This is a genomic window from Gloeothece verrucosa PCC 7822 (assembly GCF_000147335.1).
Classification (GTDB): domain Bacteria; phylum Cyanobacteriota; class Cyanobacteriia; order Cyanobacteriales; family Microcystaceae; genus Gloeothece; species Gloeothece verrucosa.
This window is the reverse complement of record NC_014501.1, coordinates 1,556,593-1,614,263: the sequence shown is the minus strand read 5'-3', so window position 1 is coordinate 1,614,263 and position 57,671 is coordinate 1,556,593. Positions and strand designations below refer to the sequence as shown.

Sequence of the window (57,671 nt, the reverse complement as noted above, 5' to 3'; positions counted from 1 at the left end):
CAAGCACAATAATCGGCTTGTTGAATGGCAACTTGTGCCGTAGCCGGAACCAGTTGTCCGTCTTTATCTCGACAGTCAGCGAGGTCTCCAAGAACATAAATTGAGGGATGATTTTCGGCTTGTAAAAAAGAATTTGTGACCAATTTTCCGGCTCTATTTTGCGGCAAAGACAAAGATTTAATAAAATCAGAAACTTTAGTTCCCACTGTCCATAAAACGAGATCTACAGGAATAGGATCAACTTGTCCTTTATAAACTAAAGAAATCGTCTCAGCCGTAATTTCTTCGACTTTTGTCTCTAAATCTAACCAAACTAATCGTTCCTCTAAAGCTTTTTTAGCCGCATTGCGGTTAAACTCTGGCGAGGTATTTAAGATAGATTCGCTCATTTCCACAATGCGAATTCGTCCTCTTTCTCCTAAGCGATCCGCTAACTTACAGGCTAACTCTACCCCACTATAGCCGCCACCGACAACCACCACACGAATTTTATCGAGTTGGGACTGTTCTAGTTCTTTAAGCCTTTGTGCGAGACGGTAAGCATCTTCAAGGGTTCGGAAAGGAATAGCATATTCTTTAGCACCCGGCACAAAATCTAGAGGGGTTTGTCCTCCCAAAGCCAAAACCAATTTATCATAAGTCAAGTTTTTGCCATTATCTAGCTGAACTTGAGACTGTTCAAGGTCAATCTGATTAACACAACCGTGATGAAAATGAATCTTAGTATCGGCTAAGAGTTCCTCAAAAGGCGGGGCAATTTCCCAACTTTGCAGTTCTCCAGTCACTAACTCGTATAATAAGGGAGAAAATAAAAAGCGATCGCTCTTATCCACCAGAACGATTTCAGGTTTGTGAGAATTTTCCCAAGAAAATTCCGAAAGACGTAGGGCTGTATATAATCCTCCAAAACCCCCGCCTAGAATAATGATACGTTTAGATAGTTCGCTCATAGGACAGATAAAGATGCGCGGACGACGGCAGACTATTTTTATTGTAAAGTTTAAATTTTAGATTTTGCTGCGACTGAAAAGAAAATGCGAGAATTGTATCCCCCCATTCAACCTTACCGTGACGGTTATTTACAGGTTTCTCAATTACATAGGATTTATTTTGAAGAGTCGGGAAACCCTCAAGGAAAACCCGTTATTTTTCTGCACGGGGGACCCGGTGGCGGAATTGATCCCATTTATCGACAATATTTTGATCCCCAACAGTGGCGTATTATTATTTTTGATCAACGGGGATGCGGCAAAAGTACCCCTCACGCCGAGTTAACAGAAAATACCACTTGGCATTTAGTCAATGATATTGAAAAGCTACGGGAACATTTAGAAATTAATCAATGGGTGGTTTTTGGCGGCAGTTGGGGCAGTACCTTATCCTTGGCCTATAGTCAAACTCATCCGCAGCGATGTAAGGGGTTAATTTTGCGGGGAATTTTTATGTTACGGTCTAAAGAGTTACATTGGTTTTATCAGGAAGGCGCGAGTTATATTTTTCCAGATGCTTGGGAAGCTTATCTCAAACCCATTCCCCCACAAGAAAGAGATGATTTACTGTCTGCTTATTATAAACGCCTTACCAGTGCCGATCAATCGGTTCGTTTAGAAGCGGCTAAAGCTTGGTCAATTTGGGAAGGAACTACCAGCAAATTATATCCTTTTAGTGCAGTGGCTCATAAGTTTGGTGAGGAGCAGTTTGCTCTAGCTTTTGCCCGCATAGAAGCGCATTATTTTGTTCATAAGGGTTTTTTTGAAGAGGAAGATCAATTACTCAAAAATGTCCCTCGCATTCGTCATATTCCGGCGGTTATTGTTCAGGGACGCTATGATATAGTCTGTCCAATGATCACCGCTTGGGAATTACATCAGGTTTGGCCAGAGGCCGAGTTTGTTATTATTCCTGATGCCGGACATTCCATGACTGAACCCGGGATCAGGAGTGCTTTAATTGATGCTACTGACAGATTTGTTGCCCTATAAAATTACTCCCAAGCTAATGATCAGCCGCTTAAAGTCAAGAAACATGAGATCAAGACTTCGATAAAGGTATTTTCTGAATTTCCCTCATGTATGGCCCAAGCAGACTGCCCCTACCTCGGATTTTTGACTATTTAGTCATGTTCTCCAAACATGAAAATAGTGAAATCTTCTTAAATTCTCTTATACACTTGATGGCAAGAGTATTCTTAGTCTCAACGTTAATTGTAGATTTGGAGTGATGACTTACACGACCCAACAGCTAATCGATATTCTAGACCAAGAGATGCGGGCAACTTGGAGAGGAGAACGTATTCTCTTATCTTCAAAAGATCGGATCAATAACCCGGTCTTATCTAAAGCCATAGATATGCAGAAAGTTAATAAAGTCTTTGCCTATCAAGACTTTCGCCGCCAAATCCATGAGTATCAACAACAACATCAAGTCTCAGGGATTATCTGGCGTGTCTGCACTTTTGGCGGCAAATCTATCCGTTTTCCGGAACTTCACAATCAATTGATTGCTGTTCCGGGTGATAAAGAGATTCTTATGTCTGCTAAACAATCCGTCTTATCATTTTGGCAGGAAATGACCCAAGACATGAATTATTGGTTAGTGATTCACCGCCGCCGCCAAATTAACCCAGACTCTCTCGAGGAATTTATTCAACAGGCTGAATGGGCAGAAGTTGACGCGGCTCAAACCGAGCTTTATCTTGGGTTATGTTGGGGCAACCCTCAAGAATATCAATATCAATGGGCCAAGCCAAAATCTGGCTGTCATCGTATCATTGCAGCGATTAATGAACCGAGTGCTATTAAAATTTAATTAGCTCCTATGCCAGCTAAAGATCTCTTTCATAATGTCGTCAAAAACGCCCTAATTAAAGATGGATGGATCATTACAGATGATCCCCTATATCTTACTTTTGGCGGGGTTGATATGTATGTTGATTTGGGGGCTGAGAAATTAATTGCCGCCGAAAAAGATCATCAAAAGATTGCTGTTGAAGTTAAAAGCTTTATGCAAGCTTCTATCACGGCTGAATATCATACTGCTTTAGGACAATACATTAACTACAGAATGATTCTTGAAAATAAAGAACCCGATAGAATTTTATATCTAGCGGTTTCAGAAGATGCTTATGCAACTTTTTTCAGACTTTTATTTACTCAAGTATCTATCAAAAAAAATGGAGTAAAGCTGGTCATTTATGATATTAAAAAGGAGGAAGTTAGAGAATGGATAAATTAAAGCTATATCGAAAATATATAGAAAAACTCATCAGAGAATATGGGCAATATAAACCCAAATATGGAGACGTTGAAGTGCAAATGATTTTTGATCGAGAACAGGATCACTATCAACTTATCAATGTGGGTTGGGATGAAAATGAAAGAATTAGAGGCTGTGTCCTGCAAATTGACCTGAAAAATGGCAAAATTTGGATACAACACGATGGCACAGAAATAGGAGTAGCTAATGAGTTAGTAGAATGGGGAGTCCCTAAAGAAGATATTGTCTTGGCTTATCATGCCCCTTATAAACGTCAATATACGGGATTTGCCGTAGAATAAAACTTGCTCGAATGAGGCCAAATGGATTTAAAATAAAAGATTAACTAACTCAAAAACAATTTTTATACGCAAGGGAAAAATAACTATGCCCCAAGCAGTCGGAGTCATACAAACTATAGGATTTCCAGCCGTTTTAGCGGCGGCTGATGCAATGGTTAAAGGGGCGCGGGTTACTCTAGTGTATTTTGATCTCGCCGAACGAGGAGAATTTTTAGTCGCCATCAGAGGCCCCATTTCCGAAGTTACCCCGGCAGTAGAAGCCGGACTCAAAGCCGCCGCACAAACCGAAGGGGGAGAAGTGGTGAGTTACTATATTGTCCCCAACCCGCCGGAAAATGTCTTAGCAGTATTGCCGATCGAATACACCGCTAAAGTGCAAGCCTTCCGATAAGCTTCTCTAGCGTATTGTCCCAAATTAGATTATAGTTAGAGTCTGACGAGATATTATACTTTTTTTATTCAAAAAATTAGGAGAGTGGTATGCCAGCCCAATCCGCAGTGGGATCGATTGAAACTAAGGGTTTTCCGGGGATTTTAGCGGCAGCAGATGCGATGGTTAAGGCGGGACGAATTACAATCGTCGGTTATATTAGAGCCGGTAGTGCCCGTTTTACCCTCAACATCCGAGGCGATGTACAAGAAGTTAAAACAGCAATGGATGCTGGCATAGAAGCGGTAAAACGTACAGAAGGCGCAACTTTAGAAACTTGGGTGATTATTCCTCGACCCCATGATAACGTGGTAGCTGTTTTACCCATTGATTATAATGATACGGTAGAACCTTTCCGCGCATCCGTAGAAGGAGTGGCTCTGCCAACCAGACGCTAAAAAAAAGGGAGGCGACATTGACAACAGAAGAAGCTACGGCTTATGTGAAAGTTGCCGCGCGGCTGATGGGGTTATCCATCTCACCCAAATATCTGCCTGGTGTGGTAGAAAATTGGCAGAGATTAGAGGTGATCGCCTCTTTAGTCACAGAATTTCCTCTATCTGAAAACCTTGAAGCCGCCCCGATTTTTGAACCTTAAAATCATTCCCTCTCCTAAATCAACCGGAGAGGGGAACAGACTAAACGAAATTTAAGAACAATGAGTTTAAAAGCCTTGGACGCAGTAGCTTTGGCAGACTCTATTCGTAGTGGTAAAACGAAGGCGACTACGATTATTAAAGAAACTTTACAACAAATCAATAAACGTAACCTCACTCTCAACTGTTTTACCACAGTTACGGCAGAAACGGCCTTAATTCAAGCCCGACAAATTGATAGCGAACTCGAACAAGGCAAACCTTTAGGCCCTCTGTGTGGCGTGCCTTTTGCCGTGAAAAATCTCTTTGATATTGCAGGGGTGGTTACCTTGGCTGGCTCAAAAATCAATGCGGATAACCCGCCGGCCATTCGTGAAGCCACCGCTATCACTCGTCTCAAACAAGCCGGGGCCATTTTAGTCGGGGCGCTCAATATGGATGAGTACGCCTATGGGTTTGTCACAGAAAACAGTCATTACGGTGCTACCCCCAACCCCCTTGATCGTAAGCGCATCAGTGGAGGATCATCAGGCGGTTCAGCCGCCGCCGTCGCCAGTCATCTCGTCCCCATCTCTTTAGGCTCAGACACCAATGGCTCCATTCGAGTTCCCGCCGCCTTATGTGGGGTATATGGATTAAAACCCACTTATGGACGGCTATCTCGGGCGGGGGCTTTCTTGTTTTGTGCTAGTTTAGACCATATTGGAGCGTTTGCTCGTTCCGTGCGAGACTTGGCTACTATTTTTGACTTACTACAGGGAGAAGACCCCAAAGACCCAGTTTGTACTCAACGCCCACCTCAACCCTGTTTACCGGCTCTGTATCAGGGGATAGAAGGATTAAGAATTGCCATTGCTGATGATTATTTTAGCAGTGGAGCCGAAGCGGAAGCCTTAGAAGCCGTCGAAACTGTGGCACAACAATTAGGGGTCAAACAACGCATTACTATACCCGAAACCGCACGCGCCCGGGCGGCGGCTTATGTAATTACTGCCTCAGAAGGAAGTAATTTACATTTAGCGAACCTGAAAACCCGTCCCCAAGATTTTGATACGGCGACCCGTGATCGCTTTTTAGCCGGGGCCTTAATACCCTCTTCCTGGTATATTCAGGCCCAACGCTTTCGGCGGTGGTACCGTGATCGCTTACGAGAAATATTTCAAGGAATAGATATCATTCTTGCGCCGACAACGCCCTGTGTTGCCCCTCCTTTAGGACAAGAAAAAATGGTGATTGCAGGAGAGGAAATTTTAGTCCGTCCTAACTTAGGGCGCTTTACTCAACCTCTATCATTTGTGGGTTTACCGGTTCTTTCTTTTCCCATCAAGTCGCCCAATTCGTTACCGTTAGGGGTGCAAATTATTGCCGCTCCTTATCAAGAAGTGTTAATTTTTAGAGTAGCTCAATTTTTAGAAACTCAACTGGCATCAAATTCTAATTCCTAACCTGCCTAAAAAATTTTACTTGGAGAACTTTCCATGAGTAATCATCAAACCCAAAGCACAACCCCAAATAAACGTCTAGCCATTTACTATCCTTGCTTTATGGGCGGTGGTGCTGAGGCTGTAGGCTTATGGATATTGGAAGCTCTCAAAAATGACTATGATTTAACTTTATATACTTTTGCTGACTTAGATTTTGAGCAATTAAATTTGATGTATGACACTCAATTATCAAAATCTATCATTAAAGTTAATAGTCTATATCCAGCTAGTTTTAGGCAGTTACTTTACTTTTTATATTCTAATAATAAATATTTTAGACAATTTGCTTTTCATTCCCTTCTTCGCAAACTGAAACAAGAAGTCAATCAGTATGACCTCGCTATTTCCGGCTACAACGCTGTGGACCTGGGAGGAAAAGGAATTCAATATGTTCATTGGGTTAAGGTAGTAGAAGGAGATCAAGGTTCAAAAATATTTTTTCCCTTGTCTAATTTTTCTTTGGAAAATTTAAAAAATAATGTCACGATTGCTAATTCTTATATTGTCGCTGATGCCGTTGAAAAGACTTATGGAATACCAGCAAAAGTTATTTATCCGCCAGTTATTATTAAAGTCTCAGAGCTACCTTGGGAAAAAAAAGAAAATGCCTTTATTTGTAGTGGGAGATTAGTGGAAGCCAAAGAGCCTCATAAAGTCATCAAAATTTTGCAAGCTGTTCGAGAAAAAGGATTTGAGATCAAATTACACTTAACAGGAGGCGGCGGCGGAGTTGCCAAATGGGAATACAAAAATTTTGTCAAAAAACTAATTGAGAAAAATTCTTCTTGGGTAACACTTCATGAAAATTTATCTTACCAAGACTATACAAAATTGCTAGAAACTTGCAAATATGGAATTCACTATAAACAAGAGCCTTTTGGAATAGTGATAGCCGAAATGGTTAAAGCTGGAGCAATACCTTTTGTCAGAAATAAAGGAGGGCAAGTGGAAATAGTTGGGGAAGATAATCAAGAACTGTTGTTTTCTAATGAAAAAGATGCTGTAGAAAAAATTATTAAAATTTTGAGTGACCCCTTACAACAACAAAAAACCTTAGAATCGTTGAAAAACCAAAAACAATTATTTTCTACTGAACAATTTATGCAAGAAATTTCAAAATTTGTAACAAACTATTTTAGTTAAACTCTTGCTTAAATATTTTGGATAAAAAAGTTGGGTGTCACTTTCGTTTAACCCAACCTAGAAGACTAACTTATTCCTCTGCTGAAATCTCGTCAGCTTCGGGAATTTCTTCTACAGGTGGTTTAGGAGAGGGAGCCATCGGTTTAGTCTCCACCAGTTTAGGAGACTCAGCCGGTTCTATTGCATCTGTGGGTGCTATAGCCGCCACTTGTTCATCTCTAAGCTTGATAGTTAAATAACGAATGACCTCATCACTCAAACGCATGGCTCGTTCAATAGGAGCAACTTGCTTGCCATCTCCTTTATAATTCATTTGGACATAAAACCCATCAGTGTACTTTTTAATGGGGTAAGCCAGTCTCCGTTTGCCCAAATTCTTAATTTGAATTTCTTCAGCTTTATGTTCGCTCAAAAAATCTCGATATTTATTAATTTGTTGCTGTACCTGCTCGTCTAATAAATCAGGACGCATAATGTACATCATTTCATAACTTTGGCTCATGCTGATTGTTCTCCTTATGGACAAGATGGCTCCTTTGTCAATCCCTAGATCAACGCGCTAAAAGCTCAGTGATCTAACATTTACTTAAGAAGCAAGGATTTATTATCTTACTACTAATCCGGTCACTGCCGCTAGAGTCTGACTGAAAAACTTTCCTTAAAAGTTAGAGAGGCTCGGCACTCGAGTTAAAACCCGATGTTTAAGATTACGATAGAGAGAAACTTTGCTTTTATTGTCCAAGTCATCTACAAACTAAATTATTAATCCTTAAATCCCCTACCCTAAGTTATGGCACAACGCTACGTAAGAGTTAAACATTCTACCGAACAAATTTACTATGGAATCCTGCTACCTGACCGTACTGTCAAAGTTCTGGATGCTCCTCCTTGGCTAGGAGGACAGCTAAGTGAGCTACAATTAGAACCAGAAACTTATCAACTGCTTGCACCGGTTGCTCCCTCAAAAATTATTGCGGTGGGCAAAAATTATCAAGCTCATGCCGCCGAAATGGGAACACCTGTTCCAGAAGAACCGCTCTTATTTCTCAAACCCCCTACAGCCATTATTGCTGATGGCAAACCGATTTATTACCCTCCGCAATCACAACGGGTTGATTATGAGGGAGAATTAGCAGTCATTATTGGTGAAACTAGCAAAAATTGTTCTGCCTCTCAAGCTAGAACCAAAATTTGGGGTTATACCATTGCTAATGATGTGACAGCGCGAGACTTACAAAAAAAAGACGGACAATGGACTAGAGCCAAAGGATTTGATAGCTTTTGTCCATTAGGGCCTTGGATCGTGCGAGAGTTGAGTGCGGGGGCAAGACTGCAAACTTTTTTGAATGATTCTCCTCAACCGAATCAATCAGCTTTAATCTCAGATATGGTCTTCTCGCCGGAAGTATTAGTTTCTTACATTTCTGAGATCATGACTTTGTTCCCAGGAGACGTAATTTTAACCGGAACCCCTGAAGGGATAGGCCCTATGCAAGTCGGAGATAGGGTGCGGGTAGAAATTGAGGGAATTGGCGGCTTAGAAAATCCGATCGTTGTGGCTCAAGTTTAATGTTCAATCTTTTTAATAGCGAACTTGTGTATAGGCCGCCTCCGAAATGGCAGGAATTTCTGCATAACGTCCTAATGCTGATTGAGCAATCGAATACAAACAAGCAATTAATGTTCCTAAAAATATTGTATTGTCAAGGGTTTGGATAATTATATTCCCCCCTAATATGGGTTTAAGAAGTTGTTCTAAAACTATTCCCAATAAAAAAACTATAATATCTAAAAGAATTGCCTGCATGGTGTTGTAGCGAATAAAATGGCTAATTCGAGTATTTCTTACCACAGCTAAATACAAAACAAAAAAAATAATTAAATCAGCAAAGGGAATAGAGAAAAGGGGAGCTAGAGGAATTAATGGAACTCCTAACCAGGTAAAAATTGGAAATTGCTCAAATAGAGATTGACCAAAGGGAAAAGCATAATACCAGGGCAATAAATATACTAAAGCAGCGAAAATACGGTCTTTAAGATCAGTTGAACCGCGCCAGGACATTTGATATTCTCCTTAAAGCCTTTGTTTTACTATTTCCAAGATAGCGCAGTTGGCGTTAAAATATATTCCCATTAATTGATAGTGAGATTATAGTTAAGCAAACCTGATTTTACATTATTTGACTAGGCTTGTGTTGAAAGTTTACAATACACTACGGCTTCCAGCCGAGCGTAGTGTCTAGTTTAATTCAACCCAAAAATCTCATTAATCGATATTAGCAACTTTAAAGCCCATCTGACACTCATAAAGTGCCAATCGATGATTTGCCGCTTGTCTTAGGGCATGACCACAGTTTAATTTACCATGATGCCAACGGGGTGAGCCTTCTTGATTAGCGAGTAAGCAACCTTGACACACTTGTTGGGTAGAAAGAATTTGTTCGTCAGTAAGAATGACTAACATGATATTACTCCCCAATGCTGATAAGTCTATTTTAATGCTCGATTTTAGCATTAGGAACCGAAATGCTACATAGCTTAACTCAAATAGATGCAAGTCACGCCCTCTTTAGGTTCGATTGGCAAGCAGGAACAAATGATTTATAATAAGTCATTTGGGGCAGTTTGATCGTTTCTTCAATAGCACGTAATAAACAGGAATTGAACAACCGTGACTGATACCAACTTAGATTTTCTGGCCACAAGCGACCCGGCAATCGCCGAAATGATCCAACAAGAGCTACAGCGTCAACGGGATCACTTAGAATTAATCGCCAGTGAAAATTTTACCTCACCCGCCGTTTTAGCCGCTCAAGGCTCTGTATTAACCAACAAATACGCGGAAGGCTTACCCAAAAAACGCTACTATGGGGGCTGTGAATATATAGATCACGTCGAACAACTAGCCATAGATCGAGCCAAACAGTTATTTGGCGCAGCCCATGCCAACGTTCAACCCCATTCCGGTGCCCAAGCCAATTTTGCCGTTTTCTTAGCCCTATTACAACCTGGGGACACCATTATGGGTATGGACTTAGCTCACGGTGGACACCTAACTCACGGGTCGCCGGTGAACGTCTCAGGAAAATGGTTCAGAGTCGTACAATATGGCGTAAATCGAGAAACCGAACAACTCGATTATGATCTCATCCGAGAAATAGCCCTAAAAGAACAACCCAAACTGCTCATCTGTGGTTATTCGGCTTACTCAAGGATTATTGAGTTTGACAAATTTAGAGCCATTGCCGATGAAATCGGTGCTTATTTATTAGCTGATATTGCCCATATTGCCGGATTAGTAGCCACCGGCTATCATCCTAGCCCCATCCCCCATTGCCATGTGGTCACCACAACCACCCATAAAACCCTCAGAGGTCCTAGAGGGGGGTTGATTTTAACCGCCGATGCAGAATTAGGCAAAAAACTAGACAAAGCGGTTTTCCCCGGCAATCAAGGTGGGCCTTTAGAACATGTGATCGCAGGTAAAGCCGTAGCCTTTGGAGAAGCGCTTAAACCTGAATTTAAAACCTATTCAGCACAAGTGATCGCCAATGCTCAAACCTTGGCAAATCAATTAATCCAACGGGGATTTAAAATCGTCAGTAATGGTACAGATAATCACTTAATGTTAGTGGATCTGCGCTCTATTGGCATGACCGGTAAACAGGCCGACAGTTTAGTCAGCGAAATCCATATTACCGCCAATAAAAATACAGTTCCCTTTGATCCAGAATCTCCGTTTGTCACCAGTGGGCTTCGTTTAGGTTCCCCAGCCATGACAACTCGAGGCATGAAAGAACCTGAATTTATCGAAATTGGCAACATTATCGCTGATAGGTTGCTCAACCCAGAGGATCAAAGCATTAAGGAAGGTTGCCTCAAGCGTGTAGCGGCTTTGTGCGAAGGCTTCCCGCTTTACCCTCATTTAAAAATTCCTGTAGCGGCACTTGCATAAATTTATGAGGTCTTAATCTATATGAAGAAAAAAACTTCTTCATTAAAGCTTAGGTAAAATCCCTAAACAAACGTTGGGTAAATAAGCTAAACTCAGCCAGTAAATACCCAACTTTAATTTACATTAACCTCACTCAAAATGCCCCAAGATCAGCTATACCACATTATTGCCTTTCTCCTCTCCAACACAGTAGTGTTATGGAGTACCCCAGTTGTTAAAACAGTAGGTCTTAAAAGTGGTTACGTCGATCTCCCCAACGAAAGAAAGATGCATCAGCGTCCGATGGTTCGAGTTGGGGGTATTTCCATCTTTATAGGAACCTTATTTGCTTTGCTTACGGTTTGGTGGCTAGGAGGATTTGCCGGCTTAACTCCTGAGCGAGAATGGGAAATTTGGGGGGTTACCCTAGGCGGGTTTGCCTTTTTCTTGATCGGCTTAGCCGATGATTTGTACAATTTAAGCCCTTTTTCACGCTTGTTGATGCAAATTATTGTGTCAACCATCGCTTGGGGAGTAGGCGTGAGAATCGATTTTTTGTCGATTCCTTTTCACGGTTTAGTCAATATTGACTGGTTAAGTCTTCCTATTACTGTCATTTGGTTAGTGGGAATTACTAACGCCATTAACTGGATAGATGGTTTAGATGGGTTAGCCGCCGGAGTCTGCGGCATTTCAGCCGTCGTCATGTTAATGGTGACTTTAGTGATGCACCAGCCCGCCGCCGCTTTAATTGCTGCCGCTTTAGCCGGGGGAGCATTAGGATTTTTACGCTATAACTTTAATCCGGCTCAGATTTTTATGGGAGATGGAGGAGCCTATTTTATGGGCTTTACCCTAGCCGGAGTGGCCGTCATTGGCTTAGTCAAAATAACAGCAGTGACCACCATGGCCGTTAGTACGGTAGTGGCGGTTATTTTACCTTATCTGATTTTGGCTGTTCCTATTTTGGATATGTCTACCGTTATTATCTCCCGCATCAGCCAAGGTCGCTCCCCCTTTAAAGCCGATAAACGGCATTTACATCATCGTCTCCTCAAAGCCGGTATTTCTCACCGCTTAACGGTCTTATTTATTTACGCGCTCACTTTGTGGGTAGGCAGTTTAGCCCTAGGGTTTTCTAATGTGCCTAGTGGTTGGGGCTTTGCCATCGCAGCTACCCTGTTATTAATTTATGTAGGCTGGCAAGTTTGGCGTAATAGCCGACAAGTCAATAATCAATAGTTTAAACTCGGATTTTTGGGATTTTTTGATTAACTATGATTTAATAGTTTGTATCATTTTATGATGATTAAGTCTTAAATTATAGCTTTCATTTAATCATTTTTCATGAGCGTAGAAATTATTTGTGTAGGAACAGAATTATTATTAGGCGATATTCTCAACTCTAATGCTCAGTTTTTGGCAGGAGAGTTAGCTCAATTGGGAATCCCTCACTACTATCAAAGTGTGGTGGGGGATAATATACAACGTCTTAAACAAGTGATTCAAATCGCTATTTCTCGAGCGTCTATATTGATTTTTACAGGCGGCTTAGGGCCAACCCCAGATGATTTAACCACAGAAGCCATTGCTGATTTTTTTGAAACGCCGCTCGAAGAAAAACCCGAACTCATCCAAGAAATTGCCGATAAATTTGCTCAGATTGGGCGTGTCATGACAGATAATAACCGGAAACAGGCATTAGTTCCTAAAGGAGCCGAAATTTTGCCCAATCCTTCTGGCACCGCCCCCGGTATGATTTGGCAACCTCGTGAAGGAATAACCCTTCTCACTTTTCCGGGTGTGCCCTCAGAAATGAAACTGATGTGGCAACAAACGGCTATTCCTTTCTTAAAAAGCCAAGGATGGGGTAAAGAAATTATCTATAGTCGCATGATGAGATTTCGCGGCATCGGAGAGTCAGCCTTAGCAGAAAAAGTCGCCCATTTGTTTGAAGGAACTAACCCCACAGTAGCACCCTATGCCGGTTTAGGAGAAGTCAGACTTAGGGTATCGGCTAAAGCAAGCTCATCCCAAGAAGCGATTGCTTTAATTGAACCCATTAGCCAGCAAATACAAGCCATTGCTGGAGATGATTATTACGGCGCGGATGAGGATACTCTCGCTCTGGTGGTGGGGCAACAATTACGCACTGCCAAGCAAACCCTAAGTGTCGCTGAATCTTGTACCGGCGGCGGTTTAGGGGCTATGCTGACAGAAGTCCCTGGCAGTTCGGATTATTTTTTAGGAGGGATTATTGCTTATGATAATCGCGTTAAAATGGCACTACTTGGCGTTAGCGAGCAAGATTTAAACCAATTTGGTGCAGTCAGTGAACCAGTGGCTAAACAAATGGCTCATGGAGTTAAAGAAAAATTAGGCACTGATTGGGGAATTGGCATTACCGGCATTGCAGGACCCGGAGGAGCTACTGAGACTAAACCCTTGGGACTGGTGTATATTGGTTTAGCGGCTCCGAGCGGAGAAATCCACTGTTTTGAGTATCATTTGGGGGCAAGACGTGATCGCGCTGCGATTCGTTATATCAGTGCTTGTAATGCTCTTGATCAACTACGCCGACAGCTTTTAAGAAAAATTTAATAATTTAAGTGGCACAGGGTTATTTACCTTAAGTAAAGATTTATGTTAAGCTGAAACTAAACACATATAATCACAAAAATTCGTTTGTCACTCTGAGAAACCGGACAGATTATTATCCGAAAAATTGATATTAAGCTATCCCTTGGTTCACTGAAAGTTTGACAAGCTAGAGACAAGCGATATTGTAGCAGAGGAGCCGTCTATCTCGATGGACTATTTGGATAAAGTGTTGGAAAAGCTCAAAGAATGGGGACGTAAGCTAATTGAAATTCTTTTAGGCCCCGAACCCGAACCCGAGCCGGATTTGATACCTATTCCTGTTAAAGAGCCACCACGTCGCCGACACCATTAATTCCATTTCAGAACAAAGCAAACAGTGCAACAATACAGCATATTGGTCTTGCATGGCCCAAACTTAAACCTTTTGGGAAAGCGAGAACCGAATATATACGGATCTGTTACTTTAGATGAAATCAACCTCCTCTTAGCTGGGGAGGAAGAAAAGTTAGGTGTTGTTGTATCGTTTGTTCAATCAAATCACGAAGGAATTTTAATCGATACGATTCATCAAGCTTGGGGGAAACATCAAGGAATTATTATTAATGCTGGTGCTTACACTCATACGAGCATTGCCATACGCGATGCTTTATCAGCCGTTAAAATTCCTACTGTAGAGGTTCATCTGAGTAATATCTATCAACGCGAAGCCTTCCGTCACCATTCTTACATTGCTCCCGTCGCTATTGGACAAATCAGTGGTTTTGGGGCACAAAGTTATCGTTTAGGGCTATATGCTTTAGTAGACCATTTGAAAAAACTAGACAATGGTTAATTCTTGCCTGACAAGGTGATGAATAGTCAACAAAATTGGAAAACTTTAAGCTGTTTCATTGATCTTGATTGTCCTTGGCTGAGATTAATCGGAGAAAAATTAGAAAATGAGCAAGGGCAGATATTAGACTATTGGCGTATTGAAAAAGCCGACTCAGTGGTTATTATCACCCTTCAAAACGAGCGTTTGTTATTTCCTAGAGCGATGTATCGTCCGGGGTTAGGAAAAGTCACTCTAGATTTTCCGGGGGGAAGAGTATCAGAAGGGAAAAGTCCGCTAGAAGTTGTCCCCGATATATTACAACGAGAATTGGGAATTAGAGAAGAGGCAATTATCGCTTTAACTCCTCTGAACGAAACAGGATGGGCAATTAATAGTTCTTTTTCTAATCAAAAACTCTATGGATTTGTTGCCCAATTATCCTCAAACCTCATTATTAGTCCTGAATATTTAGCCGCCACTTATCCTACCAGCAAACAAGGGATAAAAGAGTTATTAAAGAACTTAACTTGTCTTCAGTGTCGCAGTCTTTTATTAGAATGGCAAATCCAAGCTTTATCAGTTGACTAATGACTAATAACTAATGACTGATGACTAATGACTAATGACTGATGACTTATTTTTGATATTTTCCTTCATAATATTGACAGGCTGTTAAACCAAGAATAGCTAGAATCAGAGCATCAGTAGAAGCCCCCACAATAGGCCCTATTCCTGGTATAATTTCCACAACATTTAAACCCGTTTTGGCTATCCCTCCTCCAAAAGCCAGCCCAAAAATAGCTAAAACTTCTCCTCGGCGGCTAGGATTATGTAGGTCTAAATTATAAGCGGCTGCAATATAAAAAACCATTTCCGATTGTAATTGAGTCATAGCGGCCATTTCAAGACCTAACAGAAGGATCGCTAGAGGAGGAAGAAAATTGGTAAATAATCCAATTCCTCCGGCTTTCCAACATCTATCTAAGATAATTCTATTAGCAATTTGACGAGGAGTTTCTAGGGGATATTGATTTTTTAGCTTATCTACATAATCTTGTATTTTTTGGGTATTAACTTCCCCTAAAAGAGTTAAAAACCAATCTTGTTTCAAAAATTTACTAACTTGTTTAACATAAGGAAAATTGGCTATTGATTGCAGGGTTTCTCCGGTTTTATAGGTAGTATTATCTATAAATTTTTCAGTTTCGGTAAAATCGATATTAATCATATTAATTGAACTTGTCTATGAGCTTGAGTTAAATTTCAGGCTGTTTTTATTCAATTATTGCTTTTTTTTCTTTTATTTTACTCTATAATAAGTTAGATTTTATGATAATTTAACCTAACCTAAAGAGAGATAATAGTTCTCTAGCACTCTTTCTTTAAAGCGCCGACAGTTTGTTTATCCAGTAGTCAGTCAAGTGATCACAAAAATGCTCACCTCTGAAGAAGCCGCTTTAGTTCAAACCGCTTTACAACTGGTAGAAGCATTCCTGCAATAAAGTGAAATACGCGCTCTTTTAGCCCGCTTTAGCGGGCTTTATTGGTTTAGTCGCACCCTTTAGGATGTAGAATCTCGAGGCGGAAACTCTAAAGGAATAGCGCCCATAATTCCCTTACGAAAATCATTTAATAACTGTACAGCCGCTCTTTCTTTATCTTCTTGGTAACGAAAGGAGGCTAATTGATAGATAAATTCTTCGCCGGTGATAGAAAAAGGATCAACAGCGTAGCGAGACTTTAGAACCGAAGCAAAATCTAACTCCACTAATAAATCTATTAAAATTGCAGCCACTCGTTGATTATCATAAGCCGCTTCTCCAATATCTTCACAAATAGCCAACTTAATAGCATTCTTTTGATCATCCAACTTAGAAGGAATGACCCCAGGGGCATCCAATAATTCTATCGCATCAGAAATGCGAACCCATTGTAATTGACGAGTCACTCCGGCACGTCGAGCGCTGGCGACAATTTTACGTCCTAATAAACGGTTAATTAAAGCCGACTTTCCCACATTAGGAAATCCAATAACCACAGCCCGAACTGGGCGAGGAAGCAGGCCCTTTGCGGCTCTTTTGCGGTTTATTTCAATACCTACAGCTTGCGCTGCTTTACTAACTGCTTGTATGCCTTGACCTTGTTTAGCATTAGTAAAGTAGGCAGTTTCTCCTTGACTTTTGAACCAATTCAACCATTGTTGCCGGGCTGATTCTGGGATCATATCGACTCGGTTGAGTACCAATATCCGAGGTTTAGTGCCTATCCATTCTGGGACTTGGGGATGATGAGAAGCCAGAGGAATTCGAGCATCAACTACTTCTAATACCACATCTACCCGCTTGAGTTGTTCTTTAAGTTGTTTTTCTGCCTTAGCGATGTGGCCAGGATACCATTGAATATAATTGGACATAAGAATTTTTGAATTTTTTAGGGATTATTCACTGTGACCCGTTGCCAAAAAAAATAATTCTTCTTCAATTATTTTCGGGTCATTAACATTAAATTCTAGGCACTTCCGCAAATGAGAAATTGAATCTAAATCGCTGGTTTCAAATTTAAAGCCAAAATTATTGCCTTGATGGTGAACAAGCTTAGATTGAAATGTCATGATTACATCTTCAGAAACAGTAATAGAAATTTCACATAAATCATTTTTTTTACCGGCAAAATCTTTGATCGTCAGCAAAACTCCTTTTAAGGCTAAATTAATAATTTCTGCTGAATAAACTCGTCCCTGAAACTCAACTTCGGCCTCAAAAATTATATTAACTCGGGAAAAACGTCTTCTTTCATTCATGTTTACCTTTTTTTTTAATCATTAGTAGTCAGTAGTAGAGAACAGGAAGTAGGGAATAACGAGGAGGAAACAGTTAACAGAAATCATTTATAACTGTTATCCACTGACTAATGACCAATGGCCAATGACTAATGACTAATGACTAATGACCAATGACTAATGACCAATGACTAATGACCAATGACTAAGGAACAATCAAGACCGGACAGGGAGACAAATTAATCACGCGAGTCGTCACGCTTTCTTCTGCCCCTTCATTGGTTAATCCTAGTCCTCGACAACCCATGACTATTAAATCAGCATTGATTTCATCTGCCACATCACAAATCGTAAAAGAAGGAAGTCCCTCCCGTTCAATGATTTCGGCTTCAATGCCTTGTTGGGCAAATAAGGACTGTGCCCCTTGGAGAAGTTTAGCCACCTGTTCTTCTGAACTCATTACGCCAGCATCAGCAGGCTTTTCTCCTGTGGGGGTTTTTTCCACCACCGACAGTAAGACGAGGCGGCTGTTATAGGTTTTGACAATATCAGCAACCGTATCGGCTGCTTCACGGGTTTCTCGGCTTTGATCGATTGGGAACAAGACGTTCTTAAACATAAGTTTATCTCTGTTGTAGGACACCCATTCCGATACAATCGGCATAAAGGTTATAGCGCTGTTGGTACTGGCTCTTTTTTTATTTTCGCTCTTAAAGAACCATTGTCTTAAGTAGCCATACGCTGATTTAATCTTTTGTAAGACAATTAAGCAATTAGGAGGTCATTGGCTGTGCCCAAGAAAACGGTAGCAAATTTATCTAGTGCTGATGTAGCAGGCAAACGAGTTTTAGTCCGAGTTGATTTTAACGTTCCCTTAGATGATCAAGGTAACATTACTGACGATACTCGGATTCGGGCGGCACTGCCAACTATTCAGGATTTGATGGGTAAAGGGGCTAAAGTTATTCTCTGTAGTCATTTTGGTCGTCCCAAAGGGAAAGTCGTTGAGAGTATGCGCTTAACCCCAACCGCCAAGCGTCTGTCTGAATTACTCGGACAAGATGTCGTTATGTGTGGCGACTGTGTGGGGGATGCGGTTACTCAAGCACTCAACACCCTAAAAGATGGTCAAGTCGCACTTCTAGAAAATCTTCGCTTTCATGCTGAAGAAGAAGACAATGATGCCGAATTTTCTAAACAGTTAGCAGCAAATGCTGACTTATACGTCAATGACGCTTTTGGAACGGCTCACCGTGCCCATGCTTCTACCGAAGGGGTTACTCACTATCTTAGTCCCAGTGTAGCGGGTTATTTAATTGAAAAAGAACTCAATTATTTACAAGCGGCCATTGAAAATCCTCAACGCCCCTTAGCCGCTATTATCGGTGGTTCTAAGGTATCTAGCAAAATTGGGGTCATCGAAACCCTGCTGGAAAAATGTGATAAGTTGCTCATCGGCGGCGGGATGATTTTTACTTTCTACAAAGCCCGAGGTTTAAGTGTGGGTAAATCCTTAGTGGAAGAAGATAAGCTAGATTTAGCGAAATCTTTAGAAGCTAAAGCCAAAGAAAAAGGGGTACAATTGCTTTTACCCACTGATGTGGTGGTTGCTGATGCTTTTAAAGCCGATGCTAACGCTCAAACCGTCAGCATTGAAAATATTCCTGATGGTTGGATGGGGTTAGATATTGGCCCTGATTCCATTAAGGTATTTCAAGATGCTTTAGCTGATTGTAAATCAGTCATTTGGAATGGTCCGATGGGGGTATTTGAGTTTGATCAGTTTGCTAAAGGCACTGAAGCCATTGCTCATACTTTAGCTGATCTAACCGGCAAAGGCGTAACCACGATCATCGGTGGCGGTGACTCGGTAGCGGCTGTCGAAAAAGTGGGTGTGGCCGAAAAAATGAGCCATATTTCTACGGGTGGCGGTGCTAGTCTAGAGTTACTCGAAGGAAAAGTGTTACCCGGTATTGCTGCTTTAGATGAAGCCTAAGCACAAATCCCATAAACTTGAATTAGATTAATTAGCCCTTAGTCACTGGTTATTAGTCACTGGTCATTAGTTACTGGTCATTAGTCACTGGTCATTAGTCACTGATCATGGATCAGCCGTGCGGAACACGAGGGTTGCACCCCAGCCCATTATTCTCTGTTTCTGGTTCTCTAATGACTAACGACTGATGACTAATGACTCTTGACTCTTGACTAATGACAAAGGTCATAACTTAAAATGGTTAAAGAACGAGAACAACTCGAATCAGTGGTGGTCAATGCCTTGCAGATGCGACAAATCGAAGACCGCATCTTTGCCGCTTCAATGCCCGTCGCTGCTTTGATGGAAAAAGCGGCAATCTTGTGTGCCAACCGGATTCAACAACTTTACCCTCTCTCCCAAATCTCTCGGGTAGGGGTTTTAGTGGGGCCTGGCCATAATGGGGGAGATGCCCTAGTGGTAGCCAGAGAGCTACATTTACAGGGATATCAAGTCAATGTGTATTGTCCGATCCATAAACTGAAAGATTTAACGGCTAAACACGCGCAATATGCCCAAAATTTAGGGATTCCTTTTTATGAAACCTTAGAACAGTTATACAAGTGTGAGTTATTTATTGATGGATTATTTGGATTTGGGTTAACTCGGCCCCTTACAGGTGAAATTGTCGAGGATATTGAGTTGCTCAATCAATGGAGTCAGCCGGTGGTGAGTATTGATATTCCCTCGGGACTTCATACCGATACCGGCGAAGTGTTAGGGGTGGCGGTGAGGGCGACTTATAGTTTATGTCTCGGGTTGTGGAAGTGGGCCTATTTTCAAGACCAGGCCTTGGAGTATATCGGTTCTGCCGAACGGATTGATTTTGGTGTGCCGGCAAAAGATGCTTGGGCAGTGTTAGGACAACCGGCACCTGTGCAAAAAATGACTTTAACTTTAGCTCAACGGTTTCTCCCTTTACCTCGTCCTCTGGTTACCCATAAGTACAAACAAGGACATCTGTTAGTGATTTGTGGTTCTTATCGCTATGCAGGAGGGGCTATTTTAACGGGGTTGGGTGCTAGGGGGAGTGGGGTAGGTATGCTCTCGATCGCGGCTCCTAAGTCCTTAAAACCGATGCTGGTGAATCATTTACCAGAGGCCCTGATTATTGATTGTCCAGAAACCGAAAGCGGAGCGATCGCCGAATTGCCCAATCTGGCCAGTGATTTTAATAACTATAGCGTGATCGCCTGTGGTCCGGGTTTAACTTCAGATGCTAAGTCAATAGTAGAAACGGTGTTACAGGCAGAATGTCCCCTGATCTTAGATGCCGATGGCTTAAATATTTTGGCTCAACTCGATTCGATTTCCCGTCTCAGAAAACGCCCGGCGGCAACTGTATTAACTCCTCATTTAGGGGAATTTAAGCGGCTATTTCCCGAGATTGATAATCCCCATTCAGACCGCATTAAGGCGGTTGTTGAAGCGTCTAGACTGAGTGGGGCGATTATTTTGTTCAAAGGAGCGAGAACGGCCATAGCGGCTCCTAATGGTTGTGTGTGGTTAATTCCTGAAAGTACCCCGGCTTTAGCTCGTGGGGGTAGTGGGGATGTTTTAACCGGATTAATTGGGGGTTTAATGGCCCAGCAAGTTACCTGCCTTGCAGCGATCGAAAAAACAGTGGCAACGGCGGCTTGGTGGCACGCTCAGGCGGGTATTGTAGCGGCTGGTGAAAGAACCGAGTTAGGGGTAGATGCTTTTACTTTGTCTCAATATTTGTGCAAAGTTTTTTAGCTTTGTTTCACCCATTCTGGTGCATCATAGTCGGAGTGGACGCGGGAATAATTTTAATGAATCATTCCCGACTTTGCCCACCCTAATATTAATGAGAACTTAGGTTAGAGGGTTTTTAAATACTCAACGATTGCCCAACGGTCTTCCTCATTTAAAGCAGGACCAATTACACCTTGTCCGGTGCCATCTCCTTTAAATTCATGTCCCGTATTGAGATTCCCTTTTTTGCTAGTATCAAACTCAGATGCTCCAGGTATTTGAGCCTTTTTATAACCCACATATTGCGGATCAAATTCTTTGGTTCCCACATAGAACTTTTTAGTGCGCTCATCGGCAGGAATTAGCATCTCATAGAGGTTAGGAACTGAACCATTATGAAGAAACGGTGCAGTAGCCCAAATTCCATTGAGAGGCCGTGCTTTATAGGCTAAAGGCGCTCTCGCTTTGTTCGGACGATAGCCGTTAAAAGCGTCTCTTTCTTCTGGGGTTAATCCTAATTCATCATACTTTTTCTCTACCGTTTCTTCTACTACAAATGGTAAAGCGGCTCCAGCCGTAATAATCCCATCAGTTTCAAAGCTTTTTGGAGTAAGGTATTTTTGCGCTAAAGGACCTAAATTAACTGTGCGTTGATACCAGTCCACAGCCGCCGTTGGATCAGTTCCAATGGTGTATAGATTTTTCATGGTTACTTGTAAATACTCTCGGTCATTATCGCCAAGCTTTGTCCAGTATTTTTTATCCATAAACTCGGCTGAATCCATTGGGGGAAGGTGACAGCTTTGACAGTATTGTTTGTAAAGGACTTTGCCTTTAGCCGCTTTTTCTGGATCAATGGTTCCGAGGATATCTTCTCGCCATTTAGGGGCAGTTAAACCGGTAAAAATCGAATCCCCTGTCAACAGTTCTTCGATGGCGTGAAGCTGTTTCACATCAACGTTAGACTTAAACACATCGGGCGAATTAGCATTTAAATCTACTCTGGCAAATACCCCCATTGCCTCTCCGGCGTTGCGGACCATCGGTTGCATCACTGAGCCATTATATTGTACCCAGTCAAACCAGGGAGCAGACCAAATATGAGGATAGCTAACCGGCGCATTGGTGGGTAGAATGTTTTTTGGATTAACTTCGCTTCCAAAGACAAAATTGCCAATGCGAGTTAGAGCATCAAGGCGGCCAAAACCTTCTTTAACATCAGGGGAAGCGCTAACTTGTTTTCGGGTTTCTTTTGCTTGAGCAATTAAATCATTAAGCTCTTGTTTTAATTGTTTGCTTTCTTCGGGGGTGTGATCTTTTCCGAGTACCCGATCAGCAAATCGATTAAAACGAATAGGATCTATTTTAGTCAACAATAGTGATAATCCTACTGCTGTTTTAAATTTATCCAGTTCTATCATGGCCGGTCCCCCTTCTGTGCGAATCGCCTTACCTTGATAATTTATTTGACCGGTATGACAAGCGGCACAAGTAAAACCGATCACTGTCTTAGGTTTTTTATCTAGACTTTGGGGATCAAAATAATTCTCGCTTTTGGCAAACCCAACCGGTAAAGCATCAGGATTATATGCATTTTTCCCATCACTTAAAAATCCGAAACCCTCTAAATATTTAGGATCAATAAAATCCCCTGCGGATTGAAAAAAAGAGAGCTTAGGTTGTTCTAGAGAAATAAACCATTTATAAGGAATGATTGCTTCAAGGCCACTTCCTTGAGAAATGTGATACCACCATTCCCACTGATCTTTGCTCCAATTTTGCTTAGTCCAAACTACTTCTACTTCTTCAGTCTTTGGCACTTCGAGTATTTTAGACAACACCAAGTTAGCTCCGAATGGGACTAACAGTAAGATTGTCAATACCAGACCAATCAGCCATTTAATTTTCATTGATGTTCTCCGGTTAAATTTGTAATAAAGCTTAAGATTAGTTAGGGAGTATCTTAGGTTAATCAATTTTAATTATAAACACTAAACTCTATTTGATTTCCCGAAAATATTCCCTTTTGCAACAAATATTTATTCCTATTAAAGGGGTGCGTGGAGGGTTCGTATTTTGGGCAGGATTTGCCAAAATTGATCTGACTAATACTGTGCTTTTTGTCTTTTTATTTAACTTCAAATAGTATTGATGAACTGATTGAACGAGAGAAAAATCTTGATGAGGGAACAAAGCACAAAGAAATGGTTCGATTAACTGTAGCTTCCACAGCACAGCCGACAAGGGGAACAAAGAAATCCAGATCAAGGCCGATTATTAGTATTATAGAGTTTTGAACTGGCATCAATATTAAAAATTTTCACTGATTTTTGTTAGCATAATGATGAAAAAAAGTCAATATATAAGCCGAAAATTTAAAATAATATTTTGCTTTACGGTAGCTTTACTGATAAGTGTAAGCAGTATTTTTATCCCTTATCCTAGCGATGCACAGAATCTTTCTAGCGAACTGCGGGGAGTTTGGTTAACCAATATTGATAGTGAAGTTTTATTTAAACAGAAAAATATTTCTAAAGCCATAGAAACCTTAAGTAAGTTAAACTTTAACACTCTTTATCCTACCGTCTGGAATTGGGGCTATACACTCTATCCTTCTTCAGTGGCTAAACAAACGACAGGAATTTCTATAGATCCGACAGAAGGTTTAAAAGGGCGAGATATTCTCAAAGAAATTATTAAAGACGCTCATCAAAAAGGAATGGCTGTTATTCCTTGGTTTGAGTTTGGTTTTATGGCACCGGCAGACTCCGAATTAGCTAAACGCCATCCTGAATGGTTGACTAAACGTCAAGATAATACGATTATTTGGTGGGAAGGAAAAGCTCATCAACGAGTCTGGTTAAATCCTTTAAACCCAGAAGTGCAGAAGTTTATTACTAATTTAGTGGTAGAAATTGTCAGTAATTATGATGTTGATGGGATTCAATTTGATGATCACTTTGGCTATCCTTCGGATTTTGGTTATGATCCGATTACTGTCAGTCTCTATCAACAAGAACATGGGGGTAAACTGCCGCCAAACAATGTGAAAGACCCTGAATGGATTCAATGGCGGGCTGATAAAATTACTGCTTATATGACCCAGTTATTCAGTACAATTAAAAAGAGTAATCCTCATGCCTTAGTTTCCCTGTCTCCTAACCCTCAAAAATTCTCTTTAGAAGCGTTTCTTTTAGATTGGAAAACCTGGGAAGAAAAAGGACTGATAGAAGAATTAGTGATACAAGTTTACCGTGAGAATCAAAAAGATTTTGAGCGGGAGTTATCCCAACCGGAATTACAAGAAGCTAAAGCGCATATTCCTGTAGGAATCGGGATTTTAGCTGGCTTAAAGGGTCGTCCCGTACCCATGAATAAGATTAGAACTCAAGTGCAAACCACCCGCGATCAAGGGTTTGCTGGTGTCTCTTTCTTCTTCTACGAAAGTTTATGGGAAATGGCGGCTGAGTTACCCCAACGCCGTCAATCTGCTTTAAAAGCCATGTTTTCAACGCCGCTTAAGCGTCCCTCTGTGGTAGGAATGACACCTCCCAAGTGAACAACTACTGATAAGACTTATTTTGCCAAATCCATAAGTCCTCTGGACGATCAACATCCTCAAGAACAGGAAGATAAGAAACCCTTAAATCTAGTTGCCGCGCGATGGCTTCGGTTTGCGCCAAAACTTCAGAACTGCCCCAATTAATTCCTTCAAACAATGCCGCATAGGGGCGGCTTAATCCTATTAAATAATATCCTCCATCCGCAGCCGGACCTAAGACTAAATTCTGTGGCGATAAATTCTGAAATGCTTGATTAATAATATTTTCATCCAAGTCCGGGCAATCAGTACCAATGATCACCACTTTTTTCATCCCCTCTAAAAAAGACGCACTATAAGCAGAGTGCATCCTTTGCCCTAAATCGCCTTCGCTCTGTTTTTGATAAATTAAATCCTTTCCTAGCCACTGCTGCATTAATGTTTCGTTGCCGCCTGCAAAATAAATGGCGACCAATGTGCTGCCATCAGCCTCAATTTTTTTGGCGATTTTTAGGGTGAATTCTGTCATCTGACGCTGAAGTTGTGCGGCTCCCTCTTCACCCAAAATAGGAATCATACGGGTTTTGGTTTTGCCGGGTTCAGGATAACGAGTAAAAATAATTAGTTTTTGCGCGATTTTTGGGTCAGGTTTGGCGGTCATGATATTTGGGGTATTTAAGCCTCAAAAATGGTTAGCCAAACGCCGCTTAACAGGAGATGATGAGCAACGGTTTTTAAACCTACTTCAAGGGCTAATTGTTCTCGTTTTTGAGGAGAGTAAAGCCTTAATCCTCCTGGGGAAAAAGGTATATATTGTATTTTAATGCTGGTGTCGGCTAGATAAAACCGTCCTCCCTGTTTCAGGACTCGTTTAACCTCTGATAGCACCTGTTGAGGGTTGGGATAATGGAGAAAACTAATCGTATTAAACACGGCATCAAATTGACGAGCCGCAAAAGGAAGAGATTCGGCATTCCCTCGGATGTAAATCAGTTGTTTTCGAAGGTGATTGCGCTGTCTAGCTTGTCGGATCATTTCAGGAGATAAATCTAGACCTATGCCGCGTAAATCTCTGTTGAGAGTAGCTAGACGATGGAGGAGACGGCCAGTTCCACAACCGAGGTCGAGAACATCAGGGCAATTGGGCAGTTTTACATATTCTAGAAGCCGCTTGTGTATGGCTTGATAAAATATTGTAGTCAGTAAAATATCGTAGTTGGGGGCCCAGCGATCAAAGAATGTGGCTTTTTTAGTAAAAAAATTGTCACTCATATTACCATTGCTATTGATCAGAGCAAATCATGAGTAGTCAGGGGTTAGGGATTGAGTCCACCACCCACATGACTACCGATTTTTGATGTTTAATTGATTCCTCCTCGCCAAACCCCCACTAAAATCCCTTGAATTTCTACTTGATGTAGAGGGATGATAATCGGGTTGTATTTAGGATTAGAGGGTTTTAGAGTGACTTTTTCTCCTTCCTGATAGTAACGTTTTAAGGTTGTGCCATGTCCGTCGACTCTGGCGGCAACGATTTCTCCATTTTTCAGGTTTTCGTCAGGATTTCGAGGTCGCATAATCACGAGGTCTCCTTCAGTAATGAGATCTTCGATCATGCTATCTCCTGTCACTCTGAGTGCAAACCAATGAGGTTTTTGAAAAAAACTGGTTAAATCCAGTTTCTCTTGCACGTCCGTAAAGGGTTCTACTAATCCCCCAGCCGCTATAGACCCATGAATGGGAATACCAACGGCAGGCTGATGTAGAATGCGGATTGTGCGAGCTTTTCCTTCTGTCCAGTCAATATAACCTTTTGAACGTAACCGTTCCAAACGACTTTGGATCGGTGCTGGAGATCTCAGGTTCATTGCCTTCATCATCTGACGAATCGAAGGCGCGTGTTGACTGGTTCTGATGTACTCGCATAGCCAATCGTACAGTTCTTGTTGGGCTTGTGTGAGGGGTTCCATAATCTTTTCTAGAATAAATTATTCCCTGTGTTTTTTACTTTAATGAGTCTTTGTTTATTTTAGAACACAGGTACTATCTTGATAGCTTTTTTTTTAATTTAATTATTTTTAATTTATTTTGAAGCTTTTCTTACCACAAAAAATATTTTTGTCAAGCTCTTAGGGGTTCCTTAATGAATAGAATTTTTTATATTATCGTCTCTTTTTTAAAAGTTTTACTTTTAGGTTATTTTAACTACTGTCTGATGATTAAAGTCATTATTAGGTTATTTTAAGGTTTTTATTGCTTAAATATTTTTTTAAGTATCATAAGAATATCAAATCTCTCAACTCATGTAAATAGATGTTTCAAACATCGGCAAAAAAGCGTCACTCTCCTATTGAGTAACGCCACTGTTGCTATTTCTGCTGTTTTCTAATTCATGAGCTTAAGTAGATCATTAACAGGTAATTATGAAGATTTTTTGAAGATACAAGGAAAACTTGTTAAATGAGTGACGGATTGATGCACACTAATAATATAAAGTAGCGTCACTCTCCAAGAGCAACGCTATAACTCCCTCAAACTCAAGTGAGTTGTAAGTAAATAAGCACTGTACAAAACATAACAATTAATTTTGAAGATTTTTTGAAGTTGGAGAACAAATTAATCATGGTTCGTCCGCTTAAACAACCAGATGTCAAGCCTGCTCCCGCTTCTAACCCAATCTTATAAAAAAAAAGGACTAAGAGAAAATTCTCTCGTCCTTATCTTTAACCAATTCTCAGAGACTAAACAGACACAGTGTGCCTATCTTTAATAATATCAGTGAGTTTATAAAATAAGAAAGTAGATGAGTGATTAATTTTGGTTAATAGTAGTTTAATAAGAGCGTTGTTTAAACTCATACAGCCCCAAAACTAAGACGGCAATGACTAAAGGCAGAAAATAGTAGATACCTCGATAAACTAACAAGGCTCCAAATAAAGCCTCAGAAGGCAAAGCGGGAGACAATAACAGTAACATAACTGTTTCAAAAACACCAAGCCCGCCGGGAACATTACTAATAATGCCAGCAATCTGAGCCAATAAGTAAATACCAAAAAAACCTAAATAGGACAAATGGGTACTAGGCGGTAAAATAACATATAAGACGGTAGCCGCCAAGGCCCAATCAAGGGAAGTAACGGTAATTTGTGCCAGAGACAATTTCAAAGGCAGATGGGGTATAGTCAATTGGCCAACTTTAAGGGATTTTCTTGATAAAACCGTAGCCAATAAATATCCTATAACCACCATTAAAAAAATTACACCCAAAGGATGTACTGAGGTAAAAGGTAAATTCAATAATTGTGGTATTTCAACCGCTTTGACGAGAAAAACTACGCCGCCGACAGAAAACAGCCCTAACCAGAAACTTAAATTACAGAAAGCAACAATTTGAGCAATTTCAATTACTGACAAGCCCCAAGCGCGATAGAGACGATAGCGAATTGCCGTACCACTGAGCAAAGCTAACCCCACACTATTGCTAATGGCATAACTAATTAAAGCCGCCAAAGCGGTTTTACGATAGGGCAGAGGATGACGAATATAATAAATAGCAAGGGTATCATAACCAGTTAGCATGACATAATTTAAAGCCGTCAATCCCACTGCTAACAAGATATGAGGGGCAGGAATGGCTAATAAACTATTCCACACCTCATGAATATGATACTTTCGCAGTTCTTGATTAATTGCCCAAATAGAAAGAGCAAAAATCAGAACGCTAAAAAATAGAGAACTCAGATGGGCAAGGCGTTTTTGAGGGATTTTCATGGGCTGCTGTCCACTGGCTGGATAGAGGGGTTTTTGCCGCCTTAAAACTATAAGTTATTTTAAAGCAAAAACCTTGACAACTCTTAAAGCCGCCAAGGTCAGATTTTTAATTAAAGCTTATATTTCATCCCAACCGGTTACCCCTGAAGACATAACATAACTGGTAACGGTAGCTTCAAAAAAATTTGCTTTAGTGTGAGCATCTTTTTTAGTATCTGAAAATCGCTCTAAATGGCTATAGGGACTCTTTTGGTATTTTTCATCGGCATAAAGAGGTTTTAAACCAATAGCTTTGAGACGAATGTTGGCTAGATATTTAGTATATTGCTCTGTACTCGACTCGGTAATTCCTAAAATATTATCACCGACGATGTGATTTGTCCAACGACATTCATGATGAACGGCTGTGTCAAACATTTCATAAACTTTATCAACTGAATGGGGAAAAGTTTGCATGGCTTCCGCGATAATTTTTTGATACAATCTCACATGACTTAATTCATCGCGATTGATCATTTTAAAAATATCTGCTGAACCGGGCATAAGCATTCTTGAGGCTAAATTATAGAAGTAAATAAACCCATTATAAAAGTAAAGTCCTTCTAGCAAGTAATCAGCCATTAAAGCGGTAAAATAGTTATCAATGTTGGGTTGATTAATATATTTCTGATAAAGTCCTGCAATAAATTCACATCTCGCTTTTAGCACTTTATCGGTTCGCCAAAAATCGTAAACTTCACTTCTTCTTTCTAAGGGAATAATGGTTTCTATCATGTATTGATAAGCCTGATTGTGCATTCCTTCTTGAGAAATTTGTTCTGCCATACAGAGGCTAATTTCTGGGGCAGTAACGGAGGCTTTTAGATGAGGAATATTACAGGTTTGAACAGAATCTAAAAAAGTTAAATAGGATAAAATTCCCTCAAAAGCATACCGTTCATCCTCGGTTAAATTCCAATAATCTGTGACATCTTGTGTAATATCTAATCGTTCGGGAATCCAAAAGTTCTCCCGCATTTGTTTATATAATCCTACTGCCCAGGTGTAGCGAACGTCATTTAACTGCATTAAATTGGTAATATTTCCAAACCACATTGTCCGGTTTTCTATTCTGTCATCTCCATTGGGATTGAAGATCGGAGTAATGGGCATTCTTTCAGATAAATTTGTCGGGGTAAATACCATTGTAATTTAGGAGTTCAACATTAGCTTACTTGGGCTATTTTAACACTTTTTAATCGGGGAAAGCAATTTGATCAGCTTATCTAAATTTTTTTTCTGGCAAATCTTCAATCTCTAACACTTATTCAGGCGGAAAATGTTATTTTATCGGAAAATATTCTATAGATAATCCTGTTTATATTGCCGCTTCTTTTTTTGTTTTCTAATAGCATTTATTAAATATTTTCCTAAAAAAAGGAGTCTTTATGTCTATTTTCTAGAAACAAACTCATGGTATAGTTTAGCATTTTTTCATACTATTCAACCCTTTGATAACGACCTATATAGAATTTATAAAAAGAATAAGATTATTCTGGCAAATAATCAGAACCTAAAACTTGTTGAACAGTAAAAGGAGATTCAGTCGGAAAAGTTTCAATAGGTAATTCAGTTTCTATTGTTGCTAGTCTTTTAGCCGTATCATAGCATTCATCAAACACTTCTATAAAAAATGATTTCAAGCTAGGACTATCCGCCAAATATTCAGCTAATTCATCTTGATGCTGAAAGATAATTAAACGACAATCATTAGTTCTTTCTTCTGGTACGTATTTATATTTAAGAAGATGTCGAAGAACAGCCCTTAAATGCTGACTAATAGCTTGTCTTTCTTCTATTTTAAGAGAAATAATTTCTTCTAATAAATTGTCTATATCTAAATCGTAAAATCTGCCCTCTTTTAAAAGTTGAGCAGTGGTGTCTAACCAAAGATAGTAATCTTGTTCGTATAGGGTTTTATCCATGATACAGAAGGTCAAGTATGGGTTTCCTTGACCTCCCATTGTTACCTAATTCGCACAGGAAGAACAACTATTATCAGTATCTTTAAAGTTATCTTTCTGTACCGTGCGGATATAGTAAATGGCCTTACAGCCTTCTTGCCACGCTAAAATGAGCGTATCATAGATATCTTTAGCTTTCAGAAATCTTTCTGGATCTTCGGGGAAATAGACCCCGCCATTGAGATTAAACAACAATTCCATTGAAATCCCCGTATCTATCCATTGTTGCATGACAGCGATCGCTTTGACGACCTTATTTTGGTCATAGACTTTATTTTCTGGATAAAACCAGAAACTCTCTTTAATATAAGGCGGCGCAATGGGAACCGCTCCTTTTGCCCATTTATCATAGAAGAAGCGGCTATAAACCGGTAATACACTGGCGGTACATCCTTGCACTAAAGAGGAAGAAGTATTAGGCGCTATCGCGGTGATATGGGAGTTACGGATGCCATACTGTTGAATATCTGCGGCTAGTTTTGCCCATCTTTCGGGATGATGAGCATTTTCTAAAAACCATTCTACCGGTTTAGAGCCGATTAATTGCCCTTTACTCCAGTCACTCCCCTCAAAACAGGTATAAGCGCCTCTTTCTTTTGCTAATTCCATTGAAGAATGAGTACACCAATAACCTATTTCTTCAAATAGATGACTAATATGGGTTAAATGTTCATAGGATAGACGACGTTTTGCCAACCAGTCAGCTAACCCCATACATCCTACCCCAATGGTGCGATAGAGGTTGTTGTGATGTTTAGCCGCTTCAAAAGGAGGATAAGTTAAGTCTATGGTATTATCCAATAACCTAACAGAAATTTTGCAAGCTTCTGCTAATTCAGATTCTTCTAAATTAGCTAAATTAAGGCTTATCAAATTGCAGCAATGGGATTCTTGACCGGGTTTAACATTAGAGAATGATTCGGTACATTGTCCGGTCAAAATACCGTTAAACATTCCTAAATGACGTAAGGGTTCATTAAAGCAATAAGTGTCATCTCTACGGCAAGTTAATTCTACCTCAACAACTTTAATAAATTGACTTGCTTCTCTAGAGGGTTCTCTTAATGTCCATTGTAAGCGATGGGTTTTTAGTCCTAGCTGTCCTAATTGAAATAAACCGATAGAAGAAATCAGTAAGCGATATTTTGCTTGACAAAGATAATCTTTATCACTTCCTTTTCCATCTGGGAGAAATTGATCACCCATCTCATCCATAGGAGTCACTTTTGAGTCAACGCCTAATGTTTGTAACATCAGACGAATATCTAGCAAAAATTGTCGATTCACTGAGGCAATTTCTAAAGATTCATTTGAACCATTCCGCGCCACTGTACCCTCAGCATCTAATAATCCGGCTAACCACTCTAAACGAGATTTAATCGTATATCCATTTAAGGGAACCGTAAATTTAGCCGCAATATCTAAAGGAAGTTTACAGAGCAAACGATCTTGTTTTACATCATCGCAAATAGCAATAACATTTCTCTGGGTAGTGATATCTTTAACAAGATTTTTCTTTTCCCCATATAAATCTAACTCTGGATATCTAGAGAGCGAATAACTACCATCACCCGAAAACAAACCGGAAGTATAAGCATCGGGAAAATCGAGATCATTTTCGGATTCCACTAAAGGTAAACGGTATTTAATCAGTTTATCTCCTGGGTTTAAGTCCTTTGCTTGTACTAGACGAGGTTGGGAACGGTAACTATCTTGCACCCAGAAATGATGATAATAAGTACACTCTAAATCTTCCCCATTGGAGAAGTGAACTTTTAACAAAGGTTGGTTTTCACCGGTTTTTTTAATTAAAACCTCTGACCATTCTGAACCATTCCAAATGTTAACCTTTTCTCCTACTAAGTCAGCAATGGCAATTTGACCTCTATCGGTTAAAATTTTGGTTTCTCCGGCCACACAGAGATTAACCCCCGGTATATAACCCTCATGTTTATTTGGGTTTGCCCGGTTGATGGTATCTTTAAAAGCGAGATAGGGCATACCGGTTTCTAGTTGCGATCGCATGATATGCTTAAACAACTCTCGCGCATTTACCCGTTTATATAAAAGTATTTCTTCGTTTAAGATAGCCGCTTCTATTTTGGCGTAAACCTTTTCAAATTCTTCGCCCCAAAGTTCAGCTAATTCAATACCAAACTTGGTTCTAACTTCATAAGGATCGACTAATGTCCAGTCTTGCTTATGAATTACCCGCCGCATAAATTCGTCTGTGATCACCAACTGGGGAAAGATATCATAAGCTTTGCGGCGCTGATCTCCGTTTTCGGTTTGCATCTCTAGAAATTCAGGGACATCGAGATGCCATATATCTAAGCTAATGGTAACGGCACCGGCGCGTCTACCGCCTTGGTTAACGGCGATCGCCGTATCATTGAGAATTTTAATCCAAGGAATGACTCCCCCAGAGGCGTTGGGTTTATTCATTACCCAGCTACCGGTGGCGCGAATACGACTTACATTGATGCCAACTCCGCCGCCATTTTTTGAAATTCTGGCAGTATTGGCTATTTCTGAGAAAATACTTTCTAAATTGTCGTCAAGGGCACTAATGAAACAACTGGTTAACGAACCATTGGGAATTCTCAGGTTTGCGAGGATCGGAGTGGCTAAAGATACTTGCCGCTTGGCGATCGCTTCATAGAATTTTCTGGCCCATTTTAAGCGATTTTCGGGGGTTTCTACCGAAGCTAACAATAATGCACAGGTGAGTAAAGCTTCTTGGGGTAACTCATGGGGTAATAAGTAGCGGCTGGTTAATAATACTGCCCCGGCATAATCATAATCTGTATCCCAGTCTGAATTAATCCAACTGCCGGCTTCTTGTAATTCTTGAGAACTATAGACTAATATGCGTTGATCATATAGTTTATTTTCTATCTTCGTTTTAACTGTCTGTTCGTAGTCCCCATATTGATATCCTCGCGCGGCTAATACATCTTTCCACAAACTCCAGATATGCAGTCTGCCGGCCACATAACGCCAGTCGGGTTCCTCTGGGCTACACATTTCCAAGGCGCAGTTAATGAGATTATCTTGAATTTCTCGGGTAGTGATGCCATTTCTGAGGCGGGTAGTCAATCCGGCTTCTAGGGCGATGGGGTTAACGTCTTTACCTGCACAAGCCCATTCTACGACTTCTCGTATCTTAGCAACATTTAAGGCAGCGTTAGACCCATTCCGCTTAATCACTTGGATCTTGCTGTGATGATGGGATAATTGACCCCCTGTACTATTAGAAACAGTAGAGTGATTCCCATTTTGAAGGGAATTTGTACGGGTTGAGGTCGGGACAATCTGTTGCATAGGATACTGAACTTAAGGACTTTGACAAGTGTACGACAATTTAGTCTATATCTCGTTATACCACAGATGTAGAGTAATAGGGGGTTTTGTAACTCCATATATAGAATTTTATAAGATGCGGTTAAGTTTTGATAAACAAAAAGAATGTTTTTTAAGCCTGTTTGATCCCCCATTATCGCCCTTAATAAGGGGGACTTTTTTAGGTTTAAATTTTGGCGGCTTGGTACAAAATTTTAGGATTGAATCTGGGAAAAACCGAAGCTGTTGGGTTATAATGAAAGAATGCAAAACAAAAGGAGGATAGACAACGATGAAGAATATAGTACATATTAAGAATATAAAGAAATTATGCCTAAAATTCTTGAAGATAAAGCGAATAACTTAACTGTTTATATTTACACTAACGATCACGAACCGGCTCATGTTCACATCTTCAAAGGCAGAAAAACAGATACTAACAAAGCTGATGTGAAAATATATATAGGGTCAGAAACCGAACCCCCTAGATTAATAGAAGCAGATCCCAATTTTAAAAATCAAGATATAGTAAAGGCAATGAACTTAGTTGCAAACAATCAAGAACTGTTCTTAGAAAGTGGCATAAAATACATGGCACGTCAATGGAAAAAGGAGTTTAATCTAGAAGGATTACAAGAAGAGATAGAACAAGCTAAAGCCGCTTACCAACAAGCAGAAGCGACAGAACCTTATGCTGAATCAGTATCTTATGACCAAAATGAAAATTTAATTGTTATAAAGCTAAAAAATGGGGCTAGAGTCAGCTTTCCACCCAACTTAGCACAAGGATTAGAAAATGCTTCACCAGAACAATTAGCTGATGTTTGGGTCTCGGCTTCTGGGAGGAGTATTCATTGGGATAGTTTAGATGCTGACTTTAGTCTTGCTAATCTTGTAGCTGGTATTTTTGGAACAAAAGCTTGGATGGCAGAAATAGGACGCAGAGGAGGAAAAGTTACATCAGAAGCTAAACAGAATGCAGCCAGAGAAAATGGTAAAAAAGGAGGAAGACCCAAAAAAAATAATCAAAGTCAGAAGCACTCGCAAGATAGATAAAGAGTAATTGTTATTTAAGTAGATTCACAAATCATTACTTTTTATCTATCTCTGGATATTTATCTAATAATTCCTGTTCTCGTTTTGCTTTAATCTCCCTTATTCTTAATGCCATCGGCGAAGGATTAGCGTACCATTTTTGATATTCTTCCTCTTTCCATCGTCTTAAACGCAATAAATAAGCATCTATTTCTGAACGTTTATGATAATAATAGGTAAGAGTAGCATAAATTTTCTCTAAACTTAAACCGGGAAAATTCGCGGCTATTTCGTTTGGAGAATAACCATTTAGATAACACTCCAAAACATTATCAATTCCGATACGCTCACGCAGTGGCGCGGAGCGCTGTCCTTTAATGCGGATATCATCGGGTGACAAGAAATCAAAATAATCTTCTAGCTGCATGATGATTAATTTTATAGATATACAGCAACCAATAAATTATGTACATAGTCCAATCATAGTACAAAAAAGAAAATAAAATATCTGGCTTCTCTTGGGATAACCCTTCACGGTACTCTAAAAAAGGAGATAACCTGCCGCCATAAACTCATGACAACTGCGAACACCGAAGATGCTGCCAAGCAGATCGCCGCTAAACTCGAAACCCTCCTAGACTCCCAAACCGAAATCATCCCCTGGGAACAAGTTGACTATCACTGGAAACAAAAAATAGAAAGTGCTATCGCTTCTGATACACCGCCGAGTTACCTCATCTATCCCCACACCCAAGAAACCCTCGCCCAAATTATTCAAACCGCTAATGAACAGCGATGGGCAGTCTTACCCTGCGGCAGTGGTAGTAAACTAAACTGGGGAGGACTGGTAAAAAATCCTCAACTTGTCATTAGTACCGCAAGACTAAACCGCATTATCGAACAGGCCACAGGCGATCTTACCGTTACCGTAGAAGCCGGCGTAAAACTGGCGGACCTTCAACAAACCCTCAAACAACATAATCAATTTTTACCGGTCGATCCAGCTTACCCCGAAGCGGCAACCCTTGGGGGTATTGTCGCCACCTCTGATACCGGAAACTGGCGGCAAGGGTATGGCGGGGTTAAAGACCTCGTTTTAGGGTTATCTATTGTTCGTACTGATGGGAAAATTGCTAAAGCCGGGGGCAGAGTCGTTAAAAATGTGGCCGGATATGACATGATGCGGCTGTTTAGCGGCTCTTACAGCACATTAGGCGTAATTTGTCAACTAACTTTTAAAGTTTATCCGCTTCTAGAAAGTTCTCAAACAGTGGTGCTGACAGGTGATGCAAATGGAATTGAAAAAGCTACCGCTACTATCCGTATGTCTAGTTTAACTCCCACTGCGGCTGATGTGCTGTCTTCGGGAATGGTTCATCAATTAGGCATAGGAAAAGGCATCGGTTTAATTTTAAGATTTCAAGGCATTCCTGAAAGTATTACCCAACAGTCTAATCAGGTCAAAATGATCGGGCAAGAGTTAGGATTAATAGATAGTATTTATAGGGAAGATGAAGAAAATCCTCTATGGAAACGATTACAAGAATTAATAACCATTAGCCAGACAGAATCATCGGTAACTGCAAAAATAGGAATAATACCCACTCAAATGATCAGTTTTATTCGTCAATTGGATCAGTTAACTGATGAGCAAGGATTAGGGATGATTAATCTGGGCAGTGGTTTGGGGAGTTTACTATTAGAAAGTGAGGCGGTCTTGAGTCAGTTATCTAAGCTGCGATCGCTCCTAGAAACCGGTCAGGGTTTTCTCACGGTTTTGACAGCACCTAAGCCTATTAAACAACAGTTTGAGCCTTGGGGTTATAGGGGTAATGCGTTAGACTTAATGCGTAATTTAAAACAAAAATTTGACCCCAATAATATTTTAAGTCCAGGTCGGTTCGTCGGGGGTTTGTAGGGGCGCAAGGCTTGCGCCCTTTCCTGACAATAATTTTTATTAAAAATACGTAGAAACCCATTATGCAAACCTCAGAAAATTTAGTTAATAATTCTCTAGAATCGAGCAGTTTTAATTTTCAAAAACAATTAGAAGAAGTTAAAGGGTTTGATCCGAAAAATCCTCCAAAACAAGAATTAATTGATAGTTGTGTTCACTGCGGCTTTTGTTTATCCACTTGTCCGAGTTATCGCGTGATCGGAAAAGAGATGGATTCACCTAGAGGGAGAATTTATCTCATGAATGGTATTAATAAAGGACAAGCGGCTTTAGATGAAACCACGACTCAACATTTTGATACTTGTTTAGGCTGTTTAGCTTGTGTTTCCACTTGTCCGTCAGGGGTAAAATATGATCAATTAATTGCCACTACCCGTCCCCAAGTGGAACGAAATCAACCCCGAAGTTTACAAGATAAGTTAATTAGAACCTTAATTTTTAATCTGTTTCCTTATCCTGCCAGATTAAAGTTATTACTTCCTCTTTTGTGGGTTTACCAAAAGTTAGGCTTACAAAAATTAGTTCGGGCGACAGGGTTATTGAAAAAATTCTTTCCTCGCCTAGCCGCTATGGAGTCTATATTACCCGAAATAACGGCCCAATCATTTACTCAAAATTATCCCGATGTTATCCCTGCCCAAGGTGAGAAACGTTATCGAGTGGGAATGGTTTTAGGTTGTGTTCAGCGTCTATTTTTCTCGCCCGTTAATGAGGCAACCGTCAGGGTTTTAACGGCTAATGGATGTGAGGTGGTTATCCCAAAAACTCAGGGATGTTGTGCCGCTTTACCCGCCCACCAAGGACAAGAAAAACAGGCTCAAGCTTTAGCAAGACAAATGATAGAGAGTTTTGCCGGTACGGGGGTGGATTATGTGATTATTAATGCGGCTGGATGTGGTCATACTTTAAAAGAATATGGACATATTTTAGCCGATGACCCTGAGTATAAGGAAAAAGGTGAAGCGTTTTCGGATCAGGTTAAAGATGTTCAAGAGTTTTTGGCAGAAGTGGGAGTTACAGCGCCGCTTCAACCCTTAACAAAAGGTGATTTAACCATCGTTTATCAAGATGCTTGTCATTTGTTACATGGGCAAAAAATTAGTGTACAACCCCGTCAAGTGTTGCAGAATATCCCCGGAGTGAGGTTGAAAGAACCCATAGATGCGGCTTTGTGTTGCGGCAGTGCCGGAGTTTATAATATGTTGCAGCCGGAGGTAGCTGAAGAGTTAGGACAGCAAAAAGTGACGAATTTATTGAATACGGGTGCGACGTTAATTGCTTCTCCTAACCCGGGTTGTTCTTTGCAGATTAAAAAGCATTTAGAATTGCAGGGTAAACAGGTTCCTTTGATGCACCCGATAGAGTTGTTAGATTGTGCAATTCGTGGGGAGAAATTGAAATTATAGTTCTCATACTCCCCCCTTAATAAGGGGGGTTGGGGGGGATCATTTTTTGTCCCTAACCCTGAAGGAAAAGGCTCTACGGACGAAGCCTGCGAAGGCAGGCTAAATTATAATTGTACATCTACCCGATAAGATTAAATTCTCCCGCCTCTAATTAACCAACCAATAACGCCGCCTATTCTACCTGTGGCAAAAAGCAGACCATCCTTACTAAAAGCGACAGATGAAACAACCTGCGAATGACCGATCACAGTCTCTTGAAGAACCCATCTAGGAAAAGCAGAACAACCCGATGGCCTTTGAGATACTGTTTGTTCAGGTTCAGAAGATGGAGAAGAATTTGCAGAAGTGTCATTAACAAAATCAGTTGCGTCAGTTTTAGATGCAGAGGTTTGATCAGAAAAATTAGGGTCAATTTTTTTTTTCAACTTAAGGATAGCAACTTTTTGAAAATCGGCTTCTGCTCGCCGATCAAAACCCAGTTTAGATAAAATAAAAGCACGAGATTGATAGGCTTCAAGATAATTCGGGTTAAAACGAATGGCCTGAGAAAATGCGTTAATTGCCTCTTGATACTTTTCCTGTTGAATATATTCTATCCCCCGTTGATAAAAAGTTTCAGGCTCAGTTTTTTTAGTGGTCATTCCCCGATGGAACTTTGTCTCAGGAGAACCCGGTTCATAGTCTTTTAACGCCTCATAAGCTTCTAAAATTTGTTTAAATTTTATCTCGGCTTCTTTTTGCCGTTGAGGATCATTCGGGAAACAGTCGGGATGCCAAATTTTAACTAACTGACGGTAAGCCGCTTTCACTTCTTCGGGGGAGGCTAATGGTTCAAGTCCCAGAATCTCATAGTACAGATATATAGTCATCTCGCTTCTGAAAAACAACGGGTTCTAGTTCTAGAATTCCCCATTTTCCCAGTTTCATTAACAGATCCTGGCCTGAATTTGAGCCAAGTCAATTCTAGTGCCGCCAAGTATAGAAATATACTAATAATCTTATGGATGTTTCATTGACATCGGGTTAGAGAAAGATAATCTAAATAGGCAGAAGTTTTTTGCCCTCTACCAAAAAAGATAGAATTTCTGTGAATCAATTGGCAATAAAGGGACAACTTGACGCACAATAAAAAAGGAGAACACCGAAGGAGTAAGCCCTCATGTTGCCCTACATTCTAGCGATCGCCATTGCTGTCTACAGTTTAATCCTTTTCAGTCAGGCTTTTTTTTCCCCAGTTATTCATCGTAAAGATGATTTTTTGTGGAGTGGCATCGGTTTATTTTATGCTCTAGTTCTGTGGTTGTGTGCCGGACTCATCACTGGCGCAGTTTTGTTAGGACAAAGTGCGGCTGTAATTCTGATCATCTCCTTCGGATGGCAAATCGCCAAATTAAGACGAGCGATCGCATATCCTGATCAACCCGTTGCAGAATTCTCCGTCGTGCAATGGGTGCAAAACCGCCTAGGTTCCCCTAAAGCGAAAAAAGCCTCGCCTGCACCTACTCCCCAAGAAACCCCTCAAGCTACCCCCTCACCGGCGGCAGAAACTTTTATTCCCCCTGAAAATGAGGCAGCACTCGCTTCACCCTCTCTAAGCGTTACAGAAGATTCTACAACTGAAACCGTTGCTCAAGAAATTCTCGAAACAGTAACAGCAGAAAACATAGAAACACCCGTTACGGTAGAACCCGAAACCGAAGAAGAGGTTTTTGTTGTGGCGCAAGTGGAACAACCTCAACCTATCCCTGAAGAAACCCCGAAAACGTTGAGCGAATTTCCCAAAAAAGCTACTGTAGAAGATACAACTCCCGCTCCAACTCCACCTAAAACTAAACAAAAGAAAGGGTTCTCATGGAAAAACCTATTCGGTTTCGGCAAAAAGCCTACTGCTCAACCTAAACCGGCAAGCAAAATTCAGGCGATCGCTCAATCTGAACCGGAAATTGAATTTGACGAACCCTCCAATACAACCGAACCTCTGGAAAAAACCCCTTCTCCCTCTCCATTAAAAGATCAACCGACTCCAACAGCCGCCACTCCCGAAAATTCAGCCGAGGATGAATTTGAAACTTATGTTCCTGATAATCACGAGGAAACGGTTATAGAAGCTTATCGATCACCTGAAGAAGTTACCGAAGAAACCACAGATTATGTATTTGAACCGTTTGTTGCTGATACAACCGCAGAAACGGTGATTGAAAATCAGCCTGAGTTAGCTAAATCTGAAGCTGAAGTGAATCAACCAACTCCCTCTCCCCAAGAGAAAGTTACTCCCATTGTTGCTGATACTGCCGCAGAAACGGTGGTTGAAAATCAACCTGAGTTAGCTAAATCTGAAGCTGAAGTCAGTGAACCCACTGCTTCTTTTGAAGAGAAAGTTACTCCCACTCAACCGGTTGAATCTAAAGAAATTGAGCCGCTAACTGATAAAAAAGAGTCAGAGGTAAAAGAGGAAAAATCCGATAAAACTGAGTAAACTTTTGAACAATAGAGGAAGGTTAAAAATTTTATTATTGTGATGCTGTTATTGATTAACAGCATATCAACTTTTTTGCTTAAAATATGGAAACAAGAAAAATATTAATCGCTACTAAAACTTACCCGTCTATTAGTAGAAAGTATAGAGAAACGGTCTGTACAGCAGGGATATTGCTGGATGACCAAGATAATCCTTTACAATGGATTAGAATTTATCCTATTAGATATCGTGAGCTAGAGTTTGATAAAAGATATCCACGATGGTCAATTATAAGAGCTAAAATTGAAAGAAATGATTCAGGCACAAATATATGGATTTCTCCTGATCCTGAAAAAGCCAATCAGGTTTTAAAAAATATTGCTAAAAAAGCGAAGGGGAAAACGGTATTATTACTTTGTGCTGAAATGGATTGTAAACGCTGTCATCGCGTTGAAGTAGCCAATCAATTACAAAACTTAATTCACCATCAAATAAAACATTTAACCTAAAAGAAAAAAACAAACCTTCGTGATATCATATCCTGCCGCTTACACCAGTTTCATTAATACTAAAAATATGATGAATGGCGTTAGGATATACCAGGTAAATAAGTGTGGTAGGGGCAATAGTAAAACTTGTTAAATCTCAAAATGATAGACAAAATGCAAGTTTTTATAGAAAAAACGAAACCCTAAGAGTCTAGCTGAATCTCTTGGGCTGAGGCTGAAACCCTTATGGTTTCGTTGTTATTCGCTATTTTTTGACAAGCCGATGATGAGATTTGAACTCACGACCATTCGATTACGAATCGAATGCTCTACCACTGAGCTACATCGGCAGACAGAATTATAGTATAACCCAAAATAGCACTAAAACGCCAAAGCAAAAGCAACATGAGCAACAACCGCCCCTCTAAGACAAACTCTCGCCCTAAGCTTGATCCAGAAAAATTAGCGCGGCTCAAAGCCGAAGCGAGTGCCCCCTATAAAGGTTTTAGAATCTTCTTCTATTTCGCCTTTGGGGCTTCTGGATTGATCGGTGCTGTGGTATTTCTAGCCAAATTAGCGGCAGGCGCAAATGTAACCGAGGCTTTGCCTAATTTCGCCTTACAGGTGGGTCTTGTGGCTTTGATGATCTGGCTGTTTCGCTTAGAACAAAAAAGCAAATAAGTTAAAAATAGAGACGCTCTAGGCAACGTCTCTACAGGGATTAGGGGATCATTTTCTATAAGGTAATTATTTAAGCTCAAAAACAGCTAATATTACCTTAAATATCTTTATTCCTCAGCCTCAACCGGCTCAAATTCTTCCTCGTCTTCACTGGTAGACCCTGCAAAAGACAGAGAAGCAATATCAAGTTTTTCCCGCACTTGCTTTTCAATTATGACTGCTGTGTCGGGGTTTTCTTCTAAATACTTAACGGCATTATCTCGGCCTTGGGCAATATTATCGCCGTTATAGCTATACCATGCCCCTTTACGGGTGATGACATCGGTATGTTCTGCCATGTCTATCATGCAACCCATCTGGGAGATCCCCTTGCCAAAAATAATATCAAACTCAGCAATTCTAAAGGGAGGCGCTACTTTATTTTTAGCCACTTTTACCTTAGCGCGAATTCCATATTCTCCCTCACTGCCTTTTTTGAGGGTTTGAATGCGACGAATGTCTAAGCGCACCGAGGCATAAAATTTTAAAGCCGTTCCGCCTGTGGTTACTTCTGGACTGCCATAGGTAACACCTATTTTTTGCCGCAATTGGTTTAAGAAAATGACTACACAGCCAGATTTACCAATATTACCAGCAATTTTTCTCAGGGCTTTACTCATCAGTCGAGCCTGTAGGCCCACCTGATTATCCCCCATTTCTCCTTCTATTTCAGCCCGAGGCACTAGGGCGGCTACAGAGTCTACCACTACTATATCTACCGCCGCCGATCTCACTAATTGATCGACTATTTCTAGGGCTGATTCCCCTGTATCCGGTTGTGCCACTAGAAGGTTGTGAATGTCAACGCCTAATGCTTCAGCATAGGTTGGGTCTAAAGCGTGTTCTGCATCCACGAAAGCGGCTACTCCGCCAGCTTTTTGCACTTCGGCGAGCGCATGAAGGGCCAAGGTGGTTTTCCCTGAACTTTCAGGCCCGTAGATTTCAATCACACGACCTTTAGGTAAGCCGCCTCCCAAGGCTAAATCTAAGGTTAAAGCACCACTCGGGATGGTTTCGACTCGCATCCGCGCCGCATCCCCTAAGCGCATGATCGATCCTTTCCCGAAGCTGCGCTCTATTTGATTAAGGACTAAGTTTAAAGCTTTTTCTTTATCAGGATTGTTGGTAATGGTAGCCATTAACGTCTCACGCTGTTTATAGGAGGTTTTTTGATTAGCCATTAGTTATTAGTCATTAGTCTAAGGTCAGTTTTTCGGTACATACTTCGCGCCATCAAAGTGCCTGACAAAGCTGATCACTAAAGGCTATTAACTAAGCACTAGCTTAATAGTACATCAGTATTTGACTATTGTAGCTTTTTTTGATGGAAATTGTTCTCACTGTATAGTTTTGCGATCGTTTGAGTCATCAGTGAGAATACGAATTATAACCAAGGGCGGCTTACAAGTTCTAACTGGCTAACTTGATCTCGAGTGAGACTCCATCCGAGCGCTCCCGCGTTTTGGGCTGCCTGTTGGGCATTTTTTGCCCCTGGGATAGGAATGACATTTCCTTGAGCGATTAACCAATTGAGGGCGACTTGAGCCGGTGTCTTGTTATATTGGTTTCCTAGCTCACGCAAAAGGTTTAACAGGGGGACAATTTTTTCTAATCCTTTAACACTAAAACGAGAGTCAAGGCGACGCGCTCCATCAGGAGTTATCGATTTTTCTGGGCTATATTTACCCGTTAATAATCCTTGGGCTAGAGGACTATAAGCTAGAATCGTTACCCCTAATTCTTGAGCCGTGGCCGTAATTCCCTGTGTTTCTATTTTCCGATATAGCAGAGAATATTGCACCTGATTAACAGCCAAAGGAATGCCCCGTTTTGCCAATATTTGATGAGCATAGGCCATTTGCTCACTCGAATAATTACTAACCCCAATACAGCTTATTCTACCTCGTTCTACTTCCGAAGCAAGGGCGTTGAGCAAAGTTTCTTGACTCATCAAGAAAGTAAATGGCCAATGAACTTGATATAAAGTAATTTTATCGAGTTGTAAACGTTTGAGACTATTTGTCAGGGCATCATGAACAGCATCGGCTCCAAAACGCCAAGGGGCAGGGCCGTATTTAGTAGCAATATCTATCGGACGGTGGATTTTTTTGATAAACCGTCCTAGTAGTGATTCGGATTCTCCTAACCCATATACTTCGGCTGTATCAAAAAAGGTAATTCCGGCTTCTACTGTTGCCGTAAAAGCCGCTTCTACATCAGCCGAATTGAAGGTTTTTCCATAGTTCCAAAACAGTTGATCTCCCCATGCCCATGTCCCAATACCAAGGGCAGTCACAGAGGGGCCATTTTTTCCTAGGGCGGTAGTTTGCATGGTTTTAAGGATTTTTGCGGTTTTTCTATTTAGTTTATTTATCTTAACAAAGGGGTTTTATAATATTGAGAAATCAACCAAATAGTTGATCTCTTAATGGATATGGGGGTTAAGATTTAATTGACGTGGTTGAGAATAATCACTTAGTATATTGCTCAATCACTATTTTTTAACGTTTTGTTAACTGTGATCATGAAACTAACAAAAGTCCTTCTCATTTTGGCTTTTTCCTTTGTATTGGTAAGTTGTAATTCAGGTGGTGGCGGCACAGGAGGGTCTTCTCCTTCTCCAGAGGCCACCACTTCTCCTGATGCGGGGACTTCTCCTTCTCCAGAGGCCACCACTTCTCCTGATGCGGGGGCTTCTCCTTCTCCAGAGGCCACCACTTCTCCTGATGCGGGGGCTTCTCCTGGGGCTTCTCCTGATGCTGGGGCTTCTCCTGGGGCTTCTCCTGATGCGGGGGCTTCTCCTGGGGCTTCTCCACAATAGAAAATTTTACACAGCTTTAAAACCTAATCGTTTAAGTGTGGTGTAGGAGGGGTTAAGTTGTTAGCAAATAAGATACCCCTCTTATTAATTTTCGGCGCTACTGACGGTGATTGTTATCATAATGAATCCGGGTTCCTGCCCACTGCAACTTTTCTCGAATTGTCTGATAAAAAGAGTAACTTTCCCGCAAAATAATAAAATTAGCATTAAAATCAGCTTTTCTGACTCCTACCCATTGTCCGGGCCAAATAGAAGAAGCTAAAACCCCATCAGTCCAAAGTTTGGTATTGAGTTCGTAATCTCCTAAAGGCCAGATATTGACCACTGAAGCTGGGGGTATCACAATAGGGCGACTCGAAAGACTTAAAGGACAGATGGGGGTAACAGCGATCGCTTCCATCCCTGGATGAATAATGGGGCCATTAGCCGAGGCTGTATAGCAGGTTGAACCGGTAGGAGTAGCCACCAGTAAGCCATCCCCCTGATATTGATCCACAATTTCCCCATCTACCTCCATTTCTAAAAAACTGGTAGGCATTCGATCAATACTGGCCGGTTTGACACACATTTCATTGAGGCAATAAAAGTGATCGCTCACCGCCATAGGAGAGAGACGGTCCCCCTCGTACAGACAAGCTTCTAGCATCATGCGTCGTTCTAGCGCATAGTGATCGTTTAGTAAGCGATCCCATACTTGTTCGCTATTAGTAAACTTTTCAAAGGGTTCAGTGAGAAACCCTAAATGTCCTCCCACATTAACCGCTAAGATAGGAATGCCTTGGGAGGCGAGATGTCGTGCGGCGGCTAGGACAGTCCCATCACCCCCAAGAATAACCGCTAAGTCAATATTTGAGGTAGTAGAAGCCAAAAAAACGGGATAAGGGTTGTCTTTATAACCACTCGGCCCCATTAAGACTTTACATTGCCGGGCTTCCAACTGTTTAGCACAGGTTTCTGCCCAGATTTTACTCTGAGGATCACCGGCTTTATGAGCGATAATAACTTGTTTTAATTCCACTGTTGTTAAAGGTTAGATGTTAGGGAGTAGGGGGAAAGGAGAACGACTCATGACTAATGACTCATGACTAATATATAAAATCTGCTAATCCCAGATAGCGAATCCCTTGGGGAGTAACTTCAAAGCGACAGGGTAAAACCTTTACCCCTGCATCCACTGCGGAGCGTAAGAGTTTCGCATAGTCGGGATCGTAGCGAGTGCCACTCTGAAAGCCCCTACAATCACTACGATTAATAAAATACAACATTACGGCTTGAGAGGAGGGCAACAACGCCATCATTTCTCGCAGGTGTTTTTGTCCCCTTGTAGTGACTGTATCAGGAAACATAGCAATTTGGTTTTCTGCTAGGGTGGTATTTTTCACTTCTAAATAAATTTTAGATTGAGTGTCCTCATTACTCAATAAAAAGTCAATGCGGCTTTTCTTGTCTTTACCATAGGGGACTTCCGAGCGAAATTGAGTATAATGCCCTACCAATTCTAAAAATAGATTTTGTTTAAGAGCTAATTTAATGACTTGATTAGGCAGTGCCGTATTAATTCCCACCCAAGTTTGATCTACCTCGATCATCTCCCAACTATAGGCTAATTTCCGGGTCGGGTTGTGGCTTTCACTGATATAGACTCGACTCCCGGGAGTACATACCCCGATCATCGGACCTGTATTTTGGCAATGGGCTGTAATAATTTCTCCAGAGGCTAATTCAATATCTGCCAAGAATCGTTTATATCGTCGCTGTAATATTCCAGGAATAAGAGGGGGATACTGATAAATAAAAGCAGGAGACATAGAAAATTATTTAAAGGTTATTTTTAGCTTCAAAATAGGCTTGAAAATATTGAGTATATAATTGACAACTTGAGCTAACGGTATTGCCTTTAGATTGAAAACGAACTAATCCTAAACTTTGTAACTGAAAGGCTTGTATTAAATCTAATTCTATAGGTTTAGAGGATAGGACAACCTTAGCCAAGCCTTGTTCTAGCCCTTCATTTTGCTGTTGTAAATTCCAAAGTTGTCTGGTCAAATGATGGCGATAAATATTATCATCGGACATAGGAGAATCCGTCAATAATTCTTCTAAAGTTGTATCTTCATGCCAAATATGATACATAGCAAGGCGAATTAAATAAGGATTTCCGCCCACAAAAGAGCAGAATTTTTCCGCCTGTTCCATCGACCAATCGAGTTGATGTTTATGGGCTAAATTGAAGACTTGTTCAGCCGTTAAAGTTGGTAATTCAATGGGTAAACCGACATTAAAGGGAGATTGATTAACATTGAGGGGAATATACACTTCAGTGGAATGAGCGACAATTAACCGTAATTTTTGCCAGATTTCGCGATTTTTAGCTTCTTCATGCCAGGCCCGTAATAACCCAAAAAAATCATCCGCTAAATCTCTATATTGAAAGAGCCGATCCACATCATCTAATGCTAAAATAATAGGGGGATTAGTCTTAGCCAGCAAATACTCCTCAAAATAAATTTTACAGCTAATTTTGCTGCCAAACATATCATCCCAATAGTCAGATAATTTATTAGGTAATTGTAGCCCCAAAGTCACATTAGCACAAAACCATTGTAAAAATTTATCTAAATTCTGTAAGAGATTACTATCGGCTAACTGTAAGCTTAAGGCAACTGTATTATATCTTTGCCGGGCTGCTTGAGTAAGAATTCTCATCATTAGGGAAGTTTTTCCCATCCGTCTTGGGGCTTTGATGCGAATTAAAGCTCCGGGTTGAAGAATGGCTTTATAACATTCAGACTCAATGGGGGAACGTTCAACATAAAAATCTGAATGGAGAGGCACTTGCCCTTCAGGTAATTCCGGGCCTTCATGAAGCAATTGCCAGGTTTGTCCGGCTTCTATCTCAGGTTCTCGGCGATAAAAATCACCGGTTTCTAGTACCAAATTAAAAGCTTTAAAGCAGTCTTTAAGGGTTTTTTTATCCACTCCCATCTCACAAGCAAAAACTTTCATTAATGTATCAACAGCTAAACCTGTACGATCACTTAAAGTTTCCAGAGTATATCGATAGCCACCATTTTCTCGTTCTTCAGCTTGTGCTTTAGCTTGTAGTAGTTTTTTTAATCCTTGTTTGGTAAGGATTACACCTCTTTTGCGTCGCCGTCTTGGTTCTTGTTCCTTGCTCATGGTTATCATCTTTTTCAAGCCTGGTGCAGTTATGATTAAAGTTTACATAGCTCTTCTTTTTTCCTGAAAATTTATTGATAAGCCGGCTCGGTTTTTTTGTAGTGTTTTAGCATAATCAAAGTTAAATGACTTGAGCTTTTGTTGATAACAGGTTGGTGAGGTAAACTTATAGGATTACACAGCAAGATAACAAGCATCTGGAGGTTTAAAGCTTAGAAGGTATAATGGTTTGAGTGAAAAATCCTTGACCATAAAGCCTAGACAGGATTTTTGATCCCTTGAGTCAATCCCTTGTCACCTAATCTTAAGTTCGTTGTTAAGATCCTAAACTTCGATTGTATGTTTGTAGGTTTAACGGCACACTAAAAGAGGAAATGAGAATTACACAGTAACTGAGCCTGGAATGAAATACTAGCCTTTTTGGCATCCTATTGTTCCATATATGAACTCTGTTATTGCTTTAGGCTAATTATTCTCAGTAGCCATTGTAACAAAGTTTCTCTACTTTTTAAAGAGAGAATAGGGAGAGTAAAAGCAGATGGGTAAGGTAGCAAATCACCTCAAATCTTTCTGGGAATCTTGTTTATTAGAGCATCGCCATCTCAATAACACTCAGCGACGTGGTTTAGTGCGTTGGTTGTTAGGAGAGAGTGTAGATAAGTTAGAAGATCTGACCACTGAAGAGTTGGCGAGTGCTACCCGGGGAATTATTAATCGTTATCGAATTTTGCAAAAACATTATTTAGGAGTAGCGCCCAAAGAGGCTTATCGTCATCTATTCAACCGTTTAGGAGCCGTATTGAGCAAGTATCCTCTCCTACGTAGTTGGATCACTGCCTCGCCTGAACACCAAAAAACCGTTGTCAAAACGCTTCAGGCATTGATTGAGCAGTTATTGAAAGTTGATCCCTTTCTTCAAACACAACAAAAACAAATTGCTTTATGTACTCAGGATTCTTCCTTGCGTAATGCGTTATTGCTGACAACTCTCGAGGAATACTGCCTGCATTTTATTAACGATTATCCTTTGTTATTCCATCTTTTGTATCATTTTTTACGCCATCAAAGCGAGCTACAAATCACCTCGCAGCAGCAGAAATTTTTGCAATTACTTTCTCGGGAAATTCAGCAAGTCCCTTTCAACGCTCAAACTATGGCTAACTTTCGATCTCCTTTAGGGCAACCAATACGACAGTTTGCTTTTGAGGAAGCTGTGAAAAGTTATCTAGAAACTCAGTTGGTGAGCTAGAGCATTAAGAAAATGATTGGCTGTTTAAAAAATTGTTTTTTTCGGGCTTTTTAACATCTTTGACCTAGGGGAGAAAACTCTCTAGGTTTTTCCCCTTACATCGGTTAATTATTTACCCCTTCGAGTTCGTCCTCTGTTAACTCATATAATTCTTGTAACTTTTGCAATTTCTCCTCATCTGGATGCCAAAAACCGCGCCCATGAGCTTCTATCATGCGCCCAACAATATTACGAAAAGCTTCGGGATTAGATGAGCGTAATTTAGCCGCCATTTGAGCATCTAAAGCATAAGTATCGGCCGCTTGATCATACACCCAATTATCGGTAAATCCGGCAGTTCCTCCCCAACCGATCAAAGCTGTCATGCGCTGAGAAATTTCATAAGCTCCCCCCGAACCCTGATCTGCCATAGCATTTCCCCATTTAGGATTTAATAATTTAGTTCGATATTCCAACCTCAATAAATCTTCTAATTTCCGGGGAGTCGTATCACGAGAAAAACTTTCAACAAAATTAGCCGTTACCCGTTTGCCGCTTTGTTTTTCTGCCGCTAATTTTAGTCCGCCGGTATTGCCATAATATTCTTGAAGATCAGTTAACCCATACTCCACAGAATCAATTTCCTGTACAATTCTTTCACTGGTTTTTAGCAACTCGCTCAGCACTTCAGGGCGTGCTTGTCCTTTATCTTTTCTCCCATAACTAAACCCATTTCTTCCTTGCCAAGTCTTCGCTAATTCTTCAGAAGACTCCCAATTTCCATCCACCACTTGATCATTCACTAACGAGCCAAAATCTCCCGCCGGATTAGAAAATAAACGGGCTGAAACATTCTCAACTCCCTGCGCCTTTAACGCCAAAGCGTGCTTACGAATAAAATTTTCTTCTTCTGATTCTTCTGCCTGAGCCGCTCGTTCAAATAAATCATCCAACAACTCAATAATATTAACAAATGTATCCCGAAAAATCCCCGATAAATTCGCCAAAACATCAATCCGGGGATGTCCCACTTTTTCCAGGGGTTTTAACTCATATCTAACAATTCTTCCGGTTCCTTCCTTAATCGGTTCAGCCCCCACCAATTCTAACAGAATCCCCAAAGATTCACCCTTAGTCTTAATAGCATCCAAACCCCACAACATCACCGCCACCGTTTCCGGATATTTACCCTGTTCATCTAAATGTTGAGCAATAATTTTCTTAGCAATTTCCCGGCCTCTTTCATAAGCCGCCGCCGACGGCATTCTATAAGGATCTAAAGCATGAATATTTCGTCCCGTCGGTAACACACCCACCCCATCCCGTAACAAATCACCCCCAGGAGCCGGCAAAATATACTCCCCATTCAACCCCCTTAAAAGATTGACCAACTCATCCTCATTTTGTCCCAACAAACGAGCAATCTCCACCCCCTCCCTAACCCTTTTTGACAGACTATTTTCCTCTTTTTGCGCGGCAGTCGTTGGACCTCCCCCAACCTGCTGCCTTGTCTTTGCGTCTTGGCGCGACAGAATCTCTTGAAATTCCCACTCCGATAACTCCTGGGCAAAAAAAGCATTCAAATAAGACCGTAACCCCTCCTCATCCGGAGGATTACCCAAAATATGTAACCCCGAAGAAAACAGCCGTTGCTCAACAATTTGTAAATACTCATACACCTTGACAAAATAAGCACAAAGTGCATAACGACTAAACAGCCGCGCATTTTCCACAGTAAAATCAATCCCTAACTTTTGCCCCTCTTCAAAAGGACAATCCGCATCCAAACCCGTATCAACAATTTTCTGACAAATCGGGTCTCTTAGTGCTAAATTCTTGTCAGGATCTTCGCGAAACTCAGCAATCAAATCACGCAAAGCCATCAACTCTTTATATAACCCAGCCCGTCCATAGGGCGGCACATTATGAGAAATCAAAACCCCATAACCGCGACGTTTAGCCAACATCGACTCAGACGGATTATTGGCCGCATAAATATATAAATTCGGCAGATTTCCTAACAAAATATCAGACCAAGAATAGCCCGTATTTCCCAAAGGAGAACCCGGCAACCATTCTACTGTTCCGTGCATACCAAAATGAACAATGGCATCGGCGGCAAAATCCTGTTGTAACCACTGATAAAAAGCCGCATATTGAGGATGAGGGGTTAAATCTTTCTCGAACATTAGCCGCATCGGATCACCCGAAAGCCCCAAGGGAGGTTGAACGCCGATCCAAATATTTCCTAATTGAATCCCCCCAAGATAAAACTCATCGCCAATGGTTTTTATGCCCGTATCCGTCAAAGACTTCCACTGTTTTTCAATGCGGCACCTCAACAAATACCCCAACCATTTTTCTAATTGTTGTACATTAACCCTTGTCCCTGATAAACCCTCCATCTGTGTTAATCTGTGTGCATCTGCTCCCTCATCGGCCTCTTTAACGCGACGGATCAATTCTTCGCCATCTTCGGGCAATTCTCCGACAGTATATCCTTGCTCTTTTAACCCTTGTAAAAATTTTAAAAGCGAGCGGGGGACATTCAATAACGCCGCCGTACCGGTTGCCCCATAACCTGGCGGAAACCCATATAAAATTACCGCTATTTTTCGTTCCGAAGGCAATTTTTTTCTTAATTTAATCCAATTTTTCACCCTTCCTGTGAGGCGTTTCACTCGTTCAGGAATGAGATAAATATCTTCTCCCACTAAGCCGCCTAATGGCACAGTATCAATGGCCCCATCTAACTCCGGTAAGGCATATAAAACCACACTTTGTAAGCCGCCAATGCCCTGTCTGGTCCAAGAATAAATATCTTGAATTAATAACGGTGCAGCGATAATATAAGGGACATTTTTAGCGGCTAAAATTTGTTTAGCGACTTCTACTCTTCTACCGCCTTCCATAGAACCGGCAGGACCTCCCACTAGAGGAAAGCCAATGGTAGACACAATGGAATCGACTTGTACAGCTTCTTTAGATAAAGAAGGAATAGCCATATTTCCCGCTTGACGTTGTTGGGTTTCATAAGCGGTTGTCATCCAATCTCTAACCGCCACGTGCCCTTCTACGCCATTAATAAAAATTGGTAGGGGGATGAGTCCTTCGGCTTCAAAATAACGAATCAGTTGGGGAATATAGGGCTGTTTAGTAATAACGTGCTTACGATAGAGGAGAAGGCCAACTACGGGAGTTTGATCAACTTTTAAAGATAAATGTTTTTGATACCAATTTAAATAATCTTGAGGAGAGGGAAAATAACCTTGATAGTCGGGATGAAGTAATCCCATGTTAGGGGTTTCGATGACTGTGGGAATTTCACCGATTTTTAAGGCTAAATATTTCTCGGCAATGGTCCAAAACATAGCGGCGACATTTTCTGTGCCGCCAGCATTCCAATAGCCGTAAATGATGAGCCAGTTGCGTAAGTCTTGAACTTTTTGCGCGGGGATAAATTTGAGCAGTTTTGGTCCGGTTTTGAGAAAGCTAATATAGCCGGCGAGTTTATCTTCTTCTTTGCCGCTTGAAAATTTACTGAGGATAAATTGAATGGGTTTCGGCATTCCTTTGGGTTTATCGCCGATGACGAATTTACCCAATTGAGTGAGACTCATCAATTCTAGGGCAGATTCAAACACGAGGCGGATGGGGATGTGTTGCACTCGTTGACGTAACCACATCACTTGATCGTAATCAAAGATAAGACTGCCGAAGAAAACTTGAGCGTCTTTGAGGGCAGTTCCGACGACTTCGGGTGTTTCTGAGAGGGCGCGATCGCTAAATACCTGTATGTCTAATTGCGGACAGCGTTCAGTGGCTAACTCGGCGGCTTTGCGGTATAAGTCAGCGTTAAAGGATTCAAAACCGGCGATCAAAACGATGCGTTTCATATCTCAAGGAGCGCAAACTTTGTTTAAGGTATATTGTAGCGATTTTGAGCAGGTCAACTACCCCGACCCGAAGAAGGCGCTCTTGTCGGGGCTTGTGTCTAGACTCCACCTCAACTCCAAGAATCTTTGCAGACTCTTAGCTTTGGCTTCCTCGTCTGACACATCAGGGGATGCTGACAAAATCCCCGTACTCATCCAGTCTTGCCGAATAAGTAACGCTTTAGTCACTGCTCCTCAAGCCATCAAAGCCGCCCGAAGTGCAAGCTCAAATCGAAAATTCCTCAAAGTACAATAGGGATGGTGATTACGAGGAGTGTACAAATATGAAAAATTTTTTGACGGTTTTCGCCTTGATGGTGTCTGTGTCAGGGATTGCGGTTTCTCTGGCTAGAGAGGAAGTGAGATGTTATCTAGGTTTATCATCAAGCGCCTGTCATTCAACCGATGAGAGTCATTTATCTCCCCGAAAGATTCACTTTTCGGAGTCGGACCGTCGTTCATCTTCTCCAAGAGAATCTTCTACTCAAAAGAGGGAAACTCAACAGCATCACGAGCAAACTCCTGAAAATGAGCCGCTTTCAAGAGTGGAAGAGACTCAACACAATAAAGAGGTTAAAGATGCTACCCCTTCAGCTTCTTCTAATTCATCTCAAGAGGTCACCCTTACAGACCCCTCTCCTAAAGTCGAAGAACCCCCTACAGCCGCTCCTGAAGTTACAGCTAAACCTACTGAACCCACTAAAGAAGTTTCTGCCTCATCTTCGGAAGCTCAACCCTTAACTCATTCAGTGGAACTAGAAGTTATCCCTCCGCCTGAAGATCATAATTCTACTCAACCCCATCAAAACCATTAAGCACTGACATTTAACCTCTTCTCCAACCTCTCGGCTGGTAGGAGAACCGGACAACAGGAAAGGCGCAAAGTAGACGTTCTTTTAAGCTTGACTCTTTGCGCTTGTCCCTTGTTAAATTAAAAATTGAGAAAGGCTATATCTTGTTCATCGGAAATTACGCCACAATTTTTCATTGATGCCAATGGGATCTACTTCGCCGCTTGGACAGCCTAGGGGAACGTTTGGCGCTTTGGCTAATAGGCTCTTGAGATCAGGATCACGATCAATATTGCCTCTGAGATTAACCCACAGTTCTGTGATCATTCTTTGTTGTTGTTGATCTATATCATTTTCACACTTGATTTGAACTTTATCGCCTGCTCCATTGCCAAAAGTTTGCTCAAATTTGTTGCGGATCTGGCTAGAATTGAGGTCCTTGCCGATATTAGCCACGAGCAAATTTCGTACCTCAGAATTATTAATTTTGGTTAGCAAGGTCATGGCATCTTGAAAATACTGCTCTGGAGATGTCCCATAGCAAGTACCATGTTTATACCATTCGTGTAGATGTAAATTTGAGGCTACACCTGGCATAACCACTCTTAACCTAGTGAGAGTATCTGGGGATAAATTGATAGGTGGCATTTCTGACCATCTATTCTGTTTATCTAGTTCTTTAATACGGTCGCTGACATTACAGTATATATTAGTGCTTGGTTGAGGCCAAAGTCCATGTAAGGCTAGGTTTGTTGCTTCAAAGTTTTTATCAGTACGATCGATACATTCTGGTTTTTTTGGCTTTGTCTCGCAAAAACTTGGCTGCCAGCTTATAGCAAGCAGGTAATCTGAAGGAGAATTAACAACTGGAGTTCGGCTTAATTGCCCGCACTCGATGTTTACCCAACGAACGGGGGGTTTAGCATCGTCAATTGTGATCAAATAATAAGAAGCATCTTTTTGATTTTTGCCCACCACTGGATAGCTTTTTTGGGGAGAGACTTGTACATTTCCAGGGTTGGCTCTTGTTTTGATAGACTGCACCGCTTGGCAAGTTTTTTGTGCAGTGAACGTGCCCTTAATTTCTACTATAGCCCAAGCTGAATTAGCCCAAAAAGTTAACAGCAAACAAAGAATGGCCGTTAAGCAAAAAGTTTTTTTTAAAGTCATTGTGCCTATCTCCTTAATTATAGTTAATCTGTGAGTAAACTACGATTTTTACTGTTTTCAGAGCCGGTGTTCGGGTGTTCCCTTCACACAACGAAAATTGTAATGATCAAAGCGATTAACTATAAAGTATGTACCACCGACAACAGAAGTTAACTGTGAGGTCCGGCGCGGACAAGCGCGGTACTCCTGCCTTCGGTCGTCCCTGCCGGAGCGCCGAGGGAGTGGGGAGTAGGAAAGGGAAAAGAGCGAACCTGATGGGCTATAAAAACAAGTTGTTTTTCTAAATTACCTAAAAAAAATTTTTTTTGCGCCATATCAACATTATTTTTTTATTTTTGCCATTTTTGTCACATCCAACTCAGGTGGTCATAAGACTTAAGTTTCTCTTATCAAAAATTTATTCTATGTTAATCAATTTAAGCATTGACAAAATTCTATGGCTGCGGGTATGATTACTGATGAAAGACGGAACAGATAACCATCTCTGTTCTCTGAAATTGCCTACTGCTGTCAATTTCAACCAAGTCTTTGAGTTAATTTAATTAGGACTGCTATGAGTCACTTTTTCAGCCAGACGATCTGGTTAGTCCCCTGCTATGCCTTAATAGGGGCTATCCTTGCTCTCCCCTGGTCACCCGGTATTATTCGTCAAACCGGACCTAGACCTGCCGGATACATTAATATGATCATGACCCTGACGGGGTTCATTCATAGCTTACTAGCTATCTCAGACACTTGGAAGATGCCGCCACAGTATTTATCCTTCAATTGGCTGCATACATCGAGTTTAACCATTTCTTTAGACCTGGAAATTACGGCGGTTAATATTGGGGCGTTGCTCCTCATTACTGGCTTAAATTTTGCCGCCCAAACATACGCCATTGGTTATCTAGAAATGGACTGGGGTTGGGCGAGATTTTTCTCGTTAATGGCCTTGTTTGAAGCAGGGATGTGTTCTCTAGTTTTATGTAACTCCCTGTTCTTCAGCTATGTGGTGTTAGAAATTCTCACTCTAGGTACTTATCTATTGATTGGTTATTGGTTTAATCAATCTTTAGTGGTAACGGGTGCTAGAGATGCGTTTCTCACCAAACGGGTTGGAGACTTAGTTTTATTGATGGGGGTAGTGGCCTTATTACCCTTAGCCGGCACTTGGAATTATACCGAGTTAGCCGCCTGGGCAAAAACAGCACATCTCGACCCGACGGTAGCTAATTTGTTATGTTTAGCCTTGATCGCGGGTCCGTTGGGTAAATGCGCGCAAATGCCGCTACATTTGTGGTTAGATGAGGCGATGGAAGGCCCAATGCCGGCTACGATTTTACGGAATACGATCATCGTGTCTACTGGCGCATGGGTATTAATTAAACTCCAACCGGTGTTGGCCTTATCGCCTACTACTCTAGGGGTAATGACCACCATAGGATCTCTCACAGCTATTTTAGCCGGATTAATTGCTATTGCCCAGATTGATATTAAACGGTCTTTATCCTATACCGTCAGCGCCTACATGGGATTAATTTTTATCGCGGTAGGAACAGGACAAACTCAAGTGGCTTTAAACTTGTTGTTAACTTATGCGATCGCCATGTCAGTGTTGATTATGAGTATTGGCGGCATAGTTTTAAACAATATTAGCCAAGACTTAACTCAATATGGCGGTTTGTGGTCGCGTCGTCCTATTTCTGGCATTTGTTATCTAGTGGGGGCGGCTTCTTTAGTGGCTTTTCCTCCCTTGGGTGGGTTTTGGTCCTTAATTGAAATGGCCAGTAATCTTGCGCCGAGTTATCCTTTTCTTTTCGGAGTGTTATTGGTTGTCAATGGACTAACCACTTTCAGTGTCACCCGAGAATTTACCTTAATTTTTGGGGGCAAACCCAAACCCATGACTGTTCGTTCTCCCGAGGGGTTATGGGCTGTAGTATTACCCATGACAATTATGATGGGATTTGCGCTCCATGTTCCTATATTATTAAGTCAATGGAATCTGTTACCGGCTTGGGAAACTTTAGACCTAACAGTGGTCAGTGAGCTAATTATTTCAACGGTTGTTGGTGGTGGGTTAGCCGCATTTATATATCTCAATGATGGCATTACTAAACCGATTCAACTACAACCCAAAGCCTTACAAGATTTCTTTGCTTACGATTTATATACCGCCCAAATTTACAAAGTCACTATTGTTTTTGTGGTGGGGTTGGTTTCTCAACTAATCGCTTGGTTTGACCGATTTATTGTGGATGGAGTGGTTAATTTAGTTGGGTTAGCAACGGTTTTTAGTGGACAAGGTTTAAAGTATAATGTTTCAGGACAAACACAATCTTATGTCTTGACAATCGTACTCGGGATTGCCTTATTAGGGATTGCTCTATGTTATCCTTTAATTTCTTTCCTTCATTAAGAATTGCTCAACTCTAATTGGTTAAAAATCGCGGTGTGGAAATGGACAATAATAAACCTTTAATGAATTTATCTCGTCGTAATGCCATTAAATATGGAGGAGGTTTTCTCGGTACTGGACTTTTAGCGGCTGCCCTTGGCTCAAATTTAAATTCTCCGGAACCAGTTGTTGCTCAAAGTGAAGTAAATTCCGAGCAAGCCTTAGCTCAATTAATGGCAGGCAATAAACGTTTTGTCGCTGGTAAAAGCAAATATCCTAATCAAAATTTAACTCGTTTACAACAAGTTGCTCTAGGACAAAAACCTTTTGCGGCTGTTCTCAGTTGTGCTGATTCA

The 57,671-nt window shown here is 41.0% G+C and carries 56 protein-coding genes and 1 tRNA gene (2 of these 57 only partly in view); 30 read left to right on the top strand and 27 right to left on the bottom strand.

Annotation, left to right across the window (positions count from 1 at the left end):
• Window positions 1-950, bottom strand: partial view of an NAD(P)/FAD-dependent oxidoreductase gene (locus CYAN7822_RS07210; RefSeq protein WP_013321582.1) — the 5' portion only. 244 nt of this gene lie to the left of the window's left edge; the window shows 950 of its 1,194 coding nt (coding positions 1-950); it begins with the start codon at window positions 948-950; its stop codon lies beyond the left edge, outside the window.
• A gap of 84 nt (window positions 951-1,034) precedes the next feature.
• Between CYAN7822_RS07210 and pip the strand changes: the two genes are divergently transcribed.
• The 9 genes from pip (at window position 1,035) to CYAN7822_RS07165 (ending at window position 7,210) form a co-directional block, all read left to right on the top strand.
• On the top strand, window positions 1,035-1,982 hold the full coding sequence (gene pip, locus CYAN7822_RS07205) for a prolyl aminopeptidase (protein WP_013321581.1): 948 nt from the start codon (window positions 1,035-1,037) through the stop codon (window positions 1,980-1,982).
• A 238-nt stretch (window positions 1,983-2,220) separates the two neighbouring features.
• Window positions 2,221-2,808: a hypothetical protein gene (locus tag CYAN7822_RS07200; RefSeq protein ID WP_013321580.1), complete on the top strand. Its 588-nt coding sequence runs from the start codon at window positions 2,221-2,223 to the stop codon at window positions 2,806-2,808.
• Window positions 2,809-2,817: 9 nt separating this feature from the next.
• On the top strand, window positions 2,818-3,234 hold the full coding sequence (locus CYAN7822_RS07195; RefSeq protein ID WP_013321579.1) for a XisH family protein: 417 nt from the start codon (window positions 2,818-2,820) through the stop codon (window positions 3,232-3,234).
• A complete protein-coding gene (locus CYAN7822_RS07190; protein ID WP_013321578.1) occupies window positions 3,222-3,557 on the top strand; it encodes a XisI protein in 336 nt (111 codons plus the stop codon). The genes CYAN7822_RS07195 and CYAN7822_RS07190 overlap by 13 nt, the downstream gene beginning before the upstream one ends.
• A gap of 85 nt (window positions 3,558-3,642) precedes the next feature.
• Window positions 3,643-3,948, top strand: coding sequence for a carbon dioxide-concentrating mechanism protein CcmK (locus tag CYAN7822_RS07185; protein WP_013321577.1), 306 nt, complete (start codon window positions 3,643-3,645; stop codon window positions 3,946-3,948).
• 89 nt (window positions 3,949-4,037) lie between these two features.
• Window positions 4,038-4,385: a carbon dioxide-concentrating mechanism protein CcmK gene (locus tag CYAN7822_RS07180; protein WP_013321576.1), complete on the top strand. Its 348-nt coding sequence runs from the start codon at window positions 4,038-4,040 to the stop codon at window positions 4,383-4,385.
• A gap of 17 nt (window positions 4,386-4,402) precedes the next feature.
• Entirely contained in the window at window positions 4,403-4,585 is a 183-nt protein-coding gene (locus CYAN7822_RS07175; protein ID WP_013321575.1) for a DUF4089 domain-containing protein, read from the top strand.
• Window positions 4,586-4,645: 60 nt separating this feature from the next.
• Window positions 4,646-6,028, top strand: coding sequence for an AtzE family amidohydrolase (locus CYAN7822_RS07170; RefSeq protein ID WP_013321574.1), 1,383 nt, complete (start codon window positions 4,646-4,648; stop codon window positions 6,026-6,028).
• 33 nt (window positions 6,029-6,061) lie between these two features.
• A complete protein-coding gene (locus CYAN7822_RS07165) occupies window positions 6,062-7,210 on the top strand; it encodes a glycosyltransferase (RefSeq protein ID WP_013321573.1) in 1,149 nt (382 codons plus the stop codon).
• A 70-nt stretch (window positions 7,211-7,280) separates the two neighbouring features.
• On the opposite strand, the gene rpsF is transcribed toward CYAN7822_RS07165, so the two are convergent.
• Window positions 7,281-7,712, bottom strand: coding sequence for a 30S ribosomal protein S6 (rpsF, locus tag CYAN7822_RS07160; protein ID WP_013321572.1), 432 nt, complete (start codon window positions 7,710-7,712; stop codon window positions 7,281-7,283).
• A gap of 288 nt (window positions 7,713-8,000) precedes the next feature.
• On the opposite strand from rpsF, the gene CYAN7822_RS07155 reads away from it, so the two are divergent.
• The gene (locus tag CYAN7822_RS07155) at window positions 8,001-8,780 is read left to right on the top strand and encodes a fumarylacetoacetate hydrolase family protein (protein WP_013321571.1); all 780 of its coding nucleotides are present in this window, start codon (window positions 8,001-8,003) and stop codon (window positions 8,778-8,780) included.
• Between the two features lie 12 nt (window positions 8,781-8,792).
• On the opposite strand, the gene CYAN7822_RS07150 is transcribed toward CYAN7822_RS07155, so the two are convergent.
• Both CYAN7822_RS07150 and CYAN7822_RS07145 read right to left on the bottom strand, forming a co-directional pair.
• Window positions 8,793-9,272, bottom strand: a complete 480-nt coding sequence (locus tag CYAN7822_RS07150; protein ID WP_013321570.1) for a Tic20 family protein — start codon at window positions 9,270-9,272, stop codon at window positions 8,793-8,795.
• Window positions 9,273-9,476: 204 nt separating this feature from the next.
• Window positions 9,477-9,674 (bottom strand): hypothetical protein, encoded by a 198-nt coding sequence (locus CYAN7822_RS07145; RefSeq protein ID WP_013321569.1) that lies wholly within the window; start codon window positions 9,672-9,674, stop codon window positions 9,477-9,479.
• Between the two features lie 207 nt (window positions 9,675-9,881).
• Here CYAN7822_RS07145 and glyA point away from each other — a divergent pair, with 207 nt between their 5' ends.
• The 6 genes from glyA to CYAN7822_RS07120 all read left to right on the top strand — a co-directional run bounded on the left by glyA (window position 9,882) and on the right by CYAN7822_RS07120 (window position 15,147).
• Complete coding sequence (gene glyA, locus CYAN7822_RS07140) at window positions 9,882-11,165, top strand: serine hydroxymethyltransferase (protein ID WP_013321568.1); 1,284 nt, start codon at window positions 9,882-9,884, stop codon at window positions 11,163-11,165.
• A 138-nt stretch (window positions 11,166-11,303) separates the two neighbouring features.
• Window positions 11,304-12,386, top strand: coding sequence for a glycosyltransferase family 4 protein (locus CYAN7822_RS07135; protein ID WP_013321567.1), 1,083 nt, complete (start codon window positions 11,304-11,306; stop codon window positions 12,384-12,386).
• A gap of 105 nt (window positions 12,387-12,491) precedes the next feature.
• Entirely contained in the window at window positions 12,492-13,745 is a 1,254-nt protein-coding gene (locus tag CYAN7822_RS07130) for a competence/damage-inducible protein A (protein WP_013321566.1), read from the top strand.
• A 208-nt stretch (window positions 13,746-13,953) separates the two neighbouring features.
• Complete coding sequence (locus CYAN7822_RS38630; protein WP_013321565.1) at window positions 13,954-14,097, top strand: hypothetical protein; 144 nt, start codon at window positions 13,954-13,956, stop codon at window positions 14,095-14,097.
• Between the two features lie 24 nt (window positions 14,098-14,121).
• Complete coding sequence (gene aroQ / locus CYAN7822_RS07125; protein WP_013321564.1) at window positions 14,122-14,577, top strand: type II 3-dehydroquinate dehydratase; 456 nt, start codon at window positions 14,122-14,124, stop codon at window positions 14,575-14,577.
• A gap of 18 nt (window positions 14,578-14,595) precedes the next feature.
• Complete coding sequence (locus tag CYAN7822_RS07120; RefSeq protein WP_013321563.1) at window positions 14,596-15,147, top strand: NUDIX hydrolase; 552 nt, start codon at window positions 14,596-14,598, stop codon at window positions 15,145-15,147.
• Window positions 15,148-15,193: 46 nt separating this feature from the next.
• On the opposite strand, the gene CYAN7822_RS07115 is transcribed toward CYAN7822_RS07120, so the two are convergent.
• The 4 genes from CYAN7822_RS07115 to CYAN7822_RS07100 all read right to left on the bottom strand — a co-directional run bounded on the left by CYAN7822_RS07115 (window position 15,194) and on the right by CYAN7822_RS07100 (window position 17,957).
• Window positions 15,194-15,787 (bottom strand): hypothetical protein, encoded by a 594-nt coding sequence (locus CYAN7822_RS07115; RefSeq protein ID WP_013321562.1) that lies wholly within the window; start codon window positions 15,785-15,787, stop codon window positions 15,194-15,196.
• 333 nt (window positions 15,788-16,120) lie between these two features.
• On the bottom strand, window positions 16,121-16,972 hold the full coding sequence (ylqF, locus tag CYAN7822_RS07110) for a ribosome biogenesis GTPase YlqF (protein WP_013321561.1): 852 nt from the start codon (window positions 16,970-16,972) through the stop codon (window positions 16,121-16,123).
• 24 nt (window positions 16,973-16,996) lie between these two features.
• The gene (locus tag CYAN7822_RS07105; protein WP_013321560.1) at window positions 16,997-17,359 is read right to left on the bottom strand and encodes a PilZ domain-containing protein; all 363 of its coding nucleotides are present in this window, start codon (window positions 17,357-17,359) and stop codon (window positions 16,997-16,999) included.
• Window positions 17,360-17,543: 184 nt separating this feature from the next.
• Window positions 17,544-17,957: a universal stress protein gene (locus tag CYAN7822_RS07100; RefSeq protein ID WP_013321559.1), complete on the bottom strand. Its 414-nt coding sequence runs from the start codon at window positions 17,955-17,957 to the stop codon at window positions 17,544-17,546.
• Between the two features lie 171 nt (window positions 17,958-18,128).
• On the opposite strand from CYAN7822_RS07100, the gene CYAN7822_RS07095 reads away from it, so the two are divergent.
• The gene (locus tag CYAN7822_RS07095; RefSeq protein ID WP_013321558.1) at window positions 18,129-19,334 is read left to right on the top strand and encodes a phosphoglycerate kinase; all 1,206 of its coding nucleotides are present in this window, start codon (window positions 18,129-18,131) and stop codon (window positions 19,332-19,334) included.
• A 237-nt stretch (window positions 19,335-19,571) separates the two neighbouring features.
• Window positions 19,572-21,110: a bifunctional ADP-dependent NAD(P)H-hydrate dehydratase/NAD(P)H-hydrate epimerase gene (locus CYAN7822_RS07090; RefSeq protein ID WP_013321557.1), complete on the top strand. Its 1,539-nt coding sequence runs from the start codon at window positions 19,572-19,574 to the stop codon at window positions 21,108-21,110.
• Between the two features lie 104 nt (window positions 21,111-21,214).
• On the opposite strand, the gene CYAN7822_RS07085 is transcribed toward CYAN7822_RS07090, so the two are convergent.
• The gene (locus CYAN7822_RS07085) at window positions 21,215-22,999 is read right to left on the bottom strand and encodes a di-heme-cytochrome C peroxidase (RefSeq protein WP_013321556.1); all 1,785 of its coding nucleotides are present in this window, start codon (window positions 22,997-22,999) and stop codon (window positions 21,215-21,217) included.
• Between the two features lie 431 nt (window positions 23,000-23,430).
• Here CYAN7822_RS07085 and CYAN7822_RS07080 point away from each other — a divergent pair, with 431 nt between their 5' ends.
• Complete coding sequence (locus tag CYAN7822_RS07080) at window positions 23,431-24,648, top strand: glycoside hydrolase family 10-like protein (RefSeq protein ID WP_013321555.1); 1,218 nt, start codon at window positions 23,431-23,433, stop codon at window positions 24,646-24,648.
• 4 nt (window positions 24,649-24,652) lie between these two features.
• Here CYAN7822_RS07080 and CYAN7822_RS07075 read toward each other — a convergent pair whose 3' ends face one another.
• The 7 genes from CYAN7822_RS07075 to CYAN7822_RS07045 all read right to left on the bottom strand — a co-directional run bounded on the left by CYAN7822_RS07075 (window position 24,653) and on the right by CYAN7822_RS07045 (window position 33,728).
• Window positions 24,653-25,291 (bottom strand): TIGR04282 family arsenosugar biosynthesis glycosyltransferase, encoded by a 639-nt coding sequence (locus CYAN7822_RS07075; RefSeq protein WP_013321554.1) that lies wholly within the window; start codon window positions 25,289-25,291, stop codon window positions 24,653-24,655.
• Between the two features lie 14 nt (window positions 25,292-25,305).
• Window positions 25,306-25,902 carry a class I SAM-dependent methyltransferase gene (locus tag CYAN7822_RS07070; RefSeq protein ID WP_013321553.1) on the bottom strand — a complete coding sequence of 199 codons (597 nt, stop codon included), beginning with the start codon at window positions 25,900-25,902 and terminating at the stop codon, window positions 25,306-25,308.
• 89 nt (window positions 25,903-25,991) lie between these two features.
• Complete coding sequence (lexA, locus tag CYAN7822_RS07065; RefSeq protein WP_013321552.1) at window positions 25,992-26,600, bottom strand: transcriptional repressor LexA; 609 nt, start codon at window positions 26,598-26,600, stop codon at window positions 25,992-25,994.
• 862 nt (window positions 26,601-27,462) lie between these two features.
• Window positions 27,463-28,401, bottom strand: a complete 939-nt coding sequence (locus CYAN7822_RS07060; RefSeq protein ID WP_013321551.1) for a lysylphosphatidylglycerol synthase domain-containing protein — start codon at window positions 28,399-28,401, stop codon at window positions 27,463-27,465.
• Between the two features lie 117 nt (window positions 28,402-28,518).
• Entirely contained in the window at window positions 28,519-29,586 is a 1,068-nt protein-coding gene (locus tag CYAN7822_RS07055; protein ID WP_013321550.1) for a ribonucleotide-diphosphate reductase subunit beta, read from the bottom strand.
• A 344-nt stretch (window positions 29,587-29,930) separates the two neighbouring features.
• The gene (locus tag CYAN7822_RS07050) at window positions 29,931-30,365 is read right to left on the bottom strand and encodes a DUF29 domain-containing protein (protein ID WP_041933163.1); all 435 of its coding nucleotides are present in this window, start codon (window positions 30,363-30,365) and stop codon (window positions 29,931-29,933) included.
• 45 nt (window positions 30,366-30,410) lie between these two features.
• Window positions 30,411-33,728 (bottom strand): ribonucleotide reductase N-terminal alpha domain-containing protein, encoded by a 3,318-nt coding sequence (locus tag CYAN7822_RS07045; RefSeq protein ID WP_013321548.1) that lies wholly within the window; start codon window positions 33,726-33,728, stop codon window positions 30,411-30,413.
• Between the two features lie 348 nt (window positions 33,729-34,076).
• Between CYAN7822_RS07045 and CYAN7822_RS38990 the strand changes: the two genes are divergently transcribed.
• Window positions 34,077-34,802 carry a DUF2442 domain-containing protein gene (locus CYAN7822_RS38990; RefSeq protein WP_013321547.1) on the top strand — a complete coding sequence of 242 codons (726 nt, stop codon included), beginning with the start codon at window positions 34,077-34,079 and terminating at the stop codon, window positions 34,800-34,802.
• A gap of 34 nt (window positions 34,803-34,836) precedes the next feature.
• Here CYAN7822_RS38990 and CYAN7822_RS07030 read toward each other — a convergent pair whose 3' ends face one another.
• A complete protein-coding gene (locus CYAN7822_RS07030) occupies window positions 34,837-35,208 on the bottom strand; it encodes a DUF433 domain-containing protein (protein WP_013321546.1) in 372 nt (123 codons plus the stop codon).
• Window positions 35,209-35,355: 147 nt separating this feature from the next.
• Here CYAN7822_RS07030 and CYAN7822_RS07025 point away from each other — a divergent pair, with 147 nt between their 5' ends.
• Together CYAN7822_RS07025 and CYAN7822_RS07020 are read left to right on the top strand one after the other, a co-directional pair.
• Window positions 35,356-36,699 (top strand): FAD-binding oxidoreductase, encoded by a 1,344-nt coding sequence (locus tag CYAN7822_RS07025; RefSeq protein WP_013321545.1) that lies wholly within the window; start codon window positions 35,356-35,358, stop codon window positions 36,697-36,699.
• A 62-nt stretch (window positions 36,700-36,761) separates the two neighbouring features.
• Window positions 36,762-38,144, top strand: a complete 1,383-nt coding sequence (locus CYAN7822_RS07020) for a (Fe-S)-binding protein (RefSeq protein ID WP_013321544.1) — start codon at window positions 36,762-36,764, stop codon at window positions 38,142-38,144.
• Window positions 38,145-38,275: 131 nt separating this feature from the next.
• Here CYAN7822_RS07020 and CYAN7822_RS34470 read toward each other — a convergent pair whose 3' ends face one another.
• The gene (locus CYAN7822_RS34470) at window positions 38,276-39,013 is read right to left on the bottom strand and encodes a J domain-containing protein (protein ID WP_013321543.1); all 738 of its coding nucleotides are present in this window, start codon (window positions 39,011-39,013) and stop codon (window positions 38,276-38,278) included.
• Between the two features lie 290 nt (window positions 39,014-39,303).
• Between CYAN7822_RS34470 and CYAN7822_RS07010 the strand changes: the two genes are divergently transcribed.
• Both CYAN7822_RS07010 and CYAN7822_RS38625 read left to right on the top strand, forming a co-directional pair.
• Window positions 39,304-40,620 (top strand): Ycf66 family protein, encoded by a 1,317-nt coding sequence (locus tag CYAN7822_RS07010; protein ID WP_013321542.1) that lies wholly within the window; start codon window positions 39,304-39,306, stop codon window positions 40,618-40,620.
• A gap of 86 nt (window positions 40,621-40,706) precedes the next feature.
• Window positions 40,707-41,111: a DUF488 family protein gene (locus CYAN7822_RS38625; protein WP_013321541.1), complete on the top strand. Its 405-nt coding sequence runs from the start codon at window positions 40,707-40,709 to the stop codon at window positions 41,109-41,111.
• Window positions 41,112-41,368: 257 nt separating this feature from the next.
• Here CYAN7822_RS38625 and CYAN7822_RS07000 read toward each other — a convergent pair.
• Window positions 41,369-41,440: transfer RNA gene (locus CYAN7822_RS07000), tRNA-Thr, on the bottom strand.
• 55 nt (window positions 41,441-41,495) lie between these two features.
• Between CYAN7822_RS07000 and CYAN7822_RS06995 the strand changes: the two genes are divergently transcribed.
• Entirely contained in the window at window positions 41,496-41,771 is a 276-nt protein-coding gene (locus CYAN7822_RS06995) for a DUF3493 domain-containing protein (protein ID WP_013321540.1), read from the top strand.
• A gap of 107 nt (window positions 41,772-41,878) precedes the next feature.
• Here CYAN7822_RS06995 and recA read toward each other — a convergent pair whose 3' ends face one another.
• Entirely contained in the window at window positions 41,879-42,949 is a 1,071-nt protein-coding gene (recA, locus tag CYAN7822_RS06990) for a recombinase RecA (protein ID WP_041933562.1), read from the bottom strand.
• Window positions 42,950-43,194: 245 nt separating this feature from the next.
• Window positions 43,195-44,142 (bottom strand): aldo/keto reductase, encoded by a 948-nt coding sequence (locus CYAN7822_RS06985; protein WP_013321538.1) that lies wholly within the window; start codon window positions 44,140-44,142, stop codon window positions 43,195-43,197.
• Window positions 44,143-44,334: 192 nt separating this feature from the next.
• Between CYAN7822_RS06985 and CYAN7822_RS06980 the strand changes: the two genes are divergently transcribed.
• Window positions 44,335-44,631 (top strand): hypothetical protein, encoded by a 297-nt coding sequence (locus tag CYAN7822_RS06980; protein WP_013321537.1) that lies wholly within the window; start codon window positions 44,335-44,337, stop codon window positions 44,629-44,631.
• Window positions 44,632-44,728: 97 nt separating this feature from the next.
• Here the strand turns inward: CYAN7822_RS06980 and CYAN7822_RS06975 are convergent, their stop codons facing one another.
• The 3 genes from CYAN7822_RS06975 to CYAN7822_RS06965 all read right to left on the bottom strand — a co-directional run bounded on the left by CYAN7822_RS06975 (window position 44,729) and on the right by CYAN7822_RS06965 (window position 47,820).
• Entirely contained in the window at window positions 44,729-45,649 is a 921-nt protein-coding gene (locus CYAN7822_RS06975; protein ID WP_013321536.1) for an NAD(+) kinase, read from the bottom strand.
• Window positions 45,650-45,716: 67 nt separating this feature from the next.
• Window positions 45,717-46,439 carry a DNA/RNA nuclease SfsA gene (gene sfsA, locus CYAN7822_RS06970; RefSeq protein ID WP_013321535.1) on the bottom strand — a complete coding sequence of 241 codons (723 nt, stop codon included), beginning with the start codon at window positions 46,437-46,439 and terminating at the stop codon, window positions 45,717-45,719.
• A gap of 10 nt (window positions 46,440-46,449) precedes the next feature.
• On the bottom strand, window positions 46,450-47,820 hold the full coding sequence (locus CYAN7822_RS06965; RefSeq protein WP_013321534.1) for an AAA-like domain-containing protein: 1,371 nt from the start codon (window positions 47,818-47,820) through the stop codon (window positions 46,450-46,452).
• 529 nt (window positions 47,821-48,349) lie between these two features.
• Between CYAN7822_RS06965 and CYAN7822_RS06960 the strand changes: the two genes are divergently transcribed.
• Entirely contained in the window at window positions 48,350-49,060 is a 711-nt protein-coding gene (locus CYAN7822_RS06960) for a hypothetical protein (RefSeq protein ID WP_013321533.1), read from the top strand.
• Window positions 49,061-49,164: 104 nt separating this feature from the next.
• Here CYAN7822_RS06960 and bchH read toward each other — a convergent pair whose 3' ends face one another.
• Window positions 49,165-52,935: a magnesium chelatase subunit H gene (gene bchH / locus CYAN7822_RS06955; protein WP_013321532.1), complete on the bottom strand. Its 3,771-nt coding sequence runs from the start codon at window positions 52,933-52,935 to the stop codon at window positions 49,165-49,167.
• Window positions 52,936-53,258: 323 nt separating this feature from the next.
• Between bchH and CYAN7822_RS34465 the strand changes: the two genes are divergently transcribed.
• Window positions 53,259-53,789 (top strand): hypothetical protein, encoded by a 531-nt coding sequence (locus tag CYAN7822_RS34465; protein ID WP_013321531.1) that lies wholly within the window; start codon window positions 53,259-53,261, stop codon window positions 53,787-53,789.
• Between the two features lie 144 nt (window positions 53,790-53,933).
• Here CYAN7822_RS34465 and CYAN7822_RS06945 read toward each other — a convergent pair whose 3' ends face one another.
• Window positions 53,934-54,935, bottom strand: a complete 1,002-nt coding sequence (locus CYAN7822_RS06945) for a ribonuclease T2 family protein (protein WP_013321530.1) — start codon at window positions 54,933-54,935, stop codon at window positions 53,934-53,936.
• Window positions 54,936-55,084: 149 nt separating this feature from the next.
• Window positions 55,085-55,249 (bottom strand): hypothetical protein, encoded by a 165-nt coding sequence (locus CYAN7822_RS37510; RefSeq protein WP_013321529.1) that lies wholly within the window; start codon window positions 55,247-55,249, stop codon window positions 55,085-55,087.
• Between the two features lie 239 nt (window positions 55,250-55,488).
• Between CYAN7822_RS37510 and CYAN7822_RS06940 the strand changes: the two genes are divergently transcribed.
• Window positions 55,489-57,336, top strand: a complete 1,848-nt coding sequence (locus CYAN7822_RS06940; protein WP_013321528.1) for an NAD(P)H-quinone oxidoreductase subunit F — start codon at window positions 55,489-55,491, stop codon at window positions 57,334-57,336.
• Window positions 57,337-57,377: 41 nt separating this feature from the next.
• Window positions 57,378-57,671, top strand: partial view of a carbonic anhydrase gene (locus CYAN7822_RS06935; protein ID WP_013321527.1) — the beginning only. The gene runs 426 nt beyond the window's last position; only the first 294 of its 720 coding nucleotides appear in the window; the start codon lies at window positions 57,378-57,380; the stop codon falls past the right edge of the window.

Coding starts and splice junctions, on each gene's coding strand:
- pip (WP_013321581.1), top strand. CDS start 1,035: ATGCGAGAATTGTATCCCCCCATTCAACCTTACCGTGACGGTTATTTA.
- CYAN7822_RS07200 (WP_013321580.1), top strand. CDS start 2,221: ATGACTTACACGACCCAACAGCTAATCGATATTCTAGACCAAGAGATG.
- CYAN7822_RS07195 (WP_013321579.1), top strand. CDS start 2,818: ATGCCAGCTAAAGATCTCTTTCATAATGTCGTCAAAAACGCCCTAATT.
- CYAN7822_RS07190 (WP_013321578.1), top strand. CDS start 3,222: ATGGATAAATTAAAGCTATATCGAAAATATATAGAAAAACTCATCAGA.
- CYAN7822_RS07185 (WP_013321577.1), top strand. CDS start 3,643: ATGCCCCAAGCAGTCGGAGTCATACAAACTATAGGATTTCCAGCCGTT.
- CYAN7822_RS07180 (WP_013321576.1), top strand. CDS start 4,038: ATGCCAGCCCAATCCGCAGTGGGATCGATTGAAACTAAGGGTTTTCCG.
- CYAN7822_RS07170 (WP_013321574.1), top strand. CDS start 4,646: ATGAGTTTAAAAGCCTTGGACGCAGTAGCTTTGGCAGACTCTATTCGT.
- CYAN7822_RS07165 (WP_013321573.1), top strand. CDS start 6,062: ATGAGTAATCATCAAACCCAAAGCACAACCCCAAATAAACGTCTAGCC.
- rpsF (WP_013321572.1), bottom strand. CDS start 7,712: ATGAGCCAAAGTTATGAAATGATGTACATTATGCGTCCTGATTTATTA.
- CYAN7822_RS07155 (WP_013321571.1), top strand. CDS start 8,001: ATGGCACAACGCTACGTAAGAGTTAAACATTCTACCGAACAAATTTAC.
- CYAN7822_RS07150 (WP_013321570.1), bottom strand. CDS start 9,272: ATGTCCTGGCGCGGTTCAACTGATCTTAAAGACCGTATTTTCGCTGCT.
- CYAN7822_RS07145 (WP_013321569.1), bottom strand. CDS start 9,674: ATGTTAGTCATTCTTACTGACGAACAAATTCTTTCTACCCAACAAGTG.
- CYAN7822_RS07135 (WP_013321567.1), top strand. CDS start 11,304: ATGCCCCAAGATCAGCTATACCACATTATTGCCTTTCTCCTCTCCAAC.
- CYAN7822_RS07130 (WP_013321566.1), top strand. CDS start 12,492: ATGAGCGTAGAAATTATTTGTGTAGGAACAGAATTATTATTAGGCGAT.
- CYAN7822_RS38630 (WP_013321565.1), top strand. CDS start 13,954: ATGGACTATTTGGATAAAGTGTTGGAAAAGCTCAAAGAATGGGGACGT.
- CYAN7822_RS07120 (WP_013321563.1), top strand. CDS start 14,596: ATGAATAGTCAACAAAATTGGAAAACTTTAAGCTGTTTCATTGATCTT.
- CYAN7822_RS07115 (WP_013321562.1), bottom strand. CDS start 15,787: ATGATTAATATCGATTTTACCGAAACTGAAAAATTTATAGATAATACT.
- ylqF (WP_013321561.1), bottom strand. CDS start 16,972: ATGTCCAATTATATTCAATGGTATCCTGGCCACATCGCTAAGGCAGAA.
- CYAN7822_RS07105 (WP_013321560.1), bottom strand. CDS start 17,359: ATGAATGAAAGAAGACGTTTTTCCCGAGTTAATATAATTTTTGAGGCC.
- CYAN7822_RS07100 (WP_013321559.1), bottom strand. CDS start 17,957: ATGTTTAAGAACGTCTTGTTCCCAATCGATCAAAGCCGAGAAACCCGT.
- CYAN7822_RS07090 (WP_013321557.1), top strand. CDS start 19,572: ATGGTTAAAGAACGAGAACAACTCGAATCAGTGGTGGTCAATGCCTTG.
- CYAN7822_RS07085 (WP_013321556.1), bottom strand. CDS start 22,999: ATGAAAATTAAATGGCTGATTGGTCTGGTATTGACAATCTTACTGTTA.
- CYAN7822_RS07080 (WP_013321555.1), top strand. CDS start 23,431: ATGATGAAAAAAAGTCAATATATAAGCCGAAAATTTAAAATAATATTT.
- CYAN7822_RS07075 (WP_013321554.1), bottom strand. CDS start 25,291: ATGACCGCCAAACCTGACCCAAAAATCGCGCAAAAACTAATTATTTTT.
- CYAN7822_RS07070 (WP_013321553.1), bottom strand. CDS start 25,902: ATGAGTGACAATTTTTTTACTAAAAAAGCCACATTCTTTGATCGCTGG.
- lexA (WP_013321552.1), bottom strand. CDS start 26,600: ATGGAACCCCTCACACAAGCCCAACAAGAACTGTACGATTGGCTATGC.
- CYAN7822_RS07060 (WP_013321551.1), bottom strand. CDS start 28,401: ATGAAAATCCCTCAAAAACGCCTTGCCCATCTGAGTTCTCTATTTTTT.
- CYAN7822_RS07055 (WP_013321550.1), bottom strand. CDS start 29,586: ATGGTATTTACCCCGACAAATTTATCTGAAAGAATGCCCATTACTCCG.
- CYAN7822_RS07050 (WP_041933163.1), bottom strand. CDS start 30,365: ATGGATAAAACCCTATACGAACAAGATTACTATCTTTGGTTAGACACC.
- CYAN7822_RS07045 (WP_013321548.1), bottom strand. CDS start 33,728: ATGCAACAGATTGTCCCGACCTCAACCCGTACAAATTCCCTTCAAAAT.
- CYAN7822_RS38990 (WP_013321547.1), top strand. CDS start 34,077: ATGCCTAAAATTCTTGAAGATAAAGCGAATAACTTAACTGTTTATATT.
- CYAN7822_RS07030 (WP_013321546.1), bottom strand. CDS start 35,208: ATGCAGCTAGAAGATTATTTTGATTTCTTGTCACCCGATGATATCCGC.
- CYAN7822_RS07025 (WP_013321545.1), top strand. CDS start 35,356: ATGACAACTGCGAACACCGAAGATGCTGCCAAGCAGATCGCCGCTAAA.
- CYAN7822_RS07020 (WP_013321544.1), top strand. CDS start 36,762: ATGCAAACCTCAGAAAATTTAGTTAATAATTCTCTAGAATCGAGCAGT.
- CYAN7822_RS34470 (WP_013321543.1), bottom strand. CDS start 39,013: ATGACTATATATCTGTACTATGAGATTCTGGGACTTGAACCATTAGCC.
- CYAN7822_RS07010 (WP_013321542.1), top strand. CDS start 39,304: ATGTTGCCCTACATTCTAGCGATCGCCATTGCTGTCTACAGTTTAATC.
- CYAN7822_RS38625 (WP_013321541.1), top strand. CDS start 40,707: ATGGAAACAAGAAAAATATTAATCGCTACTAAAACTTACCCGTCTATT.
- CYAN7822_RS06995 (WP_013321540.1), top strand. CDS start 41,496: ATGAGCAACAACCGCCCCTCTAAGACAAACTCTCGCCCTAAGCTTGAT.
- recA (WP_041933562.1), bottom strand. CDS start 42,949: ATGGCTACCATTACCAACAATCCTGATAAAGAAAAAGCTTTAAACTTA.
- CYAN7822_RS06985 (WP_013321538.1), bottom strand. CDS start 44,142: ATGCAAACTACCGCCCTAGGAAAAAATGGCCCCTCTGTGACTGCCCTT.
- CYAN7822_RS06980 (WP_013321537.1), top strand. CDS start 44,335: ATGAAACTAACAAAAGTCCTTCTCATTTTGGCTTTTTCCTTTGTATTG.
- sfsA (WP_013321535.1), bottom strand. CDS start 46,439: ATGTCTCCTGCTTTTATTTATCAGTATCCCCCTCTTATTCCTGGAATA.
- CYAN7822_RS06965 (WP_013321534.1), bottom strand. CDS start 47,820: ATGATAACCATGAGCAAGGAACAAGAACCAAGACGGCGACGCAAAAGA.
- CYAN7822_RS06960 (WP_013321533.1), top strand. CDS start 48,350: ATGGGTAAGGTAGCAAATCACCTCAAATCTTTCTGGGAATCTTGTTTA.
- bchH (WP_013321532.1), bottom strand. CDS start 52,935: ATGAAACGCATCGTTTTGATCGCCGGTTTTGAATCCTTTAACGCTGAC.
- CYAN7822_RS34465 (WP_013321531.1), top strand. CDS start 53,259: ATGAAAAATTTTTTGACGGTTTTCGCCTTGATGGTGTCTGTGTCAGGG.
- CYAN7822_RS06945 (WP_013321530.1), bottom strand. CDS start 54,935: ATGACTTTAAAAAAAACTTTTTGCTTAACGGCCATTCTTTGTTTGCTG.
- CYAN7822_RS37510 (WP_013321529.1), bottom strand. CDS start 55,249: ATGGCGCAAAAAAAATTTTTTTTAGGTAATTTAGAAAAACAACTTGTT.
- CYAN7822_RS06940 (WP_013321528.1), top strand. CDS start 55,489: ATGAGTCACTTTTTCAGCCAGACGATCTGGTTAGTCCCCTGCTATGCC.